General features: G+C 59.6%; 56 protein-coding genes, 5 tRNA genes and 1 pseudogene (2 of these 62 cut by a window edge). 18 read left to right on the top strand and 44 right to left on the bottom strand.

Going from position 1 to position 55,583, the window contains the following annotated elements; translation table 11 throughout:
• A protein-coding gene (locus tag AC07Y2_RS19270; RefSeq protein WP_103386637.1) for an MBL fold metallo-hydrolase crosses the window boundary here: on the bottom strand, window positions 1-904 show its 5' portion. 80 nt of this gene lie to the left of the window's left edge; the window shows 904 of its 984 coding nt (coding positions 1-904); its start codon is at window positions 902-904; its stop codon lies off the left edge, out of view.
• A 248-nt stretch (window positions 905-1,152) separates the two neighbouring features.
• Here AC07Y2_RS19270 and AC07Y2_RS19265 point away from each other — a divergent pair, with 248 nt between their 5' ends.
• Window positions 1,153-1,554: a helix-turn-helix domain-containing protein gene (locus AC07Y2_RS19265; protein WP_039771519.1), complete on the top strand. Its 402-nt coding sequence runs from the start codon at window positions 1,153-1,155 to the stop codon at window positions 1,552-1,554.
• Window positions 1,555-1,561: 7 nt separating this feature from the next.
• Here the strand turns inward: AC07Y2_RS19265 and AC07Y2_RS19260 are convergent, their stop codons facing one another.
• A complete protein-coding gene (locus AC07Y2_RS19260; RefSeq protein WP_103386636.1) occupies window positions 1,562-2,131 on the bottom strand; it encodes a flavodoxin family protein in 570 nt (189 codons plus the stop codon).
• Window positions 2,132-2,464: 333 nt separating this feature from the next.
• Between AC07Y2_RS19260 and AC07Y2_RS19255 the strand changes: the two genes are divergently transcribed.
• Window positions 2,465-5,251, top strand: a complete 2,787-nt coding sequence (locus AC07Y2_RS19255) for an ATP-binding protein (protein ID WP_103386635.1) — start codon at window positions 2,465-2,467, stop codon at window positions 5,249-5,251.
• Here AC07Y2_RS19255 and AC07Y2_RS19250 read toward each other — a convergent pair.
• Together AC07Y2_RS19250 and AC07Y2_RS19245 are read right to left on the bottom strand one after the other, a co-directional pair.
• The gene (locus AC07Y2_RS19250; RefSeq protein WP_103386634.1) at window positions 5,213-6,685 is read right to left on the bottom strand and encodes an ATP-binding protein; all 1,473 of its coding nucleotides are present in this window, start codon (window positions 6,683-6,685) and stop codon (window positions 5,213-5,215) included. The genes AC07Y2_RS19255 and AC07Y2_RS19250 overlap by 39 nt on opposite strands.
• 90 nt (window positions 6,686-6,775) lie before the next feature.
• Window positions 6,776-7,726, bottom strand: a complete 951-nt coding sequence (locus AC07Y2_RS19245) for a GlxA family transcriptional regulator (protein WP_103386633.1) — start codon at window positions 7,724-7,726, stop codon at window positions 6,776-6,778.
• Between the two features lie 211 nt (window positions 7,727-7,937).
• On the opposite strand from AC07Y2_RS19245, the gene AC07Y2_RS19240 reads away from it, so the two are divergent.
• Window positions 7,938-8,660 (top strand): pirin family protein, encoded by a 723-nt coding sequence (locus AC07Y2_RS19240; protein WP_085667856.1) that lies wholly within the window; start codon window positions 7,938-7,940, stop codon window positions 8,658-8,660.
• Window positions 8,661-8,723: 63 nt separating this feature from the next.
• Here AC07Y2_RS19240 and AC07Y2_RS19235 read toward each other — a convergent pair whose 3' ends face one another.
• Window positions 8,724-9,599, bottom strand: a complete 876-nt coding sequence (locus AC07Y2_RS19235; protein ID WP_039771533.1) for a LysR family transcriptional regulator — start codon at window positions 9,597-9,599, stop codon at window positions 8,724-8,726.
• Between the two features lie 111 nt (window positions 9,600-9,710).
• Here AC07Y2_RS19235 and AC07Y2_RS19230 point away from each other — a divergent pair, with 111 nt between their 5' ends.
• The 4 genes from AC07Y2_RS19230 to AC07Y2_RS19215 all read left to right on the top strand — a co-directional run bounded on the left by AC07Y2_RS19230 (window position 9,711) and on the right by AC07Y2_RS19215 (window position 13,624).
• Window positions 9,711-10,931 (top strand): YbfB/YjiJ family MFS transporter, encoded by a 1,221-nt coding sequence (locus AC07Y2_RS19230; RefSeq protein WP_103386632.1) that lies wholly within the window; start codon window positions 9,711-9,713, stop codon window positions 10,929-10,931.
• Window positions 10,932-10,994: 63 nt separating this feature from the next.
• Window positions 10,995-11,993, top strand: a complete 999-nt coding sequence (locus AC07Y2_RS19225; RefSeq protein ID WP_085667859.1) for an NAD(P)H-quinone oxidoreductase — start codon at window positions 10,995-10,997, stop codon at window positions 11,991-11,993.
• Between the two features lie 112 nt (window positions 11,994-12,105).
• Window positions 12,106-13,050, top strand: coding sequence for an alpha/beta hydrolase (locus AC07Y2_RS19220; RefSeq protein WP_074687708.1), 945 nt, complete (start codon window positions 12,106-12,108; stop codon window positions 13,048-13,050).
• Window positions 13,051-13,210: 160 nt separating this feature from the next.
• On the top strand, window positions 13,211-13,624 hold the full coding sequence (locus tag AC07Y2_RS19215; protein ID WP_074687707.1) for a VOC family protein: 414 nt from the start codon (window positions 13,211-13,213) through the stop codon (window positions 13,622-13,624).
• Between the two features lie 57 nt (window positions 13,625-13,681).
• On the opposite strand, the gene AC07Y2_RS19210 is transcribed toward AC07Y2_RS19215, so the two are convergent.
• From AC07Y2_RS19210 to AC07Y2_RS19190, 5 genes and pseudogenes are all read right to left on the bottom strand, one after another.
• Window positions 13,682-14,011, bottom strand: a complete 330-nt coding sequence (locus AC07Y2_RS19210) for a hypothetical protein (RefSeq protein ID WP_039771542.1) — start codon at window positions 14,009-14,011, stop codon at window positions 13,682-13,684.
• Between the two features lie 74 nt (window positions 14,012-14,085).
• Window positions 14,086-15,117 (bottom strand): RNA 3'-terminal phosphate cyclase, encoded by a 1,032-nt coding sequence (rtcA, locus tag AC07Y2_RS19205; RefSeq protein WP_103386631.1) that lies wholly within the window; start codon window positions 15,115-15,117, stop codon window positions 14,086-14,088.
• 8 nt (window positions 15,118-15,125) lie between these two features.
• A pseudogene (locus tag AC07Y2_RS19200) lies at window positions 15,126-15,915 on the bottom strand (nucleotidyltransferase domain-containing protein).
• A 39-nt stretch (window positions 15,916-15,954) separates the two neighbouring features.
• Entirely contained in the window at window positions 15,955-17,181 is a 1,227-nt protein-coding gene (locus tag AC07Y2_RS19195) for an RtcB family protein (protein WP_103386641.1), read from the bottom strand.
• Between the two features lie 239 nt (window positions 17,182-17,420).
• Window positions 17,421-18,968 (bottom strand): TROVE domain-containing protein, encoded by a 1,548-nt coding sequence (locus tag AC07Y2_RS19190; RefSeq protein WP_103386630.1) that lies wholly within the window; start codon window positions 18,966-18,968, stop codon window positions 17,421-17,423.
• 205 nt (window positions 18,969-19,173) lie between these two features.
• On the opposite strand from AC07Y2_RS19190, the gene rtcR reads away from it, so the two are divergent.
• The 3 genes from rtcR to AC07Y2_RS19175 all read left to right on the top strand — a co-directional run bounded on the left by rtcR (window position 19,174) and on the right by AC07Y2_RS19175 (window position 21,374).
• Complete coding sequence (gene rtcR / locus AC07Y2_RS19185) at window positions 19,174-20,775, top strand: RNA repair transcriptional activator RtcR (protein ID WP_103386629.1); 1,602 nt, start codon at window positions 19,174-19,176, stop codon at window positions 20,773-20,775.
• 80 nt (window positions 20,776-20,855) lie between these two features.
• The gene (locus tag AC07Y2_RS19180) at window positions 20,856-21,023 is read left to right on the top strand and encodes a hypothetical protein (RefSeq protein ID WP_166742349.1); all 168 of its coding nucleotides are present in this window, start codon (window positions 20,856-20,858) and stop codon (window positions 21,021-21,023) included.
• Between the two features lie 93 nt (window positions 21,024-21,116).
• Window positions 21,117-21,374: a hypothetical protein gene (locus tag AC07Y2_RS19175; RefSeq protein ID WP_103386628.1), complete on the top strand. Its 258-nt coding sequence runs from the start codon at window positions 21,117-21,119 to the stop codon at window positions 21,372-21,374.
• An 88-nt stretch (window positions 21,375-21,462) separates the two neighbouring features.
• On the opposite strand, the gene AC07Y2_RS19170 is transcribed toward AC07Y2_RS19175, so the two are convergent.
• The 9 genes from AC07Y2_RS19170 to thrS all read right to left on the bottom strand — a co-directional run bounded on the left by AC07Y2_RS19170 (window position 21,463) and on the right by thrS (window position 28,918).
• A tRNA-Pro gene (locus AC07Y2_RS19170) sits at window positions 21,463-21,539 on the bottom strand.
• Window positions 21,540-21,628: 89 nt separating this feature from the next.
• On the bottom strand, window positions 21,629-21,985 hold the full coding sequence (locus AC07Y2_RS19165; protein ID WP_003179985.1) for a MerR family transcriptional regulator: 357 nt from the start codon (window positions 21,983-21,985) through the stop codon (window positions 21,629-21,631).
• Complete coding sequence (gene ihfA / locus AC07Y2_RS19160) at window positions 21,966-22,268, bottom strand: integration host factor subunit alpha (protein ID WP_002553164.1); 303 nt, start codon at window positions 22,266-22,268, stop codon at window positions 21,966-21,968. The genes AC07Y2_RS19165 and ihfA overlap by 20 nt, the downstream gene beginning before the upstream one ends.
• A gap of 3 nt (window positions 22,269-22,271) precedes the next feature.
• On the bottom strand, window positions 22,272-24,650 hold the full coding sequence (gene pheT / locus AC07Y2_RS19155) for a phenylalanine--tRNA ligase subunit beta (RefSeq protein WP_103386627.1): 2,379 nt from the start codon (window positions 24,648-24,650) through the stop codon (window positions 22,272-22,274).
• 26 nt (window positions 24,651-24,676) lie between these two features.
• The gene (pheS, locus tag AC07Y2_RS19150) at window positions 24,677-25,693 is read right to left on the bottom strand and encodes a phenylalanine--tRNA ligase subunit alpha (protein ID WP_011333387.1); all 1,017 of its coding nucleotides are present in this window, start codon (window positions 25,691-25,693) and stop codon (window positions 24,677-24,679) included.
• A gap of 109 nt (window positions 25,694-25,802) precedes the next feature.
• Window positions 25,803-26,159, bottom strand: a complete 357-nt coding sequence (rplT, locus tag AC07Y2_RS19145; protein WP_002553161.1) for a 50S ribosomal protein L20 — start codon at window positions 26,157-26,159, stop codon at window positions 25,803-25,805.
• Between the two features lie 30 nt (window positions 26,160-26,189).
• The gene (gene rpmI / locus AC07Y2_RS19140) at window positions 26,190-26,384 is read right to left on the bottom strand and encodes a 50S ribosomal protein L35 (protein WP_002553160.1); all 195 of its coding nucleotides are present in this window, start codon (window positions 26,382-26,384) and stop codon (window positions 26,190-26,192) included.
• Between the two features lie 60 nt (window positions 26,385-26,444).
• Complete coding sequence (gene infC, locus AC07Y2_RS19135; RefSeq protein ID WP_169432615.1) at window positions 26,445-26,996, bottom strand: translation initiation factor IF-3; 552 nt, start codon at window positions 26,994-26,996, stop codon at window positions 26,445-26,447.
• The gene (gene thrS, locus AC07Y2_RS19130; protein WP_039771550.1) at window positions 26,996-28,918 is read right to left on the bottom strand and encodes a threonine--tRNA ligase; all 1,923 of its coding nucleotides are present in this window, start codon (window positions 28,916-28,918) and stop codon (window positions 26,996-26,998) included. Before thrS ends, infC begins: the two co-directional genes overlap by 1 nt.
• Window positions 28,919-29,290: 372 nt before the next feature.
• Between thrS and AC07Y2_RS19125 the strand changes: the two genes are divergently transcribed.
• Window positions 29,291-29,593, top strand: a complete 303-nt coding sequence (locus AC07Y2_RS19125) for a hypothetical protein (protein WP_039771551.1) — start codon at window positions 29,291-29,293, stop codon at window positions 29,591-29,593.
• A gap of 290 nt (window positions 29,594-29,883) precedes the next feature.
• Window positions 29,884-30,096, top strand: a complete 213-nt coding sequence (locus AC07Y2_RS19120) for a cold-shock protein (protein WP_007956027.1) — start codon at window positions 29,884-29,886, stop codon at window positions 30,094-30,096.
• 72 nt (window positions 30,097-30,168) lie between these two features.
• On the opposite strand, the gene AC07Y2_RS19115 is transcribed toward AC07Y2_RS19120, so the two are convergent.
• Both AC07Y2_RS19115 and AC07Y2_RS19110 read right to left on the bottom strand, forming a co-directional pair.
• Window positions 30,169-30,486 carry an I78 family peptidase inhibitor gene (locus AC07Y2_RS19115; RefSeq protein ID WP_039771553.1) on the bottom strand — a complete coding sequence of 106 codons (318 nt, stop codon included), beginning with the start codon at window positions 30,484-30,486 and terminating at the stop codon, window positions 30,169-30,171.
• Between the two features lie 166 nt (window positions 30,487-30,652).
• Window positions 30,653-30,958, bottom strand: coding sequence for a hypothetical protein (locus AC07Y2_RS19110; protein ID WP_007956024.1), 306 nt, complete (start codon window positions 30,956-30,958; stop codon window positions 30,653-30,655).
• Window positions 30,959-31,086: 128 nt separating this feature from the next.
• Here AC07Y2_RS19110 and AC07Y2_RS19105 point away from each other — a divergent pair, with 128 nt between their 5' ends.
• The gene (locus AC07Y2_RS19105; protein ID WP_039771555.1) at window positions 31,087-31,299 is read left to right on the top strand and encodes a hypothetical protein; all 213 of its coding nucleotides are present in this window, start codon (window positions 31,087-31,089) and stop codon (window positions 31,297-31,299) included.
• A gap of 33 nt (window positions 31,300-31,332) precedes the next feature.
• Here AC07Y2_RS19105 and AC07Y2_RS19100 read toward each other — a convergent pair whose 3' ends face one another.
• The 8 genes from AC07Y2_RS19100 to AC07Y2_RS19065 form a co-directional block, all read right to left on the bottom strand.
• A complete protein-coding gene (locus tag AC07Y2_RS19100) occupies window positions 31,333-32,361 on the bottom strand; it encodes a nucleoside hydrolase (protein WP_039771556.1) in 1,029 nt (342 codons plus the stop codon).
• A gap of 44 nt (window positions 32,362-32,405) precedes the next feature.
• Entirely contained in the window at window positions 32,406-32,810 is a 405-nt protein-coding gene (gene rbsD / locus AC07Y2_RS19095) for a D-ribose pyranase (RefSeq protein WP_039771558.1), read from the bottom strand.
• Window positions 32,807-33,724, bottom strand: coding sequence for a ribokinase (rbsK, locus tag AC07Y2_RS19090; RefSeq protein ID WP_103386626.1), 918 nt, complete (start codon window positions 33,722-33,724; stop codon window positions 32,807-32,809). The genes rbsD and rbsK overlap by 4 nt, the downstream gene beginning before the upstream one ends.
• Before the next feature lie 23 nt (window positions 33,725-33,747).
• On the bottom strand, window positions 33,748-34,767 hold the full coding sequence (locus AC07Y2_RS19085) for a LacI family DNA-binding transcriptional regulator (protein ID WP_103386625.1): 1,020 nt from the start codon (window positions 34,765-34,767) through the stop codon (window positions 33,748-33,750).
• Window positions 34,768-34,770: 3 nt separating this feature from the next.
• Window positions 34,771-35,748, bottom strand: a complete 978-nt coding sequence (locus AC07Y2_RS19080) for an ABC transporter permease (RefSeq protein ID WP_007956013.1) — start codon at window positions 35,746-35,748, stop codon at window positions 34,771-34,773.
• Window positions 35,745-37,298, bottom strand: a complete 1,554-nt coding sequence (locus AC07Y2_RS19075; protein ID WP_103386624.1) for a sugar ABC transporter ATP-binding protein — start codon at window positions 37,296-37,298, stop codon at window positions 35,745-35,747. The genes AC07Y2_RS19080 and AC07Y2_RS19075 overlap by 4 nt, the downstream gene beginning before the upstream one ends.
• 55 nt (window positions 37,299-37,353) lie before the next feature.
• A complete protein-coding gene (locus AC07Y2_RS19070; protein WP_007956008.1) occupies window positions 37,354-38,310 on the bottom strand; it encodes a sugar ABC transporter substrate-binding protein in 957 nt (318 codons plus the stop codon).
• Between the two features lie 198 nt (window positions 38,311-38,508).
• Window positions 38,509-38,958: a hypothetical protein gene (locus AC07Y2_RS19065; protein ID WP_039771565.1), complete on the bottom strand. Its 450-nt coding sequence runs from the start codon at window positions 38,956-38,958 to the stop codon at window positions 38,509-38,511.
• A gap of 349 nt (window positions 38,959-39,307) precedes the next feature.
• Between AC07Y2_RS19065 and AC07Y2_RS19060 the strand changes: the two genes are divergently transcribed.
• The 3 genes from AC07Y2_RS19060 (at window position 39,308) to AC07Y2_RS19050 (ending at window position 41,546) form a co-directional block, all read left to right on the top strand.
• Window positions 39,308-40,396: an asparaginase gene (locus AC07Y2_RS19060; protein ID WP_007956004.1), complete on the top strand. Its 1,089-nt coding sequence runs from the start codon at window positions 39,308-39,310 to the stop codon at window positions 40,394-40,396.
• A gap of 186 nt (window positions 40,397-40,582) precedes the next feature.
• Window positions 40,583-40,852, top strand: coding sequence for a DUF1654 domain-containing protein (locus tag AC07Y2_RS19055; protein ID WP_371855269.1), 270 nt, complete (start codon window positions 40,583-40,585; stop codon window positions 40,850-40,852).
• A gap of 4 nt (window positions 40,853-40,856) precedes the next feature.
• Window positions 40,857-41,546 carry an endonuclease gene (locus AC07Y2_RS19050; protein WP_007956001.1) on the top strand — a complete coding sequence of 230 codons (690 nt, stop codon included), beginning with the start codon at window positions 40,857-40,859 and terminating at the stop codon, window positions 41,544-41,546.
• A gap of 54 nt (window positions 41,547-41,600) precedes the next feature.
• Here AC07Y2_RS19050 and AC07Y2_RS19045 read toward each other — a convergent pair whose 3' ends face one another.
• Window positions 41,601-42,503, bottom strand: a complete 903-nt coding sequence (locus AC07Y2_RS19045) for a siderophore-interacting protein (RefSeq protein ID WP_074687698.1) — start codon at window positions 42,501-42,503, stop codon at window positions 41,601-41,603.
• Window positions 42,504-42,589: 86 nt separating this feature from the next.
• On the bottom strand, window positions 42,590-42,955 hold the full coding sequence (locus AC07Y2_RS19040; protein WP_039771573.1) for a hypothetical protein: 366 nt from the start codon (window positions 42,953-42,955) through the stop codon (window positions 42,590-42,592).
• Between the two features lie 250 nt (window positions 42,956-43,205).
• On the opposite strand from AC07Y2_RS19040, the gene csrA reads away from it, so the two are divergent.
• A complete protein-coding gene (gene csrA, locus AC07Y2_RS19035; RefSeq protein WP_003179932.1) occupies window positions 43,206-43,400 on the top strand; it encodes a carbon storage regulator CsrA in 195 nt (64 codons plus the stop codon).
• 205 nt (window positions 43,401-43,605) lie between these two features.
• Here csrA and AC07Y2_RS19030 read toward each other — a convergent pair whose 3' ends face one another.
• The 3 genes from AC07Y2_RS19030 to AC07Y2_RS19020 all read right to left on the bottom strand — a co-directional run bounded on the left by AC07Y2_RS19030 (window position 43,606) and on the right by AC07Y2_RS19020 (window position 45,085).
• Entirely contained in the window at window positions 43,606-44,061 is a 456-nt protein-coding gene (locus AC07Y2_RS19030) for a DUF2214 family protein (RefSeq protein ID WP_103386623.1), read from the bottom strand.
• Window positions 44,062-44,403: 342 nt separating this feature from the next.
• On the bottom strand, window positions 44,404-44,865 hold the full coding sequence (locus tag AC07Y2_RS19025) for a GNAT family N-acetyltransferase (protein WP_085667866.1): 462 nt from the start codon (window positions 44,863-44,865) through the stop codon (window positions 44,404-44,406).
• Between the two features lie 143 nt (window positions 44,866-45,008).
• Window positions 45,009-45,085: transfer RNA gene (locus AC07Y2_RS19020), tRNA-Val, on the bottom strand.
• A gap of 184 nt (window positions 45,086-45,269) precedes the next feature.
• On the opposite strand from AC07Y2_RS19020, the gene AC07Y2_RS19015 reads away from it, so the two are divergent.
• Window positions 45,270-46,553 (top strand): NAD(P)/FAD-dependent oxidoreductase, encoded by a 1,284-nt coding sequence (locus tag AC07Y2_RS19015; RefSeq protein WP_039771578.1) that lies wholly within the window; start codon window positions 45,270-45,272, stop codon window positions 46,551-46,553.
• Window positions 46,554-46,605: 52 nt separating this feature from the next.
• Here AC07Y2_RS19015 and AC07Y2_RS19010 read toward each other — a convergent pair whose 3' ends face one another.
• The 10 genes from AC07Y2_RS19010 to purF all read right to left on the bottom strand — a co-directional run.
• Complete coding sequence (locus tag AC07Y2_RS19010; RefSeq protein WP_074687694.1) at window positions 46,606-47,577, bottom strand: XdhC family protein; 972 nt, start codon at window positions 47,575-47,577, stop codon at window positions 46,606-46,608.
• Window positions 47,578-47,579: 2 nt separating this feature from the next.
• Entirely contained in the window at window positions 47,580-48,815 is a 1,236-nt protein-coding gene (locus AC07Y2_RS19005; protein ID WP_103386622.1) for a c-type cytochrome, read from the bottom strand.
• Window positions 48,816-48,817: 2 nt separating this feature from the next.
• Complete coding sequence (locus AC07Y2_RS19000; RefSeq protein WP_039771584.1) at window positions 48,818-49,357, bottom strand: (2Fe-2S)-binding protein; 540 nt, start codon at window positions 49,355-49,357, stop codon at window positions 48,818-48,820.
• Complete coding sequence (locus AC07Y2_RS18995; RefSeq protein WP_074687692.1) at window positions 49,350-52,181, bottom strand: xanthine dehydrogenase family protein molybdopterin-binding subunit; 2,832 nt, start codon at window positions 52,179-52,181, stop codon at window positions 49,350-49,352. The genes AC07Y2_RS19000 and AC07Y2_RS18995 overlap by 8 nt, the downstream gene beginning before the upstream one ends.
• A gap of 421 nt (window positions 52,182-52,602) precedes the next feature.
• A tRNA-Asp gene (locus AC07Y2_RS18990) sits at window positions 52,603-52,679 on the bottom strand.
• A 93-nt stretch (window positions 52,680-52,772) separates the two neighbouring features.
• Window positions 52,773-52,849: transfer RNA gene (locus tag AC07Y2_RS18985), tRNA-Asp, on the bottom strand.
• 55 nt (window positions 52,850-52,904) lie between these two features.
• A tRNA-Val gene (locus AC07Y2_RS18980) sits at window positions 52,905-52,980 on the bottom strand.
• A gap of 90 nt (window positions 52,981-53,070) precedes the next feature.
• Window positions 53,071-53,847, bottom strand: coding sequence for an SDR family oxidoreductase (locus AC07Y2_RS18975; RefSeq protein ID WP_007956470.1), 777 nt, complete (start codon window positions 53,845-53,847; stop codon window positions 53,071-53,073).
• On the bottom strand, window positions 53,844-55,055 hold the full coding sequence (locus AC07Y2_RS18970; protein WP_064594841.1) for an O-succinylhomoserine sulfhydrylase: 1,212 nt from the start codon (window positions 55,053-55,055) through the stop codon (window positions 53,844-53,846). Before AC07Y2_RS18970 ends, AC07Y2_RS18975 begins: the two co-directional genes overlap by 4 nt.
• 80 nt (window positions 55,056-55,135) lie before the next feature.
• Window positions 55,136-55,583: the end of an amidophosphoribosyltransferase gene (purF, locus tag AC07Y2_RS18965; RefSeq protein ID WP_007956466.1), read on the bottom strand. The gene runs 1,058 nt beyond the window's last position; 448 of the gene's 1,506 nt are visible here — the last part of the coding sequence; its start codon lies beyond the right edge, outside the window; it ends in the stop codon at window positions 55,136-55,138.

Below are 55,583 nucleotides of genomic sequence, written 5' to 3'. Positions count from 1 at the left end.
CCGTGATGTGGCCGATGCCCGGGAACGGTAAGTGCGCAGCCGTGACCCAGGTCTTGCTGGCCGCCGCTGCACTGAACACGGCGTTGCGACTCTTGATCGTTTGCTGACCGTTGACGTCGAAGCGGATCGACACCTCTGGATGATCGAACTGCACCGCCAGGTTGTGCACCAGGTCACCCATGAACACGATGCTCTGGTTCTGCGAAGTGAAGCGGTAGGTGGTGCTGCCCGGCGTGTGCCCGGCTTCCAGTGTGGCTTCGACCACACCCGGCAAAGGCGACTGGCCCTCTGCGAACGTCTTGAAGCGCCCGGCCGCCACGTAAGGCGCAGTGGAATCCTGGGCGATCTTGAAAAACTCCCGGGCACCGGCCGGCGCCTTGGCCTCGGCCTGCGGATCGAGCCAGTAATCGGCTTCGGCCTTGGCTGCATAAACCGTGGCATTGGCAAAGATCGGCCGTTGCTGACCGTCGACCAGCCCACAGACGTGATCCAGGTGCAGGTGCGTCAGCAGAATCGCGTCGACCTGCTCAGGCTTGTAACCCGCTGCCTGCATGTTCGCCGAGAGCTGGCCGGCAGTGGCGCCGATGCACTGACCCGCGCCGGTATCCACCAGAATCAATTGTTTGCCGGTGTTGACCAGGAACGCATTGAACGCAGTCTGCACGCCCGGCGTTTCAATCGAGCGCCGGGCCAGCAGCGCGCGAATCTGGCCCTGACTCATGCCCTGCAGCAGCTTCGGCGACAAATCGTTGTAGCCGTCGAACAGCGCCGTCACCTCGTAATCGCCCAGCGCCAGCCGGAAATAACCCGGCGCCTGCGTGCCGACCTGCGGTGCCTGCGCCATGGCGCTGGACATCACACCGACCACCGCCATGCCGATTACGCCGTTGAACAAACCTTTCATATGCATCCTCTCGCCCGAGCCCGATTCTGCGGCCCCTTATGGCCCGCCCCCAATCTTCGCCATCCTGCCCGGTTCCCCTCATGGCGACTTGCAACGGTGTGCTGAGTTGCAGCCGACGGTGGAATTAACAACGTTTAACTCGTCAGCACTCGCCCTTCACCAAACAATGAATCCCTCTGCGCAGCGTTGTTTTTTTGACCTGAGGGAAAGCGCTGACCGTGCGTTCCCCCCCGACACGGACCTAGGCCATGGCTCACTTACAGCAAACCGTCGCCCTCGCCCCTGCCAGCGAACACCGCAAATCCAGCACCGGCGGCCTCAGCCCGCAACGGGAACGCCTGGTGAAACAACTGATCCTCGAACGCCTCGGCGACAGCCTTGAAGTCACCGAACTGGCCAGCGCCTGCTCACTGTCACGCAGTCATTTTTCCCGGGCGTTCAAATGCAGTACCGGGTACTCGCCGCAAGACTGGATCCGAACCCAGCGCATTGCCCGTGCCAAGCTGTTGATCCAGCAGACCAACCACAGCCTCACGCAGATCAGCCTGGAATGCGGCTTCTGCGATCAGGCGCACTTCTGCCACATCTTCACCCGCAGCGAAGGGATCAATCCGTTTGCGTGGCGTTGTCAGGTCATGAAAAACCGCTGAGGCGGTTTCATCCGCGAGCCATCCGCTGCGCCAGTCGCGCCACCCGCTCGCCCAGGTGCGCGGCGGTTTGTTGGTCTTCCAGCGGCGGTGCGTGTTCGGGCGGTTGTTCGACACTGGATTGGGACATCGCACCGAGGGAGCTGCCGAGGCGATTCAATTGACCGTCGAAAACACCTTGGCACGCACGCGCCGGCAACAGATCGAGCCCGACCCAGATCATCGAATGCTGGGCCGCAAACACCGCCATTTGCAGCAGGGTATTGAGCTTGTCGCCGCACAGGCTGCCGGAATTGGTGAAGCCCGCCGCGAGTTTGTCGCGCCACGGCCGGGCGAGATAGAACGGGGCCGTGGCCTCCATGAATTGCTTGAACGCCGCCGACGCGCTGCCCATGTAGGTCGGTGCGCCGAAAATGATGGCGTCGGCGCGGTGCAAGTCATCCCAGTGGGCTTCCACGTCTTCCACGGCCAGCAACAGGCAGGTGCTGCCCAAGTGGCGTTCCACACCTTGGGCCACAGCCTGGGCAATGACGCGGGTATGCCCGTAGCCACTGTGATAGACCACCACCACCTTGCTCATCGCAGCGTCCTCCGGACGTATGCATTCCATTGCCCCGCAGTTTTGGCTCTGAAGCCGGCACGGACGAGTTAATCGTTGTTAATTCTCCCCGGCTGTCGGGTCAGCGGGCACGGTTTCCACCCTTTAAATACAGTGGTGACGGCACTGGAGGCCGAGCGATTCCCGGACGCGCGCCCAACGTGCACATTGCGCTGGCGCCAAATCCTGAGGAATATGCCCGGATACTGCGGTTCAGACGGCTTGCGTGCCCCTCAAGTCGCCATCCGCCCTGCCCGTCACGGACTCTTCACCGAGGCGGACCAGGATCATAAAAAACGTCGAAGGAGTGAGCGGTTGAGTTTTTCCCCGAATCAGGCCATCGGTTTCGGCCCCTATCGGATCCACCCCGGCCAGCGGCTGGTGCTTGAAGGCGACCAGCCTTTGCGCCTGGGCCGCCGCGCCATGGACATTCTGCTGATCCTGCTGGCCAACGCCGGCGAGGTCGTGAGCAAGCAGCAGTTGATCGCCGGGGTCTGGCCGGACAGCGTGGTGGAAGACATCAACCTGCGGGTGCACATGGCCGCACTGCGCAAGGCCCTCGGTGACGGTCAGGCCGGTCAGCGCTACATCGTCACCGTGGCGCAGCGTGGTTACAGTTTCGTCGCGCCGGTCGTGTTGCAATCGATTGAACAACGCCCTGCCGCCGCCAACCTCGGCCGGCATAACCTGCCATTGCGGCGCACGCGGATGATCGGGCGCCAGTCGGTGATCGACAGCCTGATGACGCAACTGCCGCGCCAGCGCTGCATCACCTTGGTCGGCCCCGGCGGCATCGGCAAGACCACCGTGGCCCTGCGTGTCGCCGAACAATTGATCGGCCGTTATCGCGACGGTATTCGGCTGCTGGACCTGGCACCGCTCAACGATCCGGGCTCGATCTGCTCACACCTCGCCGCCCTGCTGGACCTTTCGCTGCATGACAGCGAGCCGATGGCCTGCCTGATCAACAGCCTGCGCGAGCGGCAGATGCTGCTGGTGATCGATAACTGCGAGCACTTGATCGACGCTGTGGCGTTGCTGAGTGAAAGCATTCTGCGTGGCGCGCCGCAGGTGCACATTCTGGCCACCAGCCGCGAAAGTCTGCGCGCCGAGGGCGAGTATGTGCAGCGCCTGGAATCTCTCGATTGCCCGCCACCGATTGCAGTGCTCGACCGCGATCAGGCGATGGGGTTTTCTGCGTTGCAGTTGTTCGTCGAGCGGGCGATGGCGGCCCACGAACACTTTGAGCCGGGCAACGCCGACCTGCCCTTGATCATCGAAATCTGTCGGCGGCTGGACGGCATCCCGCTGGCACTGGAACTGGCCGCGGCGCAGGTTGCAGGTCTTGGGCTGGAGGGTTTGCTGAGTCAGCTCCAGGGGCGTTTGCCGGCTGGCAACCAGACTCGCCTCGGTCGGCATGAAACCCTGCGCGCTACGCTGGACTGGAGTTTCAATCTGCTCAACGCCTGCGAACAGACCGGCCTGCGCCGACTGGGTGTATTCCGTGGCGCGTTCACGCTGGAGTCTGCGGCGGCGGTTATCGTCGGTCAGCACATCGAGTCGAACGAAGTGTTCGCCTCGATCACGCAACTGGTCGCCAAGTCGCTGCTCAACGTCGAGGTCGGTGATGAGGAAGTGTTTTATCGCCTGCTCGACACTACTCGTCGCTATGCATTGGAAAAACTCGACCAGGCCGCCGAGCTCGGCGAAACCCGCGAGCGTCATGCCGAACGCAGCCTGGCGCTGATGTATCAGGCCCAGGCCGATTGGGAGAACACGGCGACTGAAGTCTGGATCGAGCGTTACGCCCGGGGCCTTGAAGACCTGCGCGCGGCGCTTGAATGGACGCTGAATGACCAAGGCTCGCGCGCGCTCGGCGTACGTCTGACGGCGACCTCGGCACCGTTGTGGCAGGAACTGTCCCTGCTCAAGGAGTACGGCGTTCATGTGCGCCGGGCACTGGCGTTGCTGGCGTCATCCGACAAGCCCTGCCCGCGACTGGAAATCGCCTTGAAACTGGCCCTCGGCAGCGCCTGCTACCACACCTGGGGCGGCACGCCGGAAACCATCGAAGCCTTCGTCAGTGCGCGGTTGCTGGCGCAACGGCACGACGACATGGCCGGCCAATTGCGCGCGGTGTCGGGGCACATGGCGGTCAATCTCAGTTGCGGGCATTACCAGATGGCGCTGGAGCAGAGCGAGCAATTCGAAAGCCTCGGCGTGCACGGCGATGCGCAGTTGTCCTTGAGTACCCATCGCTTGCGGGTGCTCGCGCTGCATTACGCCGGCGATCAGCATCAGGCGCGAATCCATGCCGAACAGGTCATTCAGCGCATGGCCCACAGCGGCCACCTCAACCGCTTCACTCACGGTTTCGGCGTGCAATACGACCAGAGCGTCGCCTCGCTGACCGTCCTCGCCCGGGTGTTGTGGTTGCAAGGTTTTCCCGAGCAGGCCTGGCGCACGGCGCGGCAGGCACTGGACATCGCGGTGCAGATCAACCACGGCACTTCGATCTGCTACACCCTGGCACTCGCCTCGTGCCTGATCGCCCATTACAACGGCGACGTACAAAACGCCCGCGCGTTGCTGCAACTGCTGCTCGAACAGGCGCAGAAGCATTCGGTGCTGCTGTTCTATACGTGGGCGCGACACTATGCGCAGGTGATCGATGCTGACAAGGCCCCCGCCATCCCGCCCGCCGACAGCGGTCTGGTCAGGGAAATCATGGTCACGCTGGATCCGGGTTTCGTTGATGATGCGTTGCTCGAACGAGCACAAAGCGGCGCGGCCGGCTGGAGTACTGCGGAGATTTTGCGGGCCCGGGCCGAGCGGTTGCTGGCGGCTGATTCGCCCTGTCATCACACGGCCGAAAGCGCCTTGCAGCAATCCCTTGAGATAGCACGGACACAAGGAGCCCTGGCCTGGGAACTGCGCAGCGCAACGTCGCTGGCTCAGTTGTGGCAGCGCCAGTCGCGTTATCACGAGGCGCTAGAATTGCTGACTCCGATCTACCAGCGCTTCACCGAAGGTTATGCCACCCCGGACTTGCGCAAGGTACGTCTACTGCTCGACGAACTGCGCGCTCAGTCGGCCGCTTGAGGCCGGCCGGGTGCGGCCCAGGTAACGCGTGTGTCGACGCTCGACATCATTCAGCTCGCCGCACTGCTCCAGCCGTTCACGGGCATAGCGGCGCGTGGTGTTGAGCATTCGATAGCGCAGCGTTCCGCTGGATCGGTCCGTTGTCAGTAACGATTTGACCGCCAACTGCTCAACCACGGCCACCAGCCTCGAGGGTGGCAGTTGCGCGCAACTGATCACGCCGATAGCGGCGTCCAGGGTGAATGCCATCTTGAACACCGACAAGCGTTGCAGCACGCGTTGTTCCTGCTCGCTCAAGCGCTGATAGCTCCAGTCCAGCGCGGCCTTCATCGACTGATGGCGTGGCACGGCGGTGCGGCGACCGTGACTCAGCACTTGCAGACCTTGATCCAGTTGCGTCTGAAGGCCGACCAGCGCCAAGGCATCGATCTGTGCCGCTGCCAGTTCGATCGCCAACGGCAGACCATCGAGCCGCCGACAGATATCGCGCACCGTTTCCAGATCCTGTTCACGCAGACTGAAGCCGTGTTGACGGGCGCGGGCACGACTGACAAACAGCTGCACCGCCGAATAGCCCATGACCTCGGCGACACTGTTGAGGGCCGAAGCTTTGGGAAGAGTCAGTGGCGGCAGCGGCTGGAGGACTTCCAGACCGAGACGCAACGGTTCGCGGCTGGTGGCCAGGATCGACAGACGGGGCGCGGCGTCGAGGAGTTTTTGCACCAGGTTCCGGCAGGCTTCGTGCAGATGCTCGCAGTTGTCCAGCACCAGCAAGGCGTGACGCGCTGCGAGGGTGGGGAAATCAGTGTCGAGGGTTTTCAGCAGGTGATCGAGGAGCGGGATGTCATCGCCGACCAGCGACAGATCCACCTGCCACACGCCGTCACGAAAATGCTGCAGCAGCAGTTCCGCTGCGCGTAACGCCACGGTGCTCTTGCCGACGCCGGCAGGCCCCGTCACCGTCATGAGCCGGGACAGCGGCAGTTGCCGCACCAGACCACCGACCAGTGAATCGCGCCCGGTGACCGGCGTCAGTCGTGCGGGCAAATTGTGTTGGGGCGCTTGCAGGTTTTCGAACACCACGTGGGCGGCGCTGTCGCCCTGCACCGGTGCCACGAAGCTGTACCCGCGTTGCGGCACATTGACGATGTAGCGCTGGCCTTTTTCGCCGTCGCCAAGGGCCCGGCGCAGCGCGGCGATGTGCACCCGCAGGTTGATCTCCTCGACCACCGAGGTCGGCCACACCAGCGCGATCAATTGCTCTTTGCTGACCACCTGGCCGGCGCGCTCGACCAGCACTTGCAGAATGTCCAGCGCACGCCCGCCCATGCGCAATTGCCGATCCCCTTCGAGGATCAGCCGCTGGCGCAAATGGAACGCGTACGGCCCGAAGCGCAGGACCGACGCCGAGTTCAATTCGTTGAGGCTGTTCATGTCCGCTATCTTCGCAGGCCTCGATGACGGTACAACCACCACGCGGGGTCCAGCACGGACATCCGGATGCCCGGAACGGACAGAACCGCTCTAGCTGAACTGTTCGCGATATTGCGTGGGGGTCAGCCCGAGCTTTTCGCCGAACAGAAACCGCATGTGCCGCACACTGCCGAAACCGCTTTTGTAGGCCACGGTTTTCAGCGGCAGATCGCTGGTTTCCAGCAGATTTCGCGCGCAATCGATACGTGCACTTTGCAGGAATTCCATGGGTGTCATGTTGACCTCGCGGGCGAATACCCGAGCGAAGTGTCGTGCACTCATGTTCGCAAGACTTGCCATGCGCTCGACGGTGAAGGCTTCCTCCAGATGTTCCAGCACATGGTTCTGCACCCGGGTAATCGGCGTTTCATGGGGCGCCACCGCTGCCATCAACGGGCTGAACTGCGCTTGCCCGCCCTGGCGCTTCATGACGACCAGCAGCACCTTGGCCACGTCCTGGGCAATCTTTTTGCCATGATCGCGAGCGACCACCGCCAACGCCATATCGATGCCGGCCGTGACACCTCCGGAGGTGATCAGGTTGCGATCCTCAATAAAAATCTGGTCGGTCGCGACGTTTGCCTTCGGAAAGCCCTTGATCAAGCGTTCGGTGTAATTCCAGTGGGTGGTCACACGATAGCCGTCGAGCAGTCCGGCATGGCCCAGCACGAAAGCGCCGGTACAGATCGAGCCATATTGCCCGGCGCGCGTGACCGCGCCTTGCAGCCAGGCGAGCAGCGGCGGGTGTTTTTCGTTGTAGGCGCCGGGGCCGCCCGGCACCAGCAGCAAGTCGTAGCGTTCATCGGCTTCGTCCATATGCCGATCGGTGTGCACGAGGACGCCATTGGACGCACGCAACGGCCCGCGCTCGGTGCCCAGGGTGGTCAGGTGATAGTGGTCTTGCGGTTTCAGGTAGCGGTTGGCAACCGAAAAGACTTCCAGAGGTCCGGCCATGTCGAGCAGCAGAAAATCCGGAAACAGCACCATTGCCACGGTCTTCATGTGGGCATCACCAAAATCCAAGCAAAGTCATAAGTCTGCGCATTATGGCCAGATACGGTGAAAACGTTGGAAAAGAATGCGTGATCCAGTGCACACAACTGTCAACCAAAACAGGACAGTATTTCAATTTTCATCTACTTATTGCATCGCAGGGTAACCAGTAACCTTCTCCTCACTCGGACGAATCAACGTCCTGAAAGGAGATTTCATCATGCTGACCCTTCGTAAAGCTTCCGACCGAGGTCTGGCCAATCATGGCTGGTTGAAGTCGTTCCACACCTTTTCCTTCGCCAGCTACCGTGACCCGCGTGAACAGGGTTTCTCCGACCTGCTGGTGATCAACGATGACCGCGTTGCCGCCGGCAAGGGTTTTGGCCAGCACCCGCACCGTGACATGGAGATTTTCTCCTATGTGCTCGAAGGCGCCCTTGAACACAAGGACACCCTCGGCACCGGTTCGGTGATCCGCCCCGGCGATGTGCAACTGATGAGCGCCGGCAGCGGCGTGGCCCACAGCGAGTTCAACCACTCGGCGAGCAAGCCGGTGCACTTCCTGCAGATCTGGATCGTGCCGGACGTCAGCGGCGCCAAACCGCGCTACCAGCAAGAGCACTTCAGCGAACAGAAAAAACGCGGTCGCCTGCAACTGATCATTTCGCCCGAAGGCAGCCACGGCTCGCTGAAAGTGCGCCAGGATGCACGGGTGTATGCCGGGCTGTTCGATGGCCAGGAAAGCGCCACCCTCAAGCTGCCCGCCAACCGCTACGCCTATGTGCACGTTGCTCGCGGCAGCGTTGAACTGAACGGCGTGCAGTTGAAGGAAGGCGACGGCGTGCGGGTTCGTGAAGAACAGGCGCTGACCCTGAGCAATGGCCAGAATGCCGAAGTTCTGGTGTTTGATCTGCGCCCGCAGGAACTGCCGGAAATGCCATGAGGCAGCGGTTTCAACGCTCACAAAAAACGGCCTTCAGTGAAGGCCGTTTTTTTCGCAGAACAACTATTCGTTTTCCAGCACAAACGCTTCGACAATGTGTTCGATCACCGCTCTGACCCGCGCGGTGTGGCGTAAATCCGCATGGGTCACCAGCCACACTTCATAAGGCAACGGACGCGTGCGCTCCGGCCACAACCTGACCAGACCATCGCGTTCGCCCATGTAGACCGGGATTTCTCCTACCCCCAACCCGGCGGCAATCGAGCGCCGCACCAGCAGGCTGGAGCTCAGACCGGCGACGATCCGCCCGCGAGTCATGGGCTCGGACACCAGGGTCAGATCCTTGTTGCTTTGCAGATACGGCTGGTACACCACCAGATCGTGGCCCTCGAACGCACTGCCCGGCGCCGGCACGCCATGGCTGTCGACATAGGCCTGCGAGGCAAACAGCCCCACCGGCCAACGCGCGATGCGCCGAGCGATCAGGTCCGGATTGTCCGGACGGGTGTTGCGCACGGCGATGTCCGCTTCACGTTTGGCCAGGCTGAGGATTTGCGTGGAGGCGTCCAGTTGCACACGCACGTCCGGATGCCGTTCGTGCAACTGCGCGATGGCCGGGATCAGGAAGTCGATGGCCAGCGAATCGGTGGTGCTGACTCGCACACTGCCGGTCAGGCGATCGTCCAGGCCCTGGATACGCCGTTCCAGCTCCAGCGCCGAATGCTCCATTTTTTCCACCGACTTGAGCGCCGCTTCGCCGACGGCCGTCAGTGCATAGCCCTCGGAGGTGCGCAGAAACAAGGTCGCGCCCAGCGACTTTTCCAGTGCCGTGATGCGGCGCCCGACCGTTGCCTGATCCACGCCCAGCACGCGCGCGGCGCCGCGCAATGTCGACTCGCGGCAGACCGCAAGAAACACCCGTGCATCATCCCAGTTCATACCGTTCTCCATTGATGCATAAACGCATCACAATCACGCAAACTCGCTGCATTAACGCAGCAACGATAGCCGATATGCTGGGCGCCATAAACCTTTCAAAGGATTGCCGTCATGCACACTTCAACTGTTTCGCCCGAACGTCCGGACACAAGTGTCTGGCTGGCGATCTTCGCCGGACTTTGCGCCAGCCTGGTCAGCATCGGTCTGGCGCGTTTCGCCTACACGCCGCTGATCCCTTCGCTGATTCAGGCCCAATGGTTTTCCGCCCATGATGTGGTCTATCTCGGCGCGGCCAACCTGGTCGGTTACCTGATCGGCGCCCTCCTCGGCCGACCGCTGGCACGTCGTCTCACCCAGAGAAATGCCTTGCGACTGATGATGCTGGCGGTGACCGTGGCGTTTTTTGCCTGTGCGTATCCCGTGTCGGTGAGCTGGTATTTCGGCTGGCGCCTGCTGTCCGGGATCGCAGGCGGCGCGATCATGGTGCTGGTGGCTGCGACTGTATTGCCCCATGTACCGGCCGCGCGCAAAGGCCTGGCCAGCGGGGCGATTTTCCTCGGCATCGGTCTGGGCATCGCCGGATCGGGGACGATTGTTCCATTGCTGTTGGGGCTGGGCCTGCAGGCGACCTGGCTGGGATTGGGCGCTTTGTCGCTGGCACTGACGGCATTGAGCTGGTTCGGCTGGCCTTCGGAGCTGACCCACGCAACCACCGCAACGGCTCAGGTGGAACCGGTCGCTCCGACACCGCCTGCTGTTTATCTGCTGTTTGCCCAATACGCATTCATGGCCGCCGGGCTGGTGCCGGCCATGGTTTTCCTGGTGGATTACGTCGCCCGTGGCCTGGGCGCCGGGGCGCACGTCGGCGCGCTGATCTGGGTCATGTACGGCCTGGGCGCCATCGTCGGCCCGGTGAGTTATGGCTTCCTCGCCGATCACCTTGGCGCGCGGACCGGCATTCGTCTGGTGCTGGTGGTGCAGGCGATCACCCTGGGTTTGCTGGCGGTTTCACATTCGTTCCTGGCGTTGGCGCTGCTGGCGGTGATCCTTGGTTCATTTCCGCCGGGCATTGTGCCGCTAGCACTGGCCCGGGTGCATGAGCTGGTGCCGGATCACCATCGCCAACAGGTGGCGTGGAGCCGGGCCACGGTGTCGTTCGCCACGTTTCAGGCGCTGGCGGGCTTCGCCTATTCGGCGCTGTTCAACGCCACGGGCGGACAACATGCGCTGCTCTTCGTGATTGCCGGCGGTGCCATCGTGATCGCGCTGATACTTGAGCACGCCATGAAATGGCTGCCCTCCTCCGTCGAACAACGCTGCTGCGCCGAATGACGGGAATCATTGCGCCCTGACTGCGTTCCCATCTACTGACCACTTTTTCAAGAGGAATCGAAAATGACGTTGCCCACTGAAATGACCCGAATCGAAATCACCGAACCGGGTGGGCCCGAGGTTCTGCAATCCCGACGCGTACCGCTGCCGGTCGCCGCAGAAGGCGAAGTGCTGATCCGTGTGCACGCCGCCGGCGTCAATCGCCCGGACGCCCTGCAACGCGCCGGCAAGTACCCGATGAAACCCGGCATGAACCCGATCCCGGGCCTTGAAGTGGCCGGCGAGGTCGTAGCAGTTGGCAGCGGTGTCAGCGCATTCGTGGTCGGTGACCGGGTCTGCGCGCTGACCAATGGCGGAGGTTACGCCGAATACTGCACAGTCCCGGCTGGCCAAGCCCTGCCGATCCCCGATGGGCTGGACTGGATCCAGGCTGCGGCCATTCCGGAAACCTTTTTCACGGTATGGGCCAACCTGTTCGGCCTTGGCGGCGCCAGCCGTGGCGAGCGCGCCTTGATTCACGGCGGCACCAGCGGCATCGGCACCACCGCGTTGATGCTGTGCCGCGAGTTTGGCATCGAAGCTTTCGCCACCGCAGGCAGCCCCGACAAATGCGCGGCGATCCGTAACCTTGGCGGGGAAGCGATCAACTACCGGGAACAGGAGTTCGCCGCGGTCATCGCCGAGAAAACCGCCGGCCAGGGCGTCAATGTGATCCTCGACATCATGGGCGGCTCGTACCTCAACGGGAACATCAGCGCCTTGGGGATGGATGGGCGGTTGGTAATGATCGGCTTCCTCGGCGGCGCGCGGGCCAACGACATCGATCTGCTGGCGATCCTCGGCAAGCGTGCGGTGGTCACCGGTTCCCTCCTGCGTGCCCGTACCTCGGCGGAAAAAGCCGCCATCGCCGATCAATTGCGCGAACACGTCTGGCCGGCGCTGGCTGCCGGGCGTTGCCTGCCGATCATCGACAAGGTCTACCCGCTCGCCGACGCAGCCAAGGCCCATGCGCACATGGAAGCGGGCGACCACATCGGCAAGATCGTGCTGAAGATCGATTGAGTCGTTGCAGCATTTTGTAATCGTTGCAGGCTTGCGGTGGTCGAAAATGTCACGCGCGGGTCAAGGCATCTGGTAAAAAGCGTTCTTTGTCCGCGCCTTGGTGAAACGTTTAATGTTCCTTGCCTTCATGACCCGACTTCGACGCCGCCGTCTGGCGTTCGCCTGCATGGCCGCCCTGATCATCGGCGTGCCGGCGAGTTGTGCCGTCCTGGAACACACCGAGCGCAAACTGCTGTTTCGCATCGAGCCGGGCACCGCCGGCTGGTATCACGGCTTGCCCGGCAGCGTGCAGGAACTCGACCTGCAACCGAAAAGCTTCAAGGCCGGACAAAACATTCACGCCTGGTGGTGGCCGGCGGAGCGCGCCGATGCACCGGCCATCCTCTATCTGCATGGCGTGCGCTGGAACCTCACCGGGCAGCTGTTTCGTATCGAACAATTGCGCGCGGCAGGTTATTCGGTACTGGCCATCGACTATCGCGGCTTCGGCCAGAGCCACGGCGACCTGCCGTCGGAAAGCACGGTGTACGAGGATGCGCGGGTGGCCTGGGAACGCTTCCAGCTGTTGCAACCTGACCCGAACAAACGCCTGATCTACGGGCACTCGCTGGGCGGCGCGGTCGCCATCGATCTGGCTGCCGAACTCGGTCGCGATGCCGCCAGAAATCACACCCCACTGCCGGTGCGCGGGCTGGTCATCGAATCCACGTTTACCTCCCTGGCGGATGTTGCGGCAGCCGTGGCCAACACCTCCCTTCCGGTACGCTGGCTGTTGTCGCAGAAATTCGACTCCATCGACAAGATCGCCGAAATCCACATGCCGTTGCTGGTGGTGCACGGTCTGGCCGACGCCTTCGTGCCGTCACGCTTCAGCGAACAACTGTTCGCTGCCGCCCGGCAGCCGAAGCGCCTGTTGCTGGTGCCCGGCGCAACCCACAACAACAGCATGGCGCTGGGCGGACAGAACTATCGCAAAGCGATTGATGCGCTGATGCAGACCCGACCTGCCGCCCGAGTGGCGGGCGCTGTGGTACAGAAAAACCCGCGCGACTCCTGACGCCCCTCCCCCGCAGACCATCGGTCACCCCGAAAGGAAATTCTTGCAGCATCGGCTGGCAATCCGGCGTTCTAACGCTTTGCTGGAGGGAGTCCATCCATGACGCTGCTTCGGCACACCCGGCCGCGCAGCGTTCCACTGCCTATTCGGGAGCACACCCATGAAAATCAACCCGTACCTGATCTTCAACGGCGACTGCCGCGCTGCCTTCACGTTTTACGAGCAATGCCTGCAAGGCAAGCTCGAAGCGATGATGACCTTCGGCGAAACCCCGGCCGCCGAACATGTACCGAAAGAGCATCACAACCTGATCATCCACACCTGCCTGAAAGTCGGCGATCAAATGCTCATGGCTTCGGACACCACCCCCGATCGCCCGACCCAAGGCATGAGCGGTTGCTCGATTTCCCTGAATGTCGACAGCATCGCCGAGGCCGAACGGGTATTTAACGCCCTGGCCAGGGACGGTCGCGTCGACATGCCGCTGGAAGCCACCTTCTGGGCAGCGCGCTTTGGCATGTTGGTGGATCGTTTTGGCGTGTCGTGGATGGTCAATTGCGAAAGTGACAAGTGACGCTGTCATTGCAGCGGACATGAAAAAGCCCGACCTCTTCAGGTCGGGCTTTTTCGTTCAACGCTGGGCCAGTTCATGGCGAACGCACTGCTCGTAGTAGGTTTGCTTGACGGCCGCCGGCTTGAGGCGCGACGCGCTGTCATAGGTCTGCTCGGTAATGCCCATGGCGGTCATGCGCATCCACGGTTGCTGAAACTTGCGTGCCTGCAAGCGCTTGCGCGCGCCATACAGGGAAATCCCTGACAACTTCGATTGTTGCGCGCCGGCCGCGATGTCCGAGCCCCAGGCACACGCAAAACGATGGCTCTTGCTCAGTTCCCTGGCCTGGGCCTCCAACGCGAACAGAGCGAGGGAAAGCGTTGCTACGGTGATGACAATCGTCCGCATATAGCCCACCTAACCTTTTGAAAAAAGGCGAGTTTGCCGGGACTGAAAGCTTTCGGGGGCCAGCAATTTGCCGCCTATTGCTCCCGAGCGCGAACTTCAACCTTTAACCGGTCTGCGCCTTCTTCCTGGCACTGGACGTGGATCGGTACAAACCGCTCGATCACCGAGATGTTGCTGTGCAAATGCTCGGTCATCCTGGGCGTGGTAAACGATCCACCTCCGGCCAGCACCATCGGCAACAGCAGTTGATCAGCCAGATGCTCCGCTACCGCCGCACCGCTGTGCAACCAATCGGTCGCTTGATCGATCGCGGCGTCCGCCACCTTCTCCGAACGCAGTGAGGCTTGACCGAAAGCGCTGAAAACCTCGGTGACGTGTTCAAACGCATATTCCAGCAGCAGCACATTGCCCGGTCCACATGCCGGATCAAGGATGACGGTGTTCAATTCTGCTGACACCATGTTCAATCGCTGGGCCACCCTTTCGAGCTCGCGGACACCGACACTCGGCGCCAGTCCCGCCGTCAGCGCAAACGCCTGTTGCGAAAGCGGCAAACCGCGCTCACACAAGTGCAGTGCTGACAGTTTCGATGGTTGCACCCTGACGTCGATTTCACCGCCACCCGCCGGTACAAACCCGTGGCGCAGCAACGTCAGTTCAACCTCCGCGCCCATGCGTCGCAGCAGCGGCAGCCAGCTGCGGCTGAGAAAATCGGTCGGTGGTGCCAGCGGATTATGCGTGCCGCCGCTGATCCGCACGCGGCTGGCTTGCGGCGCCAGTAACAAGGCGGGCAGCAAGGTTTGCAACACCAGGGTGCAACTGCCGGCGGTGCCAATGGCAAGGCGATAATCGCCGCCACGGATCGGCCCTGGCTCGAAGCTCAATGTCTGCGAGCCCAGTTCAGCCCCCTGGACCTTCGCACCGCAGACCTGCGCCGCCGCCATCACGGCGGTCAGATGCTGGCGCAACAGGCCCGGACGACTGCGACGGGCCCGAATCCGCTCTATTCGAAACGCCTGGCCCGTCACCATCGACAGACTCAGCGCACTGCGCAACACCTGGCCACCGCCGATGGCGCCGTCCAGTTCAATCACGTCCTGTTTCATTTTTTTCCTTAGGCGTACAAACCAACGGTTTCCCGCAGGAATTGATTGAGCTGGCGCGAATCCTCCCGGGTTCGGGGCAATGTCGGCACCACACGCTCAAGTTCCTCCTCGATGAACGCATGCAGCGCCGGACGACGAGGACCGTAAGCGCTTTCGTCGGCATTGCGCTTGAGCGCAAGCAATTCATCGACTTCATCGAGCAAGGCCCGGTCATCGACGGTGCTCAGCAGATCGCTGAACGTCCATCGGCGGCCGACCCCGTCCCTGATCGATCCAGCGCACCGCCAGCAGGGGCCGCAGTACATAGAAGTACTTCTTGAACCGCACGCTTTCGCCTTGCAGATAACCACGGAAGGTCTTCTTCGCCATCGACAGGTAATGATTGCGCGCGGCTGGCGGGCTGTAGAACGCCTCGGCCAGTGCCCGCAGCTGAGAAACCGCTGCAGTCTCGCTGCGATAAACCAGCGGTGAGTCGAGCCATTCGAGCAAGGTCGGGTTGGATTTGCGCAACAGCCCGAGGGTTTTGCGCAGCTCCCAGCCACTGACATCCAGCTCGTCATCCAGCGGCCGCTCGATCACATCACTTGGCGTATCGACCTGGACGAACCACTCCGGTTTCTCCACATAAACGAAGCGCACATCGTAATCACTGTCCGGCGAGGCAAAACCCCAGGCCCGGCTGCCCGATTCGCAGGCATACAGCACCGTGACATTGCGTTCGCGTTCTATGCGCGCCAGTTCTTCCAGCACCCGGGCGCGCATGGCGCTGCACAGCGGGTGACGTTCTTCGAATTTCATGTCCTTCAATCCTTGTTCCGGCGTGCCTTGCGGCACGCGTTATCCCTTGACGCACACCACCTGACGCAGGGTGTGCAGCACTTCAACCAGCTCACGCTGGGCGTGCATGACTTTGTCGATGTCCTTGTAGGCCATCGGAATTTCATCGATCACCGCAGCGTCCTTGCGACATTCGACGTGCGCGGTGGCGCGGATCTGATCTTCGACGGTGAACATGTTTTTGGCCTTGGTACGGCTCATGGTCCGACCGGCACCGTGGCTGCAGGAGCAAAACGATTCCTCGTTGCCCAGACCACGCACGATAAAACTCTTGGCGCCCATCGAACCGGGGATGATCCCCAACTCGCCCTTCTTCGCCGATACCGCGCCTTTGCGGGTGACCAGAATCTCCTCACCGAAATGCCGCTCTTTCTGCACGTAGTTGTGGTGGCAGTTCACCGCTTCCAGCGCGACGTCGAACGGCTTGCGGATGATCTGCCGCGTGGCCTGAATCACCGCTTGCATCATCAGCGCACGGTTCTGTTTGGCGAAATCCTGAGCCCAGCCCACCGCCTCCACGTAGTCATCAAAATGCCGGCTGCCTTCTTCGAAGTACGCCAGATCACGATCCGGCAGGTTGGCGATGTGCTGACGCATATCCGCCTGGGCCATCTGGATGAACAGGTTGCCGATGGCGTTGCCGACACCGCGCGAGCCGCTGTGCAACATGAACCAGACCCGGTTGGCCTCGTCCAGGCACACTTCGATGAAGTGGTTACCGCTGCCCAGTGTTCCGAGATGCCCGCGGTTGTTGGTGTTGGCCAGTTTCGGGTACTTGTCGGTGATCGCCTTGAACCGTGGATTCAACGCCGCCCAGGCCTGATCGGCCTGTTGCGGGATTTCGTCCCAGGCGCCTTTGTCACGGCGCGACCGGGTCGAACTGCGGCCATGAGGCACCGCTTGTTCGATGGCACTGCGCAGGCCATGCAGATTGTCCGGCAGATCGGCCGCGGTCAGCGAGGTTCGCGCGGCAATCATGCCGCAACCGATGTCCACCCCGACCGCTGCCGGGATGATCGCGCCGACCGTTGGAATCACGCTGCCGATGGTCGAGCCCTTGCCCAGATGGACGTCCGGCATGACCGCCAGGTGCTTGAAGATGAAGGGCATCTTCGCCGTGTTCATCAACTGCTCGCGCGCTTCGTTTTCCACCGGGACGCCTTCGGTCCAGAGCTTGATCGGTTTGCCGTTGGCGACTTCCAGCAGTTGGTAAGTGTGTTCTTTCATCATCTCGATTCTTCAAGTAGTCCCACCGGCAGTCGCCGGCAGATTCAAAAAAAGGTGGCACGACAAAAGTTGATGACTGTTGCGCGTTGCCGCGCACCGGGGTTAGCCGGCCTCAGATGTACAGCCATCGGCATTCGTGCCGTCACGCGCACTGACAAGGGTTTGGTGAGACGTCTTGGATGTAGTCCCACCGGCATTCAGTGCCCGTGACAAATCAATTCATTGGGCGGCTCATCGCCTCATCCCATGCTTTCAATCGCTTCGACCCAGTGCTGCGGTCCGTACAGGCCGGCAGTGAACTGCTCGATCACATCGAACACCGCGTCACTGAAACCGCCGACATTCAGGATGTCGTCACGATCCGCCGCCGGTGTCGCCCAACCCGGTTGCAGGTCAATGCAAATCAGGCGTGCCTGAGGGTTGATGCGCTTTATCCGTTCCCATTGCAGCATCGTCTCGCTGGCGCCCTGACGTCGCGCATCGATCCAGGATTCGTTGTCCGACACCATGATCAGCGTATCGACCCTGGCCTTGCTGTCCGCCAGCTTCTTCAACGGCGCCGAGCAGCAGGTTCCGCCACCGAAAATGCCCGCAAGCTTTTCGGCATTGCTGATCACACTGTCGCGCGGGTTGAGGGTGATATCCACCACCTTCCATTCGAACGGCATCACCCGCGCCGTCGGTTGTTTGCGCAACACCGCCGCCGTAATCAACGCCGCCACATCGATGCAGCGCACCGCCGTGGTCGCGCCCTGACGGTAACCGGTCAGCGGGCTGCCCATCGAGCCGGAAACATCCGGGCAAATTACCACCGCACCCTGAAGCTTCGGCACATTGGTCAACGACAGCTCCAGCGCATCCTGCAAAGCCTCGCGAATCAGCGCCGGCACGTCATCGCCGACCATCCTGTACGCCGCCAGCAACTGGTACGGATACACCCGCGCCTTGGCCACGGCTTCGGGATCCGCCAACCGTGCAGCCACGTATTCGGTACAACCCGGTACTTCAAAAGCACCGTGGCGCGCCAGCGTATTGAGGTTGATGCGCAGCCCCTGCCAGCCCATGTTGCGCGCCTGCGCCGCCCATTGTTCCTTGCTCAATGTTTCGTTACCGAGCAGTTGAAACGGCACTTCAGGCACTTGATCACTCGCACCGCTGCGAAAGGCCAGCAAATCGCGAGTCAGTGCGGGCAACGCCTGTGCATCCACCGGCTTGCCGATCACCCAGGCAAAAAACGCTTCGCGCCAGGCCTCGGACGGTTTTGGGTGAACCATCTTCACCACATCCGCCAGCGAAGGCTGATTGCCGATCGATGCCTGCAACAGCTGTCGCTCGGTCGCGCTGTTCAGCCAGTTCTGCACCAGACGCTTGGGTTGAGAACCGAGGGAGCGGCGACCGGTGGCGCCACTGCGCAGGATCTGCACGAAGTTGCGCAGCATCTTGCCGCTGTCCACGACCTGCCCGAACACCTCCGGCACCAGCGCCGAACGCTGAGCCGTCAGCGCTGCCAGCAACAACGCCGGCATGTCTTTCATATGACCCTTTTGACGGGCGTAAAGAGCGGCATTTGCCACGAAACGGCTGTCCAGCTCCGCCACCAGCTTCAAAACCTGATCCAACTGACTTTGCGCGGATGCGTAAAAGGTCGAATTCAGGCAACCGGTGACTGCCAACTGGGCCAGTTGATGCTTGGGCGTATAGGCATAAGACGCGGCTCGGGAAGCATTCAAGGTGTCGCACGCCGGCAGGTTTTTCGATTGCGTATTGAAGAGGTTGAAGTTGGCCATCGTTGCGTCTCGCTGTGTTGTCCTGTTCGTTGCGAGAGGTATTGCAGCCGCTGTGCCAATTTTTGACGACCATCGTGAAATATTGTTATCTATTTGATTTATAACGTTTTTATTTTTTTAACGAGCGTGACCTGATTTTCATCACGACAAATAAAGCCCTAGAACACTATCATTCGATATCGTCATTTATCTTTCAGGATAATCAATGTCCAGCAAGCGCACCGTCGCCATCGGTTTCATCGGCGCCACCCTCGATCGCGTAGGCAAAGGCGCCAATCGCTGGAACCATTGGCGACCTAGCGTGGGCCTGTGCCAGCAACCGGACGTATTGATCCATCGCTTCGAACTGATACACGGCACAGATGCACGGGACGCGAGCCTGGCCGAACGCATTCGCGAGGACATCCGTCAGGTGTCTCCGGGCACGGAAGTGCGCCTGCACCCGATGGCGTTGCGCAACCCCTGGGATTTCGAAGAGGTCTACGGCGCACTCCACGACTTCACCTCCGAGTACACCTTCGATACCGAGCGTGAGGACTATCTGGTGCACATCACCACGGGGACCCACGTCGCGCAGATCTGCTGGTTCTTGCTGACCGAGGCGCGCTACCTGCCCGCGCGCCTGATCCAGACCTCCCCCGCCCGCCGCAAGAGCGAAGAAGAACCGGCCACCGGCACCCACGCCCTGATCGACCTGGATCTGTCGCGCTACGACCGGATTGCTTCACGCTTCACCCACAGACGTCTGGAAGGCCTGGAGTTTCTCAAGTCCGGCATCGCCACCCGCAACACCGCATTCAACCGCTCGATCGAGCAGATCGAACGCGTGGCCGTGCGCTCGAAAGCGCCGATGCTGCTGATCGGCCCGACCGGCGCCGGCAAATCCTTTCTCGCCCGACGCATCTACGAGCTCAAACGCAGTCGCCATCAAATGCAGGGACGTTTCGTTGAAGTCAACTGCGCCACCCTGCGTGGCGACGGGGCAATGTCCGCGCTGTTCGGCCACGTCAAAGGCGCCTTTACCGGCGCACAAAACGCTCGCGACGGCCTGCTGCGCGCAGCTGACGGCGGCATGTTGTTTCTCGACGAGATCGGCGAGCTGGGCGCGGACGAACAAGCCATGCTGCTCAAGGCCATCGAAGAGAAGCGCTTCTTCCCGCTGGGCTCGGACAAGGAGGTCGACAGCGATTTCCTGATCATCGCCGGCACCCACCGCGACCTGCGCAGTCGCGTCGCCGAAGGTCTGTTCAGGGAAGATCTCTACGCACGGATCAACCTCTGGACGTTCGACCTGCCGGGCCTGGCGGGTCGCCGCGAAGACATCGAACCCAACATCGATTTCGAGCTTGAACGCCACGCGCGCGAACACGGCCAACTGGTGCGCTTCAATCTTGAAGCACGACGGCGCTACTTGAGTTTCGCCAGCTCACGGGAAGCTGCGTGGCTGGGCAATTTCCGCGAGCTTTCGGCCTCGATCACGCGCATGGCGACGCTGGCCGACAGCGGGCGAATCGATGAAGCGCAGGTCGAGGAGGAAATTGATCGGCTGCGGTATGCGTGGGGCCTGGCGCAACCGGCCGGGATGACGAATGACTTGCCGGGCGATGCCGAGACGCTGGATCTGTTTGATCGATTGCAATTGAAAGCAGTGCTTGAGGTTTGTAGACAGGCAGACAGCTTGTCGGATGCTGGCAGGCGACTGTTCGGTGTGTCGCGACAGGCGAAGGCGCAGCCCAATGATGCGGACCGATTGAGGAAGTACCTCGGACGGTTCGGCATTGACTGGAGCCAGTTGCGTGAGCAGTGAAACATGACCGTGACCAATTGAGTCGATGAGATAAACTGCGCCGCACCGCGATACCGGCACCGAACGAAGGACAAAAACGGATGGACTTACTGGATTTTTTTTCAAACCTGCTATCGATTCTTGACGGCTTCCAGACGTCCGGCCAAAAGCCTCGCAGAGTCTTCACCCGCGGATTTGTCGTGACCTGCGTCTTTGTGGCGATCATCGAGCTGTTCTTGCTGAACCACATCTATAGCGGGCGTGCGTGAAGAATAGCTATGAGTTCCCGCCCGTCAGTTGACCGGCACTTTACCCCGAGTCAGAACTTCCAACGTCTATCCACCTGACGCGGAAGCCCGACGATGAACAGAACCATTGCAGCCCTCATGCTTGGAAGTCTTTTATCTGCCACCGCACCGCTGGCGATGGCGGGAAGCAGCGTACCGCCTACCGGAATTCCAGGGGTCAATCAGGGAGGCACCGAATCCAAGGAAGACAAGGCCAATAAAAAGGGTGAAGAAGCCTCGGGGTCGAACTCCGGTGCAGAGTCCCACGAGACAGAGAAGGACGCACAAACATCCAGCAGGTCGAAGGATGGATTTGAAGAAAAGAAACCTTGAACGGTTTTGCTGCAACAGCAATTTTTCGCGGGCACAAAAAAGCCGATCCAGGTGATCGGCTTAAATGTCTGATTTTACTCAGGAATAATGGTCGGGACGGAGTGATTCGAACACTCGACCCCTAGCACCCCATGCTAGTGCGCTACCGGACTGCGCTACGCCCCGACTAGGCGTGAAACTCGCTCTTCGTCTCGAAGAACGCTCAAGAATATATCGCAAGCTTTTGAAAACTGGAAGTATTTAAAAGCAGGAAATTATTTCTTGAGAACCACCAGAACGTCTTCGAGCTCGGCGATCATCTGGCGGATCATTTGCTTGTATTGGGTGGTGTCGTCTTTGGCTTCATCGCCGGACAGACGCAGACGTGCGCCGCCGATGGTGAACCCCTGATCGTAAAGGAGCGCGCGGATCTGCCGGATCATCAGCACGTCCTGTCGCTGATAATACCGGCGGTTTCCGCGGCGTTTGACGGGGTTGAGCTGAGGAAACTCCTGCTCCCAATAGCGCAGCACGTGTGGTTTTACCGCACACAGCTCGCTGACTTCACCGATGGTGAAGTAGCGTTTGCCCGGGATGACGGGTAGTTCGTCGTTATGACTTGGTTCCAGCATAAGCCTCAACTCGGGCCTTCAACTTCTGCCCTGGACGAAAGGTGACCACACGGCGAGCCGTGATCGGGATTTCTTCCCCCGTTTTCGGGTTGCGGCCAGGCCGCTGGCGCTTGTCCCGAAGGTCGAAATTGCCGAAACCCGACAATTTGACCTGCTCGTTGTCTTCGAGAGCGTGCCTGATTTCCTCGAAAAACAGCTCCACCAATTCCTTGGCTTCCCGCTTGTTCAGGCCCAGCTCTTCATACAGACGTTCCGCCATCTCAGCTTTCGTCAAAGCCCCCATACGTCACTTCCTTAACGTGGCGTTCAACCTTTGTTCGAGCGAGGTGAGGATATTTTGCGTCGTCGAATTCACCTCATCGTCATTAAGAGTGCGCGATGGATGCTGCCAGGTCAAGCCGACTGCAAGGCTTTTTCTATCAGGATCAATGCCTTTACCCTGATACACGTCAAATAGCCTGAGGTCTGTCAGCCATTCGCCTGCATTTTCACGGATTACGTCCAGTACAGCCGAGGCTGCGACGTCTTTGTGCGCAATCAGTGCCAGGTCACGACGCACCTCAGGAAAGCGCGACAACTCATGGAATTTCGGCATTTTACCCAGAGCGACTTCAGCCAGAACCAGCTCGAAGACGAAGACCGGACGGTCGAGACCCAGGGATTTCGACAACTCAGGGTGAATCGCGCCGATAAAGCCGACTTCACGCCCTTCCCGCTCGATGCGTGCGGTCTGACCAGGATGCAGTGCAGGATGTTTACCCGGTGCAAAAGTGAACTGGTCCAGCGCACCAGCAAAGCCCAGCACCGCTTCTACGTCAGCCTTGACGTCGAAGAAGTCAACGGTGTCGCGACCTTGCGCCCAGCCTTCCGGCAGACGGCTGCCGCACACCACACCGGCGATCATCGGCTCTTGTTTCAGACCTTCCAGCTGACCTACAAAGCGCAGACCGCTCTCGAACAGACGAACGCGATCCTGCTGACGGTTGAGGTTGTGCTGCAGCGCCTTGACCAGACCCGGCCACAGCGACGAACGCATGGCGGCCATGTCATTGGAGATCGGGTTCGCCAACAGCAGCGGCTCAACGCCCGGGTTGAACAGCTCGAACTGCTTCGGATCGATGAAACTGTAAGTGATTGCTTCCTGATAACCACGAGCGACCAGCAGACGACGCAGTTCCGGCAGATCGCTGCGCGCTTCGGCCTTGGCCTGTGGCGCCAGACGAGCTTGCGGGTAACGAACCGGCAGGCGGTTGTAACCGTACAGACGTGCCAGCTCTTCGATCAGATCGACTTCCAGGCTGATATCGAAGCGATGGCTCGGCACTTCTACGCGCCACTGCCCTGCTCCGTCGGCGGAAACCTTCAGACCCAAAGCGCTGAGCAGACGCTCGACTTCGGCGGAATCCATTTCCATGCCCAGCATCTGGGTAATGCGCTGCGCACGCAGAGTGATCGGCGCGATCGACGGCAGGTGCTGCTCGCTGACGGTCTCGATGATCGGGCCGGCTTCGCCACCGGTGATGTCCAGCAGCAGGCCAGTGGCGCGCTCCATGGCTTCACGGGCCAGTTGCCAGTCAACACCACGCTCGTAGCGGTGCGAAGCGTCGGTGTGCAGACCGTAGGAACGAGCCTTGCCCGCCACCGCGATCTGGTCGAAGAACGCACTCTCAAGGAACACGTCGCGAGTGGTCGCGGATACGCCGCTGTGCTCGCCACCCATCACGCCGGCAATCGCCAGAGCGCGAGTGTGGTCGGCGATCACCAGCGTATCGCTGCGCAGGCTGACTTCCTGACCGTCGAGCAGCACGAGCTTCTCACCCTCTTCCGCCATGCGCACCCGGATGCCGCCATTGATTTCGGCGAGATCGAAGGCGTGCAGCGGCTGACCCAGCTCGAGCATTACGTAGTTGGTGATGTCGACTGCGGCATCGATGCTGCGCACTTCAGAGCGACGCAGACGCTCAACCATCCACAGCGGCGTCGGCTTGGACAGGTCAACGTTGCGAATGACACGACCCAGATAACGCGGGCACGCGGCAGGTGCCAGGACCTCTACCGAGCGCACTTCATCGTGCACCGCCGGAACGGTCATCACCACCGGGCGAGTGACCGGAGCGTCGTACAGCGCGCCGACTTCACGAGCCAGACCAGCCAGAGACAGACAGTCGCCACGGTTCGGAGTCAGGTCGACTTCGATGCTGGCGTCTTCCAGGTCCAGATAAACACGGAAATCTTCGCCCACCGGCGCATCAGCCGGCAGCTCCATCAGACCGTCATTGCCTTCGCCGATCTGAAGTTCGGCTTGCGAGCACAGCATGCCGTTGGACTCGACGCCGCGCAGCTTGGCCTTCTTGATCTTGAAGTCGCCCGGCAGTTCGGCACCGATCATCGCGAACGGAATCTTCAGGCCCGGACGCACGTTTGGCGCACCGCACACGACCTGGAAAGTTTCCGCGCCATTGCTGACCTGGCAAACGCGCAATTTGTCGGCATCGGGGTGCTGCTCGGTGCTCAGCACCTCGCCCACCACCACGCCACTGAAAACACCGGCGGCCGGCGTAACGCTATCGACCTCAAGACCGGCCATCGACAGACGGGCAACCAGCGCGTCGCGATCTACCTGCGGGCTGACCCAGCCACGCAGCCATTGTTCACTGAATTTCATCCTGCTCTCCTAAGAATTCGTTACGACTAGCGAAATTGCGCGAGGAACCGCAAGTCGTTGTCGAAGAACAGACGCAAGTCGTTCACGCCGTAACGCAGCATGGCCAGACGCTCAACGCCCATGCCGAAGGCAAAGCCCGAGAACTCTTCCGGATCGATCCCGGACATGCGCAACACGTTCGGGTGAACCATGCCGCAGCCCATCACTTCCAGCCAGCCGGTCTGTTTGCAGACGCGGCAGCCTTTACCACTGCACATCACGCATTCCATGTCGACTTCGGCGGAAGGCTCGGTGAACGGGAAGTACGAAGGACGGAAACGCACGGCCAGTTCTTTTTCGAAGAACACCCGCAGGAACTCTTCGATCGTGCCTTTGAGGTCGGCGAAGTTGATATCGCGATCGACCAGCAAGCCTTCGACCTGGTGGAACATCGGCGAGTGGGTGATATCGGAGTCGCTGCGGTACACACGACCTGGGCAGACGATGCGGATCGGCGGCTTTTTCGATTCCATGGTGCGGACCTGTACCGGCGAGGTATGGGTGCGCAGCAACATGTTGGCGTTGAAATAGAAGGTGTCATGCATCGACCGGGCCGGGTGGTGGCCTGGGATGTTGAGCGCCTCGAAGTTGTGATAGTCGTCTTCGACCTCAGGGCCTTCGGCGATGCCGTAGCCGATATGGGTGAAGAACTGTTCGATACGTTCCAGAGTCCGGGTTACCGGATGCAGACCACCGGAGGTCTGACCACGGCCCGGCAGGGTCACGTCAATGGATTCGGCAGACAGTTTGGCAGCCAGTTCGGCTTCCTCAAACAAAGCCATGCGCGCATTGAGAACGCCTGTAACACGCTCCTTGGCAACGTTGATCAGGGCGCCGACTTGCGGACGCTCTTCTGCCGGCAAATTCCCCAGGGTCTTCATCACCTGAGTCAATTCACCTTTTTTGCCAAGGTATTGAACCCGGATTTGCTCCAGGGCATTGATATCTTCAGCGCTTTGCACAGCCTCTAGTGCTTGAGAGACCAGCGCATCCAGGTTTTCCATGTACAGACTCCAGATACAAAATAGGGGAAGAGCTTGAAGGCTCTTCCCCTATTTATGACGTTTAACACCTGACCCCACAGAGGTGAGGCCGGGTGACTGTCGGGGGTACTTAAGCCAAGGTGGCTTTAGCTTTCTCGACAATCGCAGCAAACGCCGCTTTTTCGTTCACTGCCAGATCAGCCAGAACCTTACGGTCGATCTCGATGGACGCTTTTTTCAGGCCGGCGATGAATCGGCTGTAGGACAGACCGTTAACACGAGCACCAGCGTTGATACGAGCGATCCACAGAGCGCGGAACTGACGTTTTTTCTGACGACGGTCACGGTAGGCGTATTGGCCTGCCTTGATTACCGCTTGCTTGGCAACACGGAATACGCGGGAGCGTGCGCCGTAGTAGCCTTTAGCAAGTTTCAGAATTTTTTTGTGACGTTTACGGGCAATGACGCCACGCTTTACACGAGCCATGAGTTACTTCCTCTATTCTTGATCCAAAAATTAACGAAGGCGCAGCATGCGCTCGACTTTTGCCACGTCAGACGGATGCAGCAAGCTGCTACCGCGCAGTTGACGCTTACGCTTGGTCGACATTTTGGTCAGGATGTGGCTCTTGAAAGCGTGCTTGTGCTTGATACCGTTAGCAGTTTTCAGAAACCGCTTAGCAGCACCACTTTTGGTTTTCATCTTTGGCATGTTCGGATACTCCGCATTCAGTTGATAAACATAATCAGAAGGCCTGCCGTGCCCTGTTGATTACTTCTTCTTTTTCGGGGCGATGACCATGATCAGCTGGCGTCCTTCCATCTTAGGATGCTGTTCGACCGAACCGTACTCGAGCAGGTCTTGTTCAACCCGCTTGAGGAGTTCCATCCCCAGCTCCTGGTGGGCCATCTCACGGCCGCGGAATCGCAAGGATACCTTGGCCCTGTCCCCGTCACTCAGGAAACGTACCAGGTTGCGCAGTTTTACCTGGTAATCCCCTTCCTCCGTCCCTGGACGAAACTTGATTTCTTTTACCTGAATCTGCTTCTGGTTCTTCTTCGCCGCAGCAATCTGCTTCTTCTTTTCGAAGATCGATTTGCCGTAGTCCATCACCCGGCAAACCGGTGGGACTGCGTCGGCAGAGATTTCTACCAGATCAAGCTTGGCTTCTTCAGCAATACGAAGCGCTTCATCAATCGAGACGATGCCAATCTGCTCGCCATCAGCGCCAATTAACCGAACCTCGCGTGCCGAGATATTCTCGTTGATCGGGGCTTTCGGTGCAGCTCGTTTATCTTGTCTCATTTCACGCTTAATAATAATTACTCCGAATCTGGGCGACCACGCCGGGAAACCGCTTGCGCGAGAAACTCAGCGAACTGGGCGACGGGCATCGAGCCCAGGTCAGCACCTTCACGAGTACGCACAGCGACAGTCTGCATCTCGACTTCCTTATCCCCAATAACCAAGAGATATGGAACCTTGAGCAAAGTATGCTCGCGGATTTTAAAGCCGATCTTTTCATTTCTCAAGTCGGACTTGGCACGAAACCCGCTTTCGTTGAGAGTTTTTTCGACCTGAGCGACGAAATCTGCCTGTTTATCAGTGATATTCATGATCACTGCCTGGGTTGGCGCCAGCCACGCAGGGAATGCACCTTCGTAGTGCTCGATCAGAATCCCGACGAAACGCTCGAACGAACCGAGGATCGCACGGTGCAACATCACCGGGTGCTTGCGGCTATTGTCTTCGGAGACGTATTCGGCTCCCAGACGCACAGGCAGGTTGAAATCGAGCTGCAAGGTACCACACTGCCACACGCGGCCGAGGCAATCTTTCAGCGAGAATTCAATCTTCGGACCGTAGAACGCACCCTCACCCGGCTGCAGATCGTATGGCAGGCCAGCGCTATCAAGGGCTGCAGCGAGGGCTGCTTCGGCGCGATCCCACAGCTCGTCGGAACCAACGCGCTTTTCCGGACGAGTGGACAGCTTCATCTCGACATCGGTGAAGCCGAAGTCACGGTAAACATCCATGGTCAGCTTGATGAACGCAGCGGATTCAGCCTGCATCTGCTCTTCGGTGCAGAAGATGTGGGCGTCATCCTGGGTAAACGCACGCACACGCATGATGCCGTGCAGCGCACCCGATGGCTCGTTACGGTGGCAGGCACCGAATTCGGCCAAGCGCATCGGCAACTCGCGGTAGCTCTTCAGGCCCTGATTGAACACCTGCACGTGGCACGGGCAGTTCATCGGTTTGATGGCGTAGTCGCGGCTTTCCGACTCGGTAGTGAACATGTTGTCGGCGTAGTTGGCCCAGTGCCCGGACTTTTCCCACAGGCTACGATCAACGACTTGCGGCGTCTTGATTTCAAGATAGCCATTGTCGCGCTGCACCTTGCGCATGTACTGCTCGAGTACCTGGTACAACGTCCAGCCATTCGGGTGCCAGAACACCATGCCCGGCGCTTCTTCCTGTGTATGGAACAGGCCCAGGCGCTTGCCGATCTTGCGGTGATCGCGCTTTTCAGCTTCTTCGATACGCTGGATGTAAGCAGCCAGTTGCTTCTTGTCTGCCCACGCGGTGCCATAAACGCGCTGCAATTGCTCGTTCTTGGCATCACCGCGCCAGTAGGCGCCGGACAGCTTGGTCAGCTTGAAGGATTTCAGGAAGCGTGTGTTCGGCACGTGCGGACCGCGGCACATGTCGACGTATTCTTCGTGGTAGTACAGGCCCATGGCCTGCTCGTTCGGCATGTCTTCGACCAGGCGCAGCTTGTAGTCTTCGCCACGGGCCTTGAACACTTCGATCACTTCGGCACGCGGAGTGACTTTCTTGATCACGTCATATTCTGTATCGATAAGCTGCTGCATGCGCTGTTCGATGGCCGCCATGTCGTCCGGAGTAAAAGGACGCTCGAAGGCGATGTCGTAATAGAAACCTTCGTCGATGACCGGCCCGATGACCATTTTTGCAGTCGGATACAGCTGCTTGACCGCATGGCCGACCAGGTGGGCGCAAGAGTGGCGAATGATCTCCAGCCCCTCTTCATCCTTTGGCGTGATGATTTGCAGCGTTGCGTCGCTGTCGATGATGTCGCTAGCGTCAACCAGCTTGCCGTTCACCTTGCCGGCCAGGGTGGCCTTGGCCAGGCCTGCACCGATGGATGCGGCGACCTCGGCTACGGAAACCGGGTGATCGAATGAACGTTGACTGCCGTCGGGAAGAGTAATAGTTGGCATGGCGCCTCCTCTCCTAGTGGTGACCCCTACCAAAGGTCACGTGGGTTGGGATGAGCCAGTACAAGATCCGGTCCAGGCCATTCAATGACGAACGCCTGCCTTACAGCGGCAGGAGCCTTGCGGCCAACCGGAAAACCGAACCAGAGTGACTGGGATTCAAATCAGAAAATTCGTGCGCGGCCGCAACCGGGACTGAAGGTCATCCGGAGCCTGCGAACGCCCGAGCCAGGCATGCTAGCACAGATGAATGGTCACCGATGCACTCTGGTTTTTACCAAGAGGCAAATCGTCTGTTTTATGCCAGAGTGCTGAACTTGATCGGCCTTTGGGCCCTCAGATAACAAGACATTGACCCACAAGGAGCATCCTCGCATGCGTCTTAATACCCTGCTTGCTGCAGTCGCCCCCCTCGTTTTGCTGCTGCCGCTGAGCGCCCACGCCGACTGGCCAAAGGGCGAGCGTGAGAAATACATGGCTCAGTGCACCCAGGCGGCCACTCCGCAAATCGGTGCCGCTGCCGCAAAATCCCACTGCGCGTGCGGTGCCGATGCCATCAAGTCTTATCCGGCCAGCGACATTCAGTCATTGATGGACAACAAGGCCACGCCTGAGCTGCAACAAAAAGCTCTGGGGCAAATTGCCAAATGCAAGGCCAACGTCCCGGCGAAAAAATGATGAAACAGGCCTTTTCACTGCCCCCAGCCCCGCTGAAAGGCATCTGATTCAGGCCTTTTCGTACGATTTATGCAGGTTTTACAGGTTTTTTTATTGTCTTTACTTTTCGCGAAAAGCCTTTTAAACCGGGGCCTCCAGCCGAAACAGGCAGTAAAGAAAACACGACTGATTGGCAAACAGCACGTCCGGGGGGCTACCAAAGCAAACATTTCGACTATGATACCCCGGTGTGCCCAGTTGGCCTGAGCAGCACAGTACTACTGAAAATATATGTTTCTTGGAGATACACCATGTCTAATCGCCAAACCGGCACCGTTAAATGGTTCAACGATGAAAAAGGCTTCGGCTTCATCACTCCTCAAGGTGGCGGTGACGACCTGTTCGTACACTTCAAAGCTATCGAAACTGACGGTTTCAAAAGCCTGAAAGAAGGCCAAACCGTCTCCTTCGTGGCTGAGAAAGGCCAAAAGGGTATGCAAGCTGCACAAGTTCGCCCAGAGTAATTTCCCGGCGCACTAAAAAAACCCCGTCCATGTGACGGGGTTTTTTATGGGTGATACAAAAGCTCGACAGATTCAGCCGCAGTTGACGCGGGTGACCACCAGGTTCTGATCGGTATTCAGGTTGAGGCGATCAGAGCGGTACTCCAAAGTAATCATGTCATTGGGCTTGAGGAACCGGGCGTTCTGCGCACCGGCTTTTTTGCGTGCCTGCTCCAACAGCTCCGGCGAAGCTTTCTTGCCGAGAGCGAATTCCGCTGCTGACGCCTCACAACGACCAAGGCCGGCCTCAGTCGTCACTGGATCCTTTTGCGACTCACTGGAGGTTGTGCTGCAACCCGCCAACACAGCAACGGTCATCAGTGCACCCAGTGACGCGAACTTCCAAGGCATGAAGCCTCCTTATTTCAATTTTGAGCAGAGATCGTGCGACCGCCAATACGGCGTTTGGTTTCACGGTGAGAGCCATCCCCCTGCCCCACGATCGGAAAAACGCCGAGTGTGCCTGAGCAACGCCTGAAATCTCACCCCGTAAAACGTCACTGAATATTAATAAGGCTCAATAGACATCAATGTAGTCGTAAGGCGGATTCGGCCAATTGTCTTTGAGCGCATTGAAAATCTGCATGACCCAGACTTCGTCGCTGGCCGCGACATTTCCCACATACCCCGAGCCTTTTGCCCAGGTCTCCAAGCGAAACAGCAGGCCATCGATGTCCTGGCCGCCAGTGACACCCGAAGAGATATAGGCAATCCCGCCCTTGGTCACGCGCAGTTGGGTATGTTCGTCATCACTGGCCGACGCCAGCATCCGGCGGACAGCATCAAGGGTCAGGCCATCGGGGCTATTCAGATCGATCTGCACAGCGCAATCCTTGTTTTCTGCGGAAACGACCAAGTGTCGCATAGCCCTGCGCTCATGCCTAAGTCGCAGTGCCAAACGCTCGACAAAATGGTTAACTCAAAAATCCGATCTCGCGACCGAGCCTTGCCATGACCACCGTAAGCATTAGCGCCGACATCAAGGCCACCTGGCCACAAGGGCACAGTTCCTATAGTCCGGGCAGTCCGGAGGAATTGGCATTGATCACTATCGATTTGCTGGTGAAGTCGCTGGGAACCCAGGGCGCGCAGTCATTCATTGCCCAGCTGTTCGAGAAATATCCCGATGACATCAAAGGGGCATCGGACACCGAGAGGGAGTAAAAGCCCGCAAGCTGGCACCTGCGGGCGTATCGCTTACTTCAGACGCTTGAGACGCTCGGTCAGCAGGTCGAAGAAGCCCTGGGCGTCACCGCTCTCCACCCAGAAAGCGTTCTTCGGCGCCTTCAGGCCGTCATACCAGTCGACAATGGTCTGGCCGAAGGTCGGGCCTTCACGGCTGTCGACCACCACATTCACCGAACGCCCCGTGAACAGCTCAGGCTTGAGCAGGTAAGCCACAACCGTGGCGTCATGCACCGGGCCACCCGGAATGCCGTAGTGCTCCATATCCCCTTTGATGTACTCGTTGAGGATGTCGCCAACAATCTTGCTCGCATTGTTGTTCAGCGCCGCGATCTGCTTCAGGCGCGCGTCACTGGTCAGGATCTTGTGGGTCACGTCCAGCGGCAGGTAAGTCAGTTTCACGCCGCTTTTGAGCACCACCTCCGCGGCTTGCGGGTCGGCGTACAGATTGAACTCGGCCACTGGCGTGATATTGCCGCCATTGAAGTGGGCGCCCCCCATGATCACTACTTCCTTGATTCCCTGAACAATCTCCGGCTCCTGGATCAGCGCCAGGGCCAGGTTGGTCTGCGGGCCGAGCATCGCAATAGTGATACTGTGTGGCTTGGCTTTTTTCAGGGTGTCGATCAGGTAGTTGACAGCATTGCCCTCGGCCAGGCCTTTTTTCGGTTCGTGCACGGTGACACCCGACAGGCCTTCCTTGCCATGGATGTTTTCGGCGTAGATCGGCGTGCGCATCAACGGTTTTGGCGCGCCGGCGTACACCGGAATCTCTTCCCGCCCTGCCCACTCACGGGCCAACCGCGCATTGCGCGAAGTCTTGTCCAGACGCACGTTGCCAGCGACGGTGGTCAACGCACGAATGTTCAAATCCTCCGGGGAGGCCAGGGCAAACAACAGGGCGACCACGTCGTCGGCGCCAGGGTCGGTGTCGATGATCAGGTCGATCTTTTCCGCCGCCTGGGCGCCGGTCGCGGTTATCACGGACAAAAGCAGCAGACTCCGAATCAATTGATGCATTTTTTGAGCATAGCGGTGCATGGCGCATTCCTTGTGCAGATGAAATCAAAAGGGGCGAACCCTGTTTAGAACGTAACACCGGCCACAAGCACGATGTTGCAGTACGGCTGACATTCACCCGTACGAACAATCGCTCGTGCCTGTCGGCTGAGTACCTTGAACTGCTCGTGACTGAGCAGGTCACGCCGCCCCAGCGAGCCTTCGTCATTCAGTTCGTCCAGCGTGGGCAGCGCAGTCGGTTGCTTGTCGAAAATCTCCTTGGCCAGTGCGTGGCTTTCCACCTGCATCTCGCTGAGCACGACTTTCAGGGTGCTGACGAAATCCGGCACGCCGTGCGTCAACGCCAAGTCGATCAACTCGACACCCGGCGGTACCGGCAGGCCGGCATCGCCGATCACGACCATGTCGCCGTGGCCGAGGGAAGCAATCAGCCGCGAAAGGGCGACATTGAGCAAAGGAGTCTTTTTCATGCGGGTTTGAATGCCTGTACGTCGGAGGTGGTAGGAATGGAGGGCTGGGCACCTGCCCGGGTGACCGACAGGGCTGCAGCGACTTGTCCGAAACGAATGGCCTCGTCCTCGGTTTTGCCGGTCGCCAGTGCAGCCGCAAATCCGCCGACAAACGTATCCCCGGCGGCAGTGGTATCGACAGCCTTCACTTTGGGTGCAGGAAAATGCCGGTAACCCGTGCCGTTGGCGAACAATGAGCCTTGAGCCCCAAGCGTGATGATGACCTTGCCGGCGCCCAGTGACATCAGGTGCGCTGCTGCTTTTTCAGCGGTCTCCAATGAGTCCACCGGCAAACCGCTGAGGGCGGCGGCCTCGCTCTCGTTGGGAATCAGGTAATCGATGGCGGCAAACCAGTCCGCCGGCAGCGGGCGACTGGCCGGCGCCGGGTTAAGGATGACCGTCTTGCCCAGTTCACGTCCGCGCTTCAGCGCATGGCCTACCGTGGCATCGGGGATTTCCAGCTGGCAAATGATCACGTCGGCAGCCTGCAGCACGGCGTCAAACCGGTCGACAACCGCCGGAGTCATCGAACCATTGGCGCCGGCCACGATGACAATCGCGTTTTGACTGTTGTCATCGACCACGATCAGCGCCACGCCACTGGAATCCTCCACCACGCTGACCGCCTGACAATCGATCTGCTCGGCCAGCAACGCGTCGCGCAATTGCACGCCATAGTCATCGTTGCCGACACAGCCGACCATCGACACCCGCGCACCCAGTCGCGCGGCAGCTACGGCCTGATTGGCGCCCTTGCCCCCGGACACGGTAGTGAAGGAATGACCGATCAGCGTCTCACCGCCCCGGGGCAAGCGCGGCGCGCGGGTGACCAGATCCATGTTCAGGCTGCCTATTACCACTACATTTGCGGACATACATCACTACTCTTCAATTCGTTTCAGCGGTATTCGGTGAACACGCCGGACAGCGGTGCAGTCGATTCGCGCAGGACAATACTCGGGGTCACGATCCGCTGATCCGTCGCCAGACCCGGGGTGGCAATTCTTCGCAACAAAACTTCCGCGGCCATCTCCCCCAGTTGCAGGATCGACTGGCCCACAGTCGTCAGCGCGGGATACACGTAACGGCTCATCTGGATATCGTCGAAACCGATCACCGACAGTTCGGCAGGCACGCGCACGTTGCGCTCGGCCGCGGCTCGCAGCACACCGATGCCGATCATGTCGTTACCGGCAAAGATCGCGCTCGGCGGATTGCGCTCAAGCAGGACGGAAGCAGCGTTGTAACCGCCAGTGCTGGTGAAGTCGCTTTCCAGCATGCGCGACGGGGACACCTCAACACCGGCCTCTTTCAGCGCGCGACAAAAACCGGCCTGACGCATTTGCGCAACACTGGTACTGGCCGGACCACCGATCGTGGCGATATCGCGATGACCGAGCTCAAGCAGATGTCGCGTTGCGAGGTACGCGCCATATTCGTGATCGATGCGCACCAGATCGGCGTCCACGCCTTCGAGTCCACGGTCGACGATCACCATCGGCGTCTTCACGCCGGCCAGTCCTTGTGCCAGACCGCTGTCGCCACCCGCAGACGCGACGATCAAACCGTCGATGCGCTTTTCGAGCAGCACCCGCAGGTAGCTGCGCTGCTTGTCCGGGTTGTCGTCGGAGTTGCAGAGAATTACGCAGTAACCGTTACGCTCGCAGTAATCCTCGATCCCGCGCGCCAGTTCGGCGAAGTACGGGTTGAGGCTGTTGGGCACCAGCAAACCGATGGTGGCGGTGGTTTTCGCTTTCAGCGATCGGGCCACTGCGCTCGGCACATAGTCGAGACTCTTGATCGCCGCCTCGACCTTGAGCCGCACCTCTTCGCTCACCGGTCGGGTCTTGTTTACTACGTGGGACACGGTCGTGTAGGAAATTCCTGCAAGTGCCGCCACATCCTTGATCGTTGCCATTTATCAGCCCCGTCGACTTGCGCGTTGACTGCGATAGGTGTCGAGCACCACGGCGATCACGATCACCGCACCGGTGATGATGCGCTTGGTCGGTTCGGTCGCGCCAATCTGCGCCAGGCCGGCCGCCAGCACGGAAATGATCAACACGCCGAAAAAGGTGCTGATCACAGAACCACGCCCACCCATCAGGCTGGTACCGCCGATCACCACCGCAGCGATGACTTGCAACTCAAGGCCGGAACCGGCATTCGGGTCGGCCGCTTCCAGCCGGGAAATCTGGAACAGCGCCGCAATACCGGCGAGCAGCCCCATCAGACTGAAGACCAGGATCTTGTAGGGTTTTGGATTGATCCCCGCCAGACGCACCGCTTCCTCGTTGGTGCCAATGCCGATCAGATAGCGACCGAACACGGTACGGGTCAGAACGGCCTGGGCAATAAAGATAACCAGCAAGGCAATGATGAACGACGGCGAAATGCCGAAGGCGATCGGGTTCGACAGCCAGGCGAAGGAGTCACCGATGTAAGCCGTACGCGACCCCGTCATCTGATAGGCCAGACCACGGGCCATTTCCAGAACCCCCAGAGACACGATGAACGACGGAATTCGCCACGCCACGGTAATTGAGCCGGTAACCGTGCCGGCCAACGCTGCGACGGCCATACCCAACAAGGCAGCCGGCAATACGCTCCAGCCCCAGCCAAGAATCGCCACGCTGACAGTGGAGGCCGCAAGTGCCAGTACCGAGCCCACCGACAGGTCGATCCCGCCGATGATCAGGACGAACGTCATGCCCACCGCCAGAACCATCAGGTCAGGAATCTGGTTGGCCAGGGTGCTGAAGGTGTTGTATGACAGGAAATGGCTGCTCATGACCGAGAACAGCGCAATCATTGCCAGCAACGCACCGGCGAGCCCCAGATAAGTCCCGAGGCCGTAGAAATTGCCACTGGATTTGCCGGCGGAAGATGCAGTTTTCATGGGAGATCCCTAGGCGCTGCTTCGTTGAGCAACGCATCACGTTTCTGATAGCCGGCGAATGCGGCGGCAAGCAAGTCATCCTGGGTCCAGCTGTCGCGTTCGAACGTATCGATCAGACGCCCCGCCGACAACACACCGATGCGGTCGCAGATCAGCATCAACTCGCGCAAATCGCTGGACACCACGACCAAGGCCTTGCCCTGCCGGGTCAGTTCGCCGAGCAAGGCATAGATATCGAATTTGGCACCGACGTCGATACCACGAGTCGGCTCATCGAACAGCAACACCGAGCAGTCGCGCTCAAGCCAGCGACCGATCACCACCTTTTGCTGATTGCCGCCGGACAGCTCGGACACCAGCTGCGTCGGACTGGAACTGCGGATGCGCATGGCGTCGATCTGCCGCTGCGCGAGCTTCGTTTCATCGCCGTTGTTGACGAATCCGCCGCTGGAAATTTCCGGCATGTTGCCCAAGGCAATGTTGGCGCTGATCGATTGGCTCAGCAGCAGGCCTTCGCCCTTGCGATCCTCCGTGATCAAGGCGATGCCATTGCGCACCGCATCCACAGGCGAACGAATGCTTACCGTTTTTGCCGGCGAACCGAGCGCCACCGTGCCGCTGTCCGGGACGTCGGCTCCGAAGATCAGCCGCAAAAGTTCGGTGCGCCCAGCCCCGATCAGCCCCGAAATGCCAAAAATCTCGCCGGCGCGAACCTCAAAGGAAACGTCGCGAACCTTGTCGGAGCGGGTCAGGCCTTTGACCGTCAGGGCCGGCGGGCCGATATTGCGAGCCCCCAGATCGATATGCTCGCCCAGCTCGCGACCGACCATCAGGGTGACCAGTTGCTCGCTGTTGTAATTGGCCATCGGTTCGACGCAAACCAGGTTGCCGTCACGCAACACAGCAATGCGCTGAGCGACCCTGGCCAGTTCTTCGAGGCGGTGGGAGATGTAGATGATCGAGACGCCACGCGCCTGCAACCGGCTGATCTGCTCGAAGAGCATCTCAACTTCACGGGCGGTCAGCATCGCGGTCGGTTCGTCGAGGATCAGCACATGACAATCGCCGATCAGGTTTCGGGCGATCTCGACCATTTGCTGGTGACCGATGCCCAGCTCGCCGACCAGTGTGTCCGGGTCGATGGCATCGAGGCCGACTTGAGCCATGGCTTCGATAGCGGCTTTGCGCAGTTGCTTGCGACTGATCCAGCCACCATTGCTCGGCAGGTTGTCGAGAAAAAGGTTCTCCGCCACCGAAAGCGTCGGCAGCAGATTGAGCTCTTGCATGACCATGCGCACACCCAGTTCTTCAGCCTGCGTGCGACTGCCGGGGCGATAATCCTTGCCCTGGAACTGCATCTGGCCGGTGGTAGGGGTGACCAGGCCACCGATGATCTTCGACAGGGTGCTTTTACCTGCACCGTTCTCACCGGTCAGTGCCAGCACTTCACCGCGCATCAACGTCAGATCGATGCCGGTCAGTACCGGTTGCGCATAGGTCTTGCCGATACCGCTGACCGAGAGGACAGCGATCGGAGCGGAAACTGACATAAAAATCTCCATGCGCTCGCCCGGACGGACGAGCGCCATTGTGTCGCCAAAGGACTTACTTGGTGACCAGCTCGACAGGCGTTTCGATCACGCCATTCGCACCGCTGTCGACTTTCTCGCCCTTGATGATTTTCAGCGCGGTCTCGATACCGAACACCGCTTGCTTCGCAGCGTACTGGTCGGCGGTCGCCAGAACGCGACCGTCCTTCAGCATGGGCTTGATGGCATTGATATTGTCGTAACCGACAACCTGCACCTGACCGGCCTTGCCTGCAGCGCGCACGGCGGAAACGGCACCCACGGCCATGCTGTCGTTACCGGCCAGCAGCGCCTTGACGTCCGGGTATTCGCTGAGAATCGAAGCGGCCACCTTGTTGCCCTTGTCGATTTCCCAATCGCCGGACTGCAGGGAGACAACCTTGATCTGTGCAGCCTCCATCGCATCCTTGAAGCCAGCGGTACGCTGCTGGGCGTTGGTCGTCGTGGAGACACCTTCAATGATGCCGACTTCGTCACCGGCTTTCAGTTGTTTGGCCAGGTACTCACCCACCAGACGCGCGCCTTTGCGGTTGTCCGGGCCTACGAAAGGAACGCTGATGTTCTTGCTTTTGATCACAGCCGGATCGAGTTGGTTGTCGATGTTGATCACGGTGATACCGGCATCGACGGCCTTCTTGATCACTGGCACCATCGCCTTGGAATCAGACGGTGCGATAACCAGCGCGTTGACCTTCGCCAGAATCATCTGCTCGACGATGCGCGTCTGCCCCGCCGTATCGGTTTCGTCCTTGATGCCGTTGGAGATCAGGTCGAAATCGGCGGAATGTTCTTTCTGGTAGGCCTTGGCGCCGTCTTCCATGGTCAGGAAGAATTCGTTGGCCAGAGATTTCATGACCAGGGCGACTTTGGGTTTTTCAGGGGACTCGGCGAAAGCCGAAGAGACAGGCAGTGCGGCGGATGCGGCAGCCAGCATGGCGACAGCAAGAAGACGTCCAGCGAATGGCAGCTTCATGGGTTCACTCCGATCTTATGATTATTGTGAGCAACGCTTGCGCTGGCGTAAGCTCGCTGCACCCCACGACGAAATCAATTCACCGCGAAGACCGCGCAAACGTTTGCGTAGACCGAACTATGCGAATCCTGTCGACATTTGTCAACGACTGAAAATCTGCTTTTTTTGTAGGGCGAATCATAGTCATCGCCCCTTTTCCTACGCAGTCGTGTTGATCACACCGCCACTGCCAGACCCCTTGGCCATCTCGCGAACCAGATTGCCGGCCACTTCCATGAGTGCAGCGTTGGTGTCTGCGATCTGCCCCTGAATCGACATCACCACAGTTGTCTTGGCTTCTTCGGTCGGATAACTCGCTGCCTGCGCGGCAGCCAATTGCTGTTGCTGCTCCTGCAATTGCTGTTGCAATTCCTTCATGCGTTTGAGCAGTATTTTTATCGTGATGCTTTGATTGCCACTGCTCTCGGCCGGCGCCTCTTCCTGCACGGGTCCGCCACCGGTTCTGACTTGCTTCGTATCGCCAGCGTCTTTGCCCAGCGCTTCGGCCGCTGCTTGCTCGTTGGCCTCGCTCAGGGCATTGATCGTAGCGGCTGTTTTTCCGCCGATGGTAACCGCGCCGGGATTTGGCAAACCGATAGTCAATGACATTTGAACTCCTGAAAAATTGGATCCCTATCAAGGCGCATCGGCCAGTGCGCCGCTTTCTTTAGCACAGATCCGAAAACTGGCCAGCCCCCCCTGTGGACGGAGCTCGTAATCCTTTTCGGTGAGCCGAACGAGAAAACAGCCCGCGTTCGGAAACCCGGATGAGCGACGGAGGATCAAACTCACCCTTCGAACAAATCTTGATTTAAATCATGAGGTTAAACATTTCTCTCAAGCACAGTACGACTGGTACAGATCCTGCTCCCTTCCTGCACCCCTGGCATTCAGATCGGCCCGGGGCGCATCTAGATGAACCTGCATCAGCACCGTCTCACTACTAGAGAGAAAAATAATGACATCTGCTTTGAAGAGTTTCGTTCCGGGCGCTTTGGCCCTCCTCCTGCTCCTGCCAACCGCCCTCCAGGCAAAAGAAGCTGAAACCCAGGCCAAACTGGCCAACGTAGTGGTACTGGCTACCGGCGGCACCATTGCCGGCGCGGGCGCCAGCGCAGCCAACAGCGCGACCTATCAGGCCGCGAAAGTGGGCATCGAACAATTGATCGCCGGCATTCCCGAACTGAGCACGCTGGCCAATGTGCGCGGCGAACAGGTCATGCAAATCGCCTCGGAAAGCATCACCAACGAAAACCTCCTGCAACTGGGTCGTCGCGTTTCCGAACTGGCCGACAGCAAAGACGTCGATGGCATCGTCATCACCCACGGCACCGACACCCTGGAAGAGACCGCGTACTTCCTTAACCTGGTGGAAAAAACCGACAAGCCGATCATCGTCGTCGGCTCCATGCGCCCGGGCACCGCCATGTCGGCAGACGGCATGCTGAACCTGTACAACGCCGTGGCCGTCGCCAGCAGCAAAGAGGCTCGCGGCAAAGGCGTACTGGTGACCCTGAACGATGAAATCCAGTCGGGTCGCGATGTCAGCAAAATGATCAACATCAAGACCGAAGCGTTCAAAAGCGCCTGGGGTCCGCTCGGCATGGTAGTTGAAGGCAAATCCTACTGGTTCCGCCTGCCAGCCAAGCGCCACACCATGGATTCGGAATTCGATATCAAAAACATCAAGAGCCTTCCTGATGTAGAAATCGCCTATTCCTACGGCAATGTCAGCGACACAGCCTACAAGGCTCTCGCCCAGTCCGGCGCCAAGGCGATCATCCATGCCGGTACCGGCAACGGCTCGGTTTCCTCCCGCGTGGTTCCGACCCTGCAAGCGCTGCGCAAGGACGGCGTGCAGATCATTCGCTCGTCTCACGTCAATGCCGGTGGTTTCGTTCTGCGCAACGCCGAACAGCCTGACGACAAATACGACTGGGTGGTTGCTCACGACCTGAACCCACAGAAAGCCCGCATCCTGGCCATGGTTGCCTTGACCAAGACCAACGACAGCAAAGAGCTGCAACGGATGTTCTGGGAATACTGATCTGCCTTCGACCGATCCATTGCTGATCGGGCACTGACTTCACCCTTCGTCAACTTGACGAAGGGTGAAGCTTGCGCCTCCTCCAAAGAAAAATTTCACCTGAGTGACATCAAAACCGGAAAACCGCTGTCAGAGGATTTTCTTGAATTTTAGGCAGTTGCGAAAATGCCTACAGTTAAATACTGTATGCACGTACAGCTTAATAAGGATAACCTCGTGGCCACTTCCCCTGATGCTCCTGACGCTTACGAACGCATGGGCATGCGCGTTCAAAAAATCATCAACTCCCCTACCGCACAAAAAGCCAAAGCCGCGCTGATCTTCCGCCTTCCAGACGAGCCGGCGGATGAATGGGAGCGCTTGCTGGAAGAGATCGACGAGAACGACAACGTCACCCTCGCCTACCGCGACGATGGCGGTGTACAGATTTTCTGGGTTGTGCCGAAGGAAGATTGATTCAATGATTCTGCGTTTTGCTGCTGTGCTGTTGCTGTTCATTTCCCTGGGCGCGCACGCTGGCGCACCGCGTACATTCACCGAGGCCAAGAAGGTCGCCTGGAAACTGTACGCCCCACAATCCACCGAGTTCTATTGCGGGTGCAAATACACCGGCAACAAGGTCGATCTGGCCGCCTGCGGCTATGTCCCACGCAAGAACGCCAAACGGGCGTCTCGCATCGAATGGGAGCACATTGTTCCGGCCTGGCAGTTCGGCCATCAGCGTCAATGCTGGCAAGAAGGCGGTCGCAAGAATTGCACCCGCTATGACCCGAGCTATCAGAAAGCCGAAGCCGACCTGCACAACCTGGTACCGAGCATCGGCGAAGTGAATGGCGACCGCAGCAATTTCAGCTACGGTTGGTTGCCGGTCGAAAAGGGTCAGTACGGCTCATGCCTGACTCAGGTCGACTTCAAGGCGAAGAAGGTCATGCCCCGCCCTTCGATCCGCGGCATGATCGCCCGTACCTACTTTTACATGAGCAAACAATATGGTTTGCGCTTGTCGAAGCAGGATCGGCAATTGTACGAAGCCTGGGACAAGACTTATCCAGTGCAAGACTGGGAACGCCAACGCAATCAGAGCGTGGCGTGCGTGATGGGACGCGGTAACGAATTTGTCGGCCCGGTGAACCTGAAAGCCTGCGGTTGATTGCCTGATCAAAAGAAAAGGCCTTGAGCGATAAACTCAAGGCCTTTTTTGTGCTCAACCGCCGGACTTGTTGAAACGCCAGTAGCCCATCAGATTGAGCGACTCGCGAGGGATGCCGCGCTCCTTGATCAGGTATTTGCGCAGACTCATGACCGCAGCGGATTCGCCGGCGATCCAGCCATAGAATCCCTCGCTGGCCGTATCGGCGATCTCCCAAAGAATTTCTTCTTCGATGTCGACATCCGCCAGTTCGACCGCTTGCCCAACCGGCGATGCATCGACAGGCAACGTCGCCTGCCGCACGGCTTCCACCATCAACGTACCTGCAACTGCCTGATCGCGAATCAGCCATTGCACCAAAAGCCCGGGCCAGTCAGGAACCGCCAACATGTCTTCACGACTGTCGACCTCAAAAAACGCCTGGGTCTGCGGCGGTTCAGCCAGTGTCGCCAGTTCTTCCAGAATCCCCATGGCGGCCGGCAAGGCGGTGGCATCGGCGACCAGCAAAAGTTGCTTGAGCGTTTGCGGAGGCTTCCATTCAAATCCCCCTGCCTCTTGTGCCGAGAATCGGCTGTCGGGGGCCAGAATCTGCATCGACTCGCCGGGCTGGGATCGCAAGGCCCAACGGGAGGCTGGACCGGTCTCGCCGTGCAGTACGAAATCGATATCCACTTCGCCTGCTTCGGCACGCAAGTGGCGGATGGTGTAGGTGCGCATCGCCGGGCGACGATCGATCAGCATCGAGCGGAAACGGGCGTACCACCCCTCGCCCTGAGAAAGCCTGGCGGGTGAGCCGTCTGCGGCAGGAAAAAACAGCTTCACTCGCTGATCCGGCGCCCAGGTCGCCATCTCGGTGACCGTGGGGCTTGCGAGCGTGATCCGCATGAGATGCGGGCTCAACTGCTGCTTGTGACGCAAAACGACGTCGAACAATTTGTAAGGATTGGCGGAGGCCATGCGGAGCTCCTTCTGGGTATCTTCAGTGACTCCTTGAAAAACGAATCACGCCGGACACCCTTTAGTCAGCTCCGCCGAATGGATCCTTATTGCGCCGCCGGGCGCTCGATCACCAGCGTTTCGATGTTCTGCTTCTTCGCCTTGACCAGCGCTGCATTCACATCTGCCTGACGCGCCTCGGCGTCAGCCTTCGAATTGAAAGGGCCGAGGAGGATCCGGGTCTTGCCGCTGGCGTCCTTGACGACACTGGCCACAAAGGCATGCTCGATCAGCCAGCCGCTGAGGTCGCTGACCGCCTGAGGGGTTTCACCGCGCACTTCGAGATCCCACTGCGGGCCCACCGCAGCAGGCGCCGCTACCACCGCCGGTTTCGCTTTTTGCGCATCCACACTCTTGCCTTCGCCACATCCTGCCAATGCCAGTGCCGCGACTACCCAGACCAATTTGCGCACAACGCTTCCCTCTGATTTTTCAAAGCGGCGATCTTAACATTCGAGAATACTTTCGGAGCCCCGCAAAATGGGCACAAAAGGACGAGATTGATGCTGACAGCCCCTGTATAGTTACGCGCTGGGAATTAATGCCGCTGCTGCGCGTCAGAAAGAGGCACCCAGACTTTAAGACTTCGCACTAATCTATACGTACCACCGACCTCTGCACTGTCTGAATCAGGTGCCCTACAAAGCAATCAAGGAGAAGACCATGCTGATACTCACCCGCAAAGTCGGTGAAAGCATAAACATTGGTGATGACATCACGATCACCATTCTCGGCGTCAGCGGCCAGCAAGTTCGAATCGGCATCAACGCTCCGAAGAACGTTGCAGTGCACCGGGAAGAGATCTACCAGCGCATCCAGGCTGGCCTGACCGCTCCGGACAAGCCACAAACGCCCTGAGCCCTACCGCAGTCAGTAGCCAGTTCGTTTGCCTGCGCGCAATGACTGGCTAAAGATTCAAGCGCCGTATTGCCATCCCCCACTTCCCTGGTGACGGCGCGTGCCACGCCCCTTCCCGCCTCACCCTTCTCGCGACCGATACTAACCGTCATTCAAAGGGTTGGCTGTCGGATATTTCCGAATAGCGAATGGGAATCTCGCCCGCCTAGCCGAATGTAACGCCACGCGCCATTCCGGTAGCCGCCACGACCATCAATATCAATAGCAGCGCTTCGGTATGACTGGTCCGCGCGAACACCTTGGCACGCCCCAAGTCAGGGATAGCGCCGCGCGCCTTGGCCACGCGCCATTTGATCAGGGTGATCATCGGCACGAGTTCCAGAAGCAGAATCAGCACAAACAACGTCATCTTCAGATGGAACAGCGGCTGATGCAGGTAGTAGTCGGTTCCCTTCTCATAACCGGCAAAAGCGCGCATGCCGCCGGTGATGAGCAGCACCAGCGCCGAGAGCCCCCAGAGATTGTCGGCAAGCAATACGCGCCCGACTTCACCCGAGCCGGACGCCAGGCGACTGAAGGCCGTCCCACGCGTCAACACCGCCCAGAAGCCCATGGCAAATGCCAATAGATGAATCGCTGCAAGAAACCAGTGAACCAGCATTGATGAACTCCTGTCCGGCAGAGGCGAAATCAGCCTGACAGTAGTAGTCGAAAAAGTGTGGACTTGCCTGTCACCCCCTCCCGGAAAAACGGAAGCGGGCGAGACGAGAGACTGGCAGAGGCGCGGGAAAGGCAAATCGCGGGCAAAAAAAATCCCAAGCAGCTGATGGAAGCTTGGGATTTAAAAATGCATAAACCGTGGTGGTGAACGCGGGGCGGATATTACTGATTTATTCGTCTTGTAACAACGTATTTTTGATAACCGAATGGTTAATAAAATCCGTAACCCCTTAAATATCCACACTATTTAAAAGGATGCTCACGAAAGTCGGCGACGAATGGATCAAAATCCTTCGCAGTCAATACGCGCATGGCTCAAGAATTTTACAAAAATGAGTTCAGGATCCCCCGGGGCAAGGTTCTCCACCATTCCGCTATGCTGATATTCAAGATTTATCAGCAGCTGCCGCATCGGCAAGTTGGACGCATTGGTCGACGTGAAGATCTTGCCTGCAACAGCGTGATGCTCCAGACCACTCACGATTTGCCGACCCACGCCGGAACGCCTGCTCGCACTGGAGACGACCACGAGGGATATGAACCACTCACCGAAAAAGCTTCGATCCAAACAGCCGTAGCCGAGAAGAACGCCAGGATTGTCAGTCTCACAGACAACCCAGCACTCATGCGCCCCAACCGACCTCGCGATACACGCTCGACGGCAGCTATCTTTTTCAGCGACAGGATCAATCTTCAACAGGCTTTCGATGTCGCCTGGACAGGCGCGCCTGAATTGGCGACTCATGAATACCCCCCCTGCAAATGTGCCGAAGTGTAGCTGCGGTCGACCAAACGGGAATTTGCAAAGGTTCTGAAAATCGCAGACAACAAAAAAGGGCCCACCTTTCGGTGAGCCCTTTCAGACCGCCCAGCAGAGCGGATTTTGTTTGGTAGGCGCGATTGGACTCGAACCAACGACCCCCACCATGTCAAGGTGGTGCTCTAACCAACTGAGCTACGTGCCTGCTGTGAGGCGGCATTCTACGGAATTCCGGAGGGGTGTCAACACCTTTTTTTCACCTAACCCTATGAATATGCAAAATATTTAATTTCGACCCGCCGCAAGAAGATTTCCCGGTGGCTGGCGGAGGTTTTTCAACTGGGGTAGGATCGCCGCACTCGTAAAATATATTAAACAGAGGCTGCAGGATGGCGAACACCCCTTACCCAGAGTCTTATTACGCTGCGTCGGCCAACGCCGTACCACCACGCCCTGCCCTGCAGGATGACGTGGAGACGGATGTCTGTGTGATCGGCGCTGGTTATACGGGACTTTCCTCGGCGCTGTTCCTGCTGGAGAACGGTTTTCGCGTGACCGTGCTGGAAGCCGCCAAGGTCGGCTTCGGCGCCTCGGGGCGCAATGGCGGGCAAATCGTCAATAGCTACAGCCGTGACATTGATGTGATCGAACGCAGCGTCGGCCCGAAACAGGCGCAACTGCTCGGGCAGATGGCCTTCGAAGGCGGCCGGATCATTCGTGAGCGTGTCAGCAAATACAACATCCAGTGCGACCTGAAGGACGGCGGCGTATTCGCCGCCCTCACCGCCAAGCAGATGGGCCACCTGGAATCGCAGAAACGCTTGTGGGAACGCTTCGGCCACACGCAACTGGAACTGCTCGATCAACGCCGAATCCGCGAAGTGGTGGCTTGCGATCAATACGTCGGCGGCATGCTCGACATGAGCGGCGGCCACATCCACCCGCTCAACCTGGCCCTCGGTGAAGCAGCCGCCGTTGAATCCCTGGGCGGCGCCATTTACGAACAGTCGCCGGCCGTGCGCATCGAACGCGGTGCCAACCCGGTCGTACATACACCACAGGGCAAAGTCAGAGCCAAATTCATCATCGTCGCCGGCAACGCCTACCTCGGCAATCTGGTGCCGGAGCTGGCGGCCAAATCGATGCCGTGTGGCACTCAGGTCATCACCACCGCACCACTGGGCGATGATCTGGCGAAATCCCTGCTGCCGCAGGACTACTGCGTCGAAGACTGCAACTACCTGCTCGACTACTACCGCCTCACCGGCGACAAGCGCCTGATCTTCGGCGGCGGCGTGGTGTACGGCGCGCGGGATCCGGCGAACATCGAAGCGATCATCCGCCCGAAAATGCTCAAGGCCTTCCCGCAGCTCAAGGACGTGAAGATCGACTACGCCTGGACCGGCAATTTCCTGCTGACCCTGTCGCGCCTGCCTCAGGTCGGACGCCTGGGCGACAACATCTATTACTCCCAGGGCTGTAGTGGCCACGGCGTGACCTACACGCACCTGGCCGGCAAGGTATTGGCCGAGGCACTGCGCGGACAAGCCGAGCGTTTCGATGCCTTTGCGGATCTGCCGCACTACCCTTTCCCCGGCGGGCAACTGCTGCGCACACCGTTTGCCGCATTGGGCGCGTGGTACTACGGACTGCGCGACAAGCTCGGTTTCTGACGCGCGAAAAAAAGGGCCGCTGAATAGCGGCCCTTTTTACATCCAGCATCAATCACAACTGATCCCGCGCAATCCCGCTGCGAATCCGCAGAATGTCTGCGAGCACCGCCAGAGCAATTTCCGCCGGCGTCTTGCTGCCCAGGTTGAGGCCGATCGGCGCATGAATTCGCGCCAGCTCGCTCTCCCCCAGACCGCCAACCCTACGCAAACGCTCGAAGCGCTTCTGTGAAGTCTGCAACGAACCCATCACGCCGATGTAAAACGCCTCGGTGCGCACAGCTTCCATCATCGCCAGATCATCGATGCGCGGATCATGGGTCAAGGCCACCACCGCGGTATCACGGTGGCAACCGCCATCGGCAATAAACATCGACGGCAATTGCCGGCGAATCTCCACGCCATTGAGCACCACGTCTTTCAGCACTTCTTCACGCGGGTCGCAGAGAATCACTTCGAAGCCGAGACCAACCGCGAACTCCGCACAGGCCTGCGCCACGCTGGAATATCCCGCCAACAGCAAACGCTGAGCGGCACCGATGCGGATCCGTACCCGGTCGATCTCACGTTCGATCCGCGCACCCTGTTCGCGATCGGCAAACAGGCTGCGCGCACCAGTAGTCAGATCGACCTCGCGAATCAACCGGCGCTGCCCCAGCAACGCCGATTCGAGTTCGCGCAGGTGCGCCTGCACATCGCAACTGGCGTCAAATTTCTCTACCAGCACATCGAGAATGCCGCCGCACGGCAGGCTGACCCGCGAACGCGGATCGTCACCTTCGCCATAACGCACGACGTTGATCGCATCGAGAAACGCACCTTCGGCGACGCGCTCGAGAAAATCGTCCTCGACGCAACCACCGGACAGCGACCCGATCCACTGCCCGCCGTCGTTCACCGCCAGCAGCGAACCTGGCGCGCGAGGTGCCGAGCCGTAGGTGGTCAGCACGGTGCAGAGCCAGATGCGTTGCCCCGCCGTCGACCACTCCAGCGCCCGTCGAACCACTTGCAGATCGAGATGCTGCATGATCAGTGCGCCTTGTGCTCAACGGACGGCGCATCAGCCTGCAGCTTCTGCACATCACCAACCGCCAGCTCGGCCGACTGACCACCCCAACCCTGACGCAGGTAGTTCAGCAGATCGGTCAGTTGTTCGGCACTGAGCTTGTCGGCAAAACCCGGCATCGGCTGCATGTGCTCGAACCCGGCGAATTTCTGTTCGCCGATGCCATCCTCGATCACGCGCAACAGGTTGCGCGGGTCTTCCAGACGCAACGTGGTGTTGCCGCGCATGGCCACCGCGATGTGCGGTTTGCCCTCGCCACCGGCCGCGTGACAGCCGGCGCAGACGTTCAAGTATTCCTGACGGCCGCGCTGGGCGCTGACACTGAGTTTTTCCACCGGCACTTCGGTCAGTTCTTTCGCCGCCGGAGGCTTGTCGCCCAGCAGGAAAGTCGCCATCGCCGCCAGATCCGGATCATTCAGGCCCTGGGTGCTGTTGTGGAACACCGGGAACATCTCGTTGAACATCGTGCCCTGGGCGCTCATGCCGTGCTTGAGGAACGTGCTCAGGTCCTGATGGTTCCAGCCGCGTGCCGCCAAGTCGGTTGCCAGCAGGCTCGGCGCCAGATAGCCGTTAAGGATGCCGCCGGTCAGGCGCTTGTCCAACTGCATCGCGCCCGGCAGGCCACGTGGTGTATGGCATTCGCCGCAATGGCCTAACACTTCGACCATGTACTGGCCGCGTTTCCAGGCGTCGCTTTTGCCTTCGGCAGGCTCCAGCTTCAAGGCGTTGCCGTACATCATGTTCCAGCCGATCAAGCCCGGACGCACGTTGAACGGAAAGCTAAGGCTCGTCACCGGCGCGGCACGCTCGATTGGCTCGATGGTTTTCAGATACGCGTGAATCGCATCCGAATCCGCACGCGGCATCAAGTGATACGAGGTGTACGGCATCGCCGGGTACAGGTTCGCGCCGTCACGGCGCTTGCCTTCAGTCAGCGCAGCGAAAAACTCGTCGTCGTTGTACAAACCGATGCCGTGCTCTTTGCTTGGAGTGATGTTGGTGCCGTAGATCGTGCCGAACGGCGACACGATCGGCAGCCCGCCGGCATACGGCGCACCACCCGGCGCCGTGTGGCAGGCCATGCAGTCAGCGGCGCGGGCGAGGTATTCGCCGCGCTTGACCTGATCATCCGCGTGCACCGCCAACACAGGCGCAGCCAGCCCGACCGCCAGGGTCAGGCGGGTCAGTAGTTGCTTCATGCTTAACCCTCCTTGACCAGGCCGAGATCGGTCAGCACGTTGCGGGTGGCGTTGTAATAACGCACGTACCCGGTGCAACGACAGATGTGATGGCCGAGGCTGTCCTCGATAACTTGCTCCAGTTTGCTTTTGACGATTGGCTGGCGTTGCAGCTTTTCCACCAGCACGGTCGCGGCGTTGACGAACCCCGGCGCGCAGTAGCTGCACTGGAAGGCGAATTCGTCGACGAAACGCTGCTGGATCGGGTTCAGCTCGGTGACCTGGCCTTGCTCGTCACGCTTGGCGTGGCCTTCGATGGTGCGGACTTTCTTGCCCTCGAAATAATGCGCGCCGGTGATGCAGGTGCGCACTTCTTCGCTGGTGCCATCCGGGTTGTCGACGATCACCACGCAGGCGTGGCAGATGCCCTGGCCGCAGCCCAGGCGCGAACCTGTGAGGTTTTTGTATTCGTGCAGGTAATCGATCATCGGCAGGTCATCAGGGATGTCCACCGGGCCGACGGATTGACCGTTGAGGGTCAGTTGAAGCGGACGGTTAGCCATTGAGGGCCTCCTTGATGCGCGCAGCAGTGATTGGCAGATCGCGAACACGTTTACCGATGGCGTGGGCCACGGCGTTACCGATGGCACCGACCACCGGAATCATCACCACTTCGGCGATGCCTTTGGACGGGTCGCTTGGGGACAGCGGCGGCAGGATTTCCGACGTCTGCTTCCACACCGCCACATGGCGCGCCATCGGCAGGCGATAACGGTTGAAGTTCCAGTCACCCTCCCCCGGCCCGCCTTCGTACAGCGGCATCTCTTCCATCAAGGCGTGACCGATACCCATGGCGATCCCGCCTTCGAGCTGGCCACGAACCAGTTCTTCGACCAGCACCCGGCCGCACTCCAGCCACGAGTGATGGTTGAGCACTTCGACTTCCGCCGAACCTTTGTTGACCTTCAACTCGACCAGCGTTGCCACCGGGCTGTAGTAGGTCACGGCGGCGTTGTTCAGTTGAACCACCGGATAGGCGATGTTCTGCCGATCCAGCAGGTGGAAACCGGCGCTGGTCATCTGCGCCTTTTTCGCTTTCGGGGCGCCGTCGCCGTACTTCACCGCCAGACCATCGAGCGGCAGACGCTCGCGCACGCCATCGATGCTGTATTCGGCCTCGGCCCAGCTCCAGCGGTTGAAACCGTGAACCGTGGCGCCAGTGACCAGACCGCGCTCGTGCGCACGCTTGGCCAGCTCTTCGAAGGTCAGTGGCTGCATGCCGTTGGCGGTGAGTTTGCCGTCGACCCAATGCGCATCTTCGCGACGCACCACGTAAGGGTTAGCCTGGCCGCCGTACGGGCCCTGACGCCAGATCTCCAGCGCCGCCGGCCACAGACCGTGGTTGAACAGCACGCGCGCCGCTTCACGGGTGGCGTGGCTGAAGTAGTAGGCGGAGTTGGTCGCGGACGAGGCCGATGCCAGCTTGCCGACCCAGCGCGGGTTGCGCAGGAAGTTGTCCTGCTCGGCCTGACTCATGATGTAAGGGTTGCCGGCGGTGACCAGCTGCATTTCATCCCACTCGGTTTCACCGGTCTTCACATCGTGAGCCGCGCTGCCGAGGAAATCAGCCACCACCAACGCTTGCGAGGTGGACATGCCGGTGCCGATCTCGATACCGATATGACGCAGGGAAATGCGCCCCTCAGCGGTGAACTCGATGCTGGCCATCGGTGCTTCGGAACCGGTGCCGAAGTCTTTCTGGCAAATGGCAAAACCCACGCCATACCAGTTGTCCGGGTCTGCCGCTTCGCGCTGTTTCTTGATCGCGTCGCGGTTTTTCCAGACTTCGTGCAACGAAGCCTTGTCGAGAATCTCGTGCAGGCGCAACGCACCGGCCGGGATCGCGCCCTGGGTGTTTTTCATCCCCGAGCGCAGCGCGTTCTTGCGGCGCAGATCGATGGCATCGACACCAAGGCGATCGGCGATTTCGTCGACCATCATCTCGGTGGAAGCCATGCTCTGCAGGGTGCCGTAGCCGCGCATCGAACCTGCTTCAACGGCGCGGGAATGGTAAGCGGTGACCTGCAGGTCGTTCTGCGGCATGTAGTAGATCGACTGCGCGGCAGTGGCACCAACGGCAGCCACCGACGGGCTGTAGTTGATCCGACCGCCACCATCGACGCTCATCTCGGCGCGGAAAATTTTGAAACTGTGATCGGTCTTGTCCACTGCCAACTGGTAGCGGATGTCGAACGGGTGACGCTTGATGCCGCTCTGGAATTGCTCGTAGCGGTCGTTGGCCAGGCGAATCGGTACACCCGCGCCGTACAACGCCGCCAGGGCCGCGTAGTAGACGAAAATGTTGTGGTCCTTGGAACCGTAACCGACGGTGTAACCCGGGTGCATGTTCAGGTTCGCCAGGCCGAAACGCGACGGCCCGATCATCTTCGCGGTCTCGGTGGCGGTTTCCAGCGGGCACTGGGTGGCGACGACGAAATGCAGGGTCTTGGTCGCCGGGTCGTACCAGCCGTTGCCGTTGTCCGGCTCCATCGCAGCAGGTTCGATCGACGGAGTTTTGTAGCGCTCGTCGAACACCAACCAGTTGTCCGGCGGAGTGTCGATCTCTTTCTTCATGCGGTCGGCGTAGAACAGGCCGCGTTCGGTCAGGTTGCCGTGCAGGTTCGGTTGGGAATTCCACACCGGACGACGGTTCTTCAGCATCGGGAACAGGATCGAGTCCTTGAGGCTGGCGAACTCGTCTTCGTCCGCCGACGTCGGGCCACCGACGCGCACATAGCGGAAACTGCCATAGGGATCGCCTTCGTAGAACGGCACTTTTGCGCCGTAACGAATCGCTTTGTCATTGAATTTGAGTTTGTTCTTGGCCTGACGGAACCGCTCGAAGTCGTTCCAGATCAGGATCGCGACCGGGTGACCGATGAACATCGGCACCTTGCCTTCCGGCAGCAGCGGATCCGGTGCGTGCTCTTCAGGGAACACGATGCCGTCCTTGTCCAGGTCGGCGGCGGTAACGATCCGATCAGGCTGCAGATCGGCGCCGAGCCACGACAGGTCATAGCCTTCGTAGATACGGTCAGCCTTGATGGTTTTCAACAACATGGCGTGGCCTTGCTGCTGGGGCCAACCCGGCATGTCCTTGGAACGGATGTCGCGAGCAAACACTTTGCTGCCGCAGACCTTGGACAATGCATCGTTACGCTGGCGTGCCTTGCCGTTGCTGCCGAGCCATTGCTCGGACGGCACAGTCACGCTGTTTTCCATCAAGGCAGCCAGCGCCTGACTGCTGAGCGGCGTGAGCGTGACACTCACACCCGCCACCAGCCCGCCCTGAAGGAACGAGCGCCGGGATATTTCACGGTTGGACATGGATCATCCTCTGGGCGGTTATGGATCCGCCCTTCTGGTTATCTACTGGGAATCTCGAGTCTTGCAGAAGCCCTTTTTGACGAAGCAAAGGGCGTGACGACAGTGCAAAGCTGACCGAAAGGTTAACTTTATAGGTTTCTGAGCTCGCAGCAAACAACCAGTTACAAAAATTTGACTAAAGAATCAAAAAATCAATGCGGCATTGCATCGCAGCGACTCGGAGACGCAGGTAGATTGCCCGGCAGCATCGAACGAGCCACGGCCAGGGTTCGTCGCCGGCTACAAGGGAGGAATTTGGGAGAGGTCAAATTTCAGACACAAAAAACCCCGGTCTTTCGACCAGGGTCTTTGCTATCGATTCCGAATCAACCAGAGGTTGCTTTCGGTGTTTCAAGGCGTTCAGTGGTCCTTGAAACAGATATGGCGCAGCGGACGGGACTCGAACCCGCGACCCCCGGCGTGACAGGCCGGTATTCTAACCGACTGAACTACCGCTGCGTATCGCTTTGAGCTGACGCTCAAGTAACTCGTTTGACTGAAAGCTTCGGTGCTTTTCAATCGCGAACCAGACAGTGCCTGACTCGTTAAATATGGCGCAGCGGACGGGACTCGAACCCGCGACCCCCGGCGTGACAGGCCGGTATTCTAACCGACTGAACTACCGCTGCGCGTCGGTGCAGGCACTTTCAGCCTACGCTCTTGCTTGCGCAAGTCTCTCGGGAGTGGTGGGTGATGACGGGATCGAACCGCCGACATTCTGCTTGTAAGGCAGACGCTCTCCCAGCTGAGCTAATCACCCGTTTGCATCTCCGAGGCCGCGAAATTTACGCAGGTAGCGAACCTAAGTCAATAGCAGGATTGAAGTTTTTCTAAAAAAGACGAAATTGCTTCATTCCGTATAAATCATCTTCTTGGTCATGCCGCCATCGACCACGAATTCCTGCCCGGTCACAAACCCCGCATTCTTCGACAGCAACCACGCCACCATCGCCGCCACATCCTCGACCGTCCCTACCCTGCCCGCAGGATGCTGGGCATGATCGGTGTCGGTCAGCGGCTCCGCGCGCCGGGCAGATGGATCCCGCGCATCGATCCAGCCCGGACTGACCGCATTGACGCGAATCTCCGGCCCGAGGCTGATCGCCAGCGCGTGAGTCAACGCCAGCAAGCCACCCTTGCTCGCCGCGTACGCCTCCGTATCAGGTTCCGACTGCGCCGCACGGGTCGAGGCCAGATTGACGATCGCCCCGTTGTGCGCACGCAGATACGGCGCACAGTGCTTGGCCAGCAACATCGGCCCACCGAGGTTCACCGCCAGCACCCGATTCCAGTACGCCAGATCGAGACTTTCCAGCGTGATGTTGTGTGGATCGGCCACTGCAGCGTTACACACCAGCGCATCCAGACGACCAAACTGCCCCAGCACCTCAGCGACACCCAACGCCACCTGACTTTCGTCCGCGACGTCCATGGCGATGAACCAGGCGTTCTCGCCGAGCACCTTCGCCACTTTCGAACCCCGCGCACGATCCAGATCCGTCAACACCACCTGCCAGCCTTCGCTGATCAGCCATGCCGCGATGCCCAGACCGATCCCCCGCGCGGCACCCGTGACCAATGCAACGCGGCCATGGGTGCCGATCTTTGGCGTAGACAACTCGATCACAACGCCGCCAGACCGCGCGACAGGTCGGCTTGCAGGTCAGCGACATCTTCCAGACCGACTGCGATGCGGATCAGGCTGTCACGAATGCCGGCAGCCTCACGCTCCTGCGGCGCCAGACGGCCGTGGGACGTAGTGCTCGGGTGGGTGATGGTGGTTTTGCTGTCACCCAGGTTGGCGGTGATCGAGATCAAACGGGTCGCATCGATGAAGCGCCAGGCGCCCTCTTTGCCGCCCTTCACCTCAAAGCTCACCACCGCGCCGAAGCCTTTCTGCTGACGCTGAGCCAGCTCGTGCTGCGGATGGCTCTTGAGGCCGGCGTAATGCACCTTCTCGATGCCGTCCTGCTGCTCCAGCCACTCGGCCAGTTGCTGGGCGTTGGCGCAGTGCGCCTTCATCCGCAGGTTCAGGGTTTCCAGCCCCTTGAGGAAGATCCAGGCGTTGAACGGGCTCAGGGTCGGCCCGGCGGTACGCAGGAAACCGACGATTTCTTTCATCTGCTCGCTGCGACCGGCAACCACACCACCCATGCAACGGCCCTGGCCATCGATGAACTTGGTGGCCGAATGCACAACGATGTCTGCGCCCAGCTTCAGCGGCTGCTGCAAGGCAGGCGTGCAGAAGCAGTTGTCGACCACCAGCATCGCACCCTTGGCGTGCGCGATTTCCGACAGCGCGGTGATATCCACCAGCTCAGCCAACGGATTGGACGGCGACTCGACAAACAGCAATTTGGTGTTGGATTTGATCGCTGCATCCCAAGCCGACAGATCGGCCAGCGGCACGTAATCGACTTCCACACCGAAACGCTTGAAGTACTTCTCGAACAGGCTGATGGTCGAACCGAACACGCTGCGCGACACCAGCACATGATCGCCGGCACTGCACAGGCTCATCACCACTGCCATGATCGCGGCCATGCCCGTCGCCGTAGCCACCGCCTGCTCGGCGCTTTCCAGCGCGGCGATGCGCTCTTCGAACGCGCGCACGGTCGGGTTGGTGTAACGCGAGTAGACGTTGCCCGGCACTTCCCCGGCAAACCGTGCGGCGGCGTCAGCGGCGGTACGGAACACGTAGCTGGAAGTGAAGAACATCGGATCACCGTGCTCGCCTTCCGGCGTACGGTGCTGACCGGCACGTACGGCCAGGGTATCGAACGCTACGCCTTCGAGGTCGCTGTCCAGCCGACCGGCATCCCATTCCTGACTCATGCTGTCACTCCTTGCCCTGTTCTCGGTAAATAAAAGTCTTTTGCCAGATACAAAACCGGCCCCTAGGGGCCGGTTGAAACTCAGTTGTTGTACAGATCGATGATCGCACTGACCGCCTGGGTCTTGACCTTCGAGGCATCGTTACGTGCCTGTTCGATCTTGTTCAAGTAAGCCTCGTCGACATCGCCAGTGACGTACTTGCCGTCGAACACTGCGCAATCGAAGTTTTCGATCTTGATCTTGCCGCCACCGACCGCTTCGATCAAGTCAGGCAGATCCTGATAGATCAGCCAGTCAGCACCGATCAGATCAGCCACGTCCTGGGTCGAACGGTTGTGCGCGATCAGCTCGTGAGCGCTCGGCATGTCGATGCCGTAAACGTTCGGGAAGCGAACAGCCGGAGCCGCCGAGCAGAAGTAGACGTTTTTCGCGCCGGCTTCGCGGGCCATCTGGATGATCTGCTTGCAGGTAGTGCCACGAACGATCGAGTCGTCGACGAGCATCACGTTCTTGCCGCGGAATTCCAGC

This window comes from Pseudomonas sp. GW456-12-1-14-TSB6 (assembly GCF_059424205.1).
Note: the sequence above shows the minus strand (reverse complement) of the source record. Positions and strands in the feature narration are given on the sequence as shown.

Excerpts from the sequence above, each read along its gene's own strand:
- AC07Y2_RS19265 (WP_039771519.1), top strand. The coding sequence starts at position 1,153 with ATGGCTCACTTACAGCAAACCGTCGCCCTCGCCCCTGCCAGCGAACAC.
- AC07Y2_RS19260 (WP_103386636.1), bottom strand. The coding sequence starts at position 2,131 with ATGAGCAAGGTGGTGGTGGTCTATCACAGTGGCTACGGGCATACCCGC.
- AC07Y2_RS19250 (WP_103386634.1), bottom strand. The coding sequence starts at position 6,685 with ATGAACAGCCTCAACGAATTGAACTCGGCGTCGGTCCTGCGCTTCGGG.
- AC07Y2_RS19245 (WP_103386633.1), bottom strand. The coding sequence starts at position 7,726 with ATGAAGACCGTGGCAATGGTGCTGTTTCCGGATTTTCTGCTGCTCGAC.
- AC07Y2_RS19240 (WP_085667856.1), top strand. The coding sequence starts at position 7,938 with ATGCTGACCCTTCGTAAAGCTTCCGACCGAGGTCTGGCCAATCATGGC.
- AC07Y2_RS19235 (WP_039771533.1), bottom strand. The coding sequence starts at position 9,599 with ATGAACTGGGATGATGCACGGGTGTTTCTTGCGGTCTGCCGCGAGTCG.
- AC07Y2_RS19230 (WP_103386632.1), top strand. The coding sequence starts at position 9,711 with ATGCACACTTCAACTGTTTCGCCCGAACGTCCGGACACAAGTGTCTGG.
- AC07Y2_RS19225 (WP_085667859.1), top strand. The coding sequence starts at position 10,995 with ATGACGTTGCCCACTGAAATGACCCGAATCGAAATCACCGAACCGGGT.
- AC07Y2_RS19220 (WP_074687708.1), top strand. The coding sequence starts at position 12,106 with ATGTTCCTTGCCTTCATGACCCGACTTCGACGCCGCCGTCTGGCGTTC.
- AC07Y2_RS19215 (WP_074687707.1), top strand. The coding sequence starts at position 13,211 with ATGAAAATCAACCCGTACCTGATCTTCAACGGCGACTGCCGCGCTGCC.
- AC07Y2_RS19210 (WP_039771542.1), bottom strand. The coding sequence starts at position 14,011 with ATGCGGACGATTGTCATCACCGTAGCAACGCTTTCCCTCGCTCTGTTC.
- rtcA (WP_103386631.1), bottom strand. The coding sequence starts at position 15,117 with ATGAAACAGGACGTGATTGAACTGGACGGCGCCATCGGCGGTGGCCAG.
- AC07Y2_RS19195 (WP_103386641.1), bottom strand. The coding sequence starts at position 17,181 with ATGAAAGAACACACTTACCAACTGCTGGAAGTCGCCAACGGCAAACCG.
- AC07Y2_RS19190 (WP_103386630.1), bottom strand. The coding sequence starts at position 18,968 with ATGGCCAACTTCAACCTCTTCAATACGCAATCGAAAAACCTGCCGGCG.
- rtcR (WP_103386629.1), top strand. The coding sequence starts at position 19,174 with ATGTCCAGCAAGCGCACCGTCGCCATCGGTTTCATCGGCGCCACCCTC.
- AC07Y2_RS19180 (WP_166742349.1), top strand. The coding sequence starts at position 20,856 with ATGGACTTACTGGATTTTTTTTCAAACCTGCTATCGATTCTTGACGGC.
- AC07Y2_RS19175 (WP_103386628.1), top strand. The coding sequence starts at position 21,117 with ATGAACAGAACCATTGCAGCCCTCATGCTTGGAAGTCTTTTATCTGCC.
- AC07Y2_RS19165 (WP_003179985.1), bottom strand. The coding sequence starts at position 21,985 with ATGCTGGAACCAAGTCATAACGACGAACTACCCGTCATCCCGGGCAAA.
- ihfA (WP_002553164.1), bottom strand. The coding sequence starts at position 22,268 with ATGGGGGCTTTGACGAAAGCTGAGATGGCGGAACGTCTGTATGAAGAG.
- pheT (WP_103386627.1), bottom strand. The coding sequence starts at position 24,650 with ATGAAATTCAGTGAACAATGGCTGCGTGGCTGGGTCAGCCCGCAGGTA.
- pheS (WP_011333387.1), bottom strand. The coding sequence starts at position 25,693 with ATGGAAAACCTGGATGCGCTGGTCTCTCAAGCACTAGAGGCTGTGCAA.
- rplT (WP_002553161.1), bottom strand. The coding sequence starts at position 26,159 with ATGGCTCGTGTAAAGCGTGGCGTCATTGCCCGTAAACGTCACAAAAAA.
- rpmI (WP_002553160.1), bottom strand. The coding sequence starts at position 26,384 with ATGCCAAAGATGAAAACCAAAAGTGGTGCTGCTAAGCGGTTTCTGAAA.
- thrS (WP_039771550.1), bottom strand. The coding sequence starts at position 28,918 with ATGCCAACTATTACTCTTCCCGACGGCAGTCAACGTTCATTCGATCAC.
- AC07Y2_RS19125 (WP_039771551.1), top strand. The coding sequence starts at position 29,291 with ATGCGTCTTAATACCCTGCTTGCTGCAGTCGCCCCCCTCGTTTTGCTG.
- AC07Y2_RS19120 (WP_007956027.1), top strand. The coding sequence starts at position 29,884 with ATGTCTAATCGCCAAACCGGCACCGTTAAATGGTTCAACGATGAAAAA.
- AC07Y2_RS19115 (WP_039771553.1), bottom strand. The coding sequence starts at position 30,486 with ATGCCTTGGAAGTTCGCGTCACTGGGTGCACTGATGACCGTTGCTGTG.
- AC07Y2_RS19105 (WP_039771555.1), top strand. The coding sequence starts at position 31,087 with ATGACCACCGTAAGCATTAGCGCCGACATCAAGGCCACCTGGCCACAA.
- AC07Y2_RS19100 (WP_039771556.1), bottom strand. The coding sequence starts at position 32,361 with ATGCACCGCTATGCTCAAAAAATGCATCAATTGATTCGGAGTCTGCTG.
- rbsD (WP_039771558.1), bottom strand. The coding sequence starts at position 32,810 with ATGAAAAAGACTCCTTTGCTCAATGTCGCCCTTTCGCGGCTGATTGCT.
- rbsK (WP_103386626.1), bottom strand. The coding sequence starts at position 33,724 with ATGTCCGCAAATGTAGTGGTAATAGGCAGCCTGAACATGGATCTGGTC.
- AC07Y2_RS19085 (WP_103386625.1), bottom strand. The coding sequence starts at position 34,767 with ATGGCAACGATCAAGGATGTGGCGGCACTTGCAGGAATTTCCTACACG.
- AC07Y2_RS19080 (WP_007956013.1), bottom strand. The coding sequence starts at position 35,748 with ATGAAAACTGCATCTTCCGCCGGCAAATCCAGTGGCAATTTCTACGGC.
- AC07Y2_RS19075 (WP_103386624.1), bottom strand. The coding sequence starts at position 37,298 with ATGTCAGTTTCCGCTCCGATCGCTGTCCTCTCGGTCAGCGGTATCGGC.
- AC07Y2_RS19070 (WP_007956008.1), bottom strand. The coding sequence starts at position 38,310 with ATGAAGCTGCCATTCGCTGGACGTCTTCTTGCTGTCGCCATGCTGGCT.
- AC07Y2_RS19065 (WP_039771565.1), bottom strand. The coding sequence starts at position 38,958 with ATGTCATTGACTATCGGTTTGCCAAATCCCGGCGCGGTTACCATCGGC.
- AC07Y2_RS19060 (WP_007956004.1), top strand. The coding sequence starts at position 39,308 with ATGACATCTGCTTTGAAGAGTTTCGTTCCGGGCGCTTTGGCCCTCCTC.
- AC07Y2_RS19055 (WP_371855269.1), top strand. The coding sequence starts at position 40,583 with ATGCACGTACAGCTTAATAAGGATAACCTCGTGGCCACTTCCCCTGAT.
- AC07Y2_RS19050 (WP_007956001.1), top strand. The coding sequence starts at position 40,857 with ATGATTCTGCGTTTTGCTGCTGTGCTGTTGCTGTTCATTTCCCTGGGC.
- AC07Y2_RS19045 (WP_074687698.1), bottom strand. The coding sequence starts at position 42,503 with ATGGCCTCCGCCAATCCTTACAAATTGTTCGACGTCGTTTTGCGTCAC.
- csrA (WP_003179932.1), top strand. The coding sequence starts at position 43,206 with ATGCTGATACTCACCCGCAAAGTCGGTGAAAGCATAAACATTGGTGAT.
- AC07Y2_RS19030 (WP_103386623.1), bottom strand. The coding sequence starts at position 44,061 with ATGCTGGTTCACTGGTTTCTTGCAGCGATTCATCTATTGGCATTTGCC.
- AC07Y2_RS19025 (WP_085667866.1), bottom strand. The coding sequence starts at position 44,865 with ATGAGTCGCCAATTCAGGCGCGCCTGTCCAGGCGACATCGAAAGCCTG.
- AC07Y2_RS19015 (WP_039771578.1), top strand. The coding sequence starts at position 45,270 with ATGGCGAACACCCCTTACCCAGAGTCTTATTACGCTGCGTCGGCCAAC.
- AC07Y2_RS19010 (WP_074687694.1), bottom strand. The coding sequence starts at position 47,577 with ATGCAGCATCTCGATCTGCAAGTGGTTCGACGGGCGCTGGAGTGGTCG.
- AC07Y2_RS19005 (WP_103386622.1), bottom strand. The coding sequence starts at position 48,815 with ATGAAGCAACTACTGACCCGCCTGACCCTGGCGGTCGGGCTGGCTGCG.
- AC07Y2_RS19000 (WP_039771584.1), bottom strand. The coding sequence starts at position 49,357 with ATGGCTAACCGTCCGCTTCAACTGACCCTCAACGGTCAATCCGTCGGC.
- AC07Y2_RS18995 (WP_074687692.1), bottom strand. The coding sequence starts at position 52,181 with ATGTCCAACCGTGAAATATCCCGGCGCTCGTTCCTTCAGGGCGGGCTG.
- AC07Y2_RS18970 (WP_064594841.1), bottom strand. The coding sequence starts at position 55,055 with ATGAGTCAGGAATGGGATGCCGGTCGGCTGGACAGCGACCTCGAAGGC.